This is a genomic window from Anabaena sp. FACHB-1391, from assembly GCF_014696755.1.
In the GTDB taxonomy this organism is placed as follows: domain Bacteria; phylum Cyanobacteriota; class Cyanobacteriia; order Cyanobacteriales; family Nostocaceae; genus Dolichospermum; species Dolichospermum planctonicum.
Genome location: NZ_JACJQS010000014.1, coordinates 57,672 through 107,815, shown reverse-complemented (window position 1 = coordinate 107,815; position 50,144 = coordinate 57,672). Strand labels below are relative to the sequence as shown.

Here is a 50,144-nt window from a genome sequence, read left to right as displayed (position 1 = left end):
TTTTAATGATATGTATTCTCATTAAGCTTATTTCTCTTTAATTGATCGTTAGTTATTATGTACTACTATCTCTGCTTTTTTGATCTGTGACAGTTCAGGGTGCGGAATGTGGGTTGTAAGATCATTCTTGGGAAATAGCAATCATCTTTGGATGTGGGACTACAAATCTCTAAAACATGAATTATCAAAAGCTGGCTTTATACAAATTCGTAAGGCTAGCTTTAATGATTCAAGAGATCCTGCATTTGCTGATGTGGAACATCAAAGTAGGTTTATTGATGCTGTTGCTATTGAATGTATGAAACCAAACGATTAATAATTCACAAATTTAAAAGCTATACCAGAAAATTCAGATCCCCGACTTCTACAAGAAGTCAGGTATCTTGCTAATTAGCTATTCCGCGTCCTCTAGTTCTCCATTATCACCAGTGTCGGGGGGAACAATCGCAACTCCGGTAATGGCATCATCTTCATCTAAACGTTGCACTTTAACTCCAGTGGCTGACCTTGACTGAATAGAAATTGCATTGACGGCTTGACGAATAATAATACCACGATTGGTGGCCATCATGATTTCGTCGTCGCTGTTGACAATTCTTAAAGTGGCTAGTTTGTCTTTGGTTTTCCGGGTCTTGAATTTGGTGGCCATTAAACCTTGACCAGCCCGGTTTTGCAGTCGGAATTGAGAAACAGGAACACGCTTACCATAACCGCCTACGGTAATGACTAGTACCCATGGTCCGGTACTATTGCTGTTACTGGTTTCTGCGGTTTCTTCGGTATTTTCAATTTCAGCAATTTCTAAGGTTTCTTCTATTTCTGCTGTTTCTTCTATTTCCACTTCTGTGCTAGTATCTAAGGTGTCGAGAATGGCCGCAGGTAGGATATCCATACCTATGAGTTCGTCTTTATCCTTGAGTTTCATGGATTTTACACCACGGGTGGCTCTTCCCAGGGGACGCAGTTGGTCATGAGTACAGCGGAAGTGAATGGCCATACCTTGACGTGAACCGATAATTATACTGTCTTCTACTCTGGCTCTTCTCACCCAGCGTAGTTGGTCACCTTCTTCTAAGGATATGGCAATTAGTCCGTTGGCGCGAATATGGCTAAATGCTTCTAAGACGGTTTTTTTGATGTTACCGCCTTTGGTGAGCATCACAAGATATTCTTCGCTACTAAATTCGTCTACTGGGACAATAGAAGTAATTTTCTCTTCCTTGGGAATGGGTAACATTTGGACTATGGGTGTCCCCCGACTGGTGCGCGAACCTACGGGTATTTGATAGGCTTTGAGTGAGTAGACAACTCCGCGATCGCTAAAGAATAAAATGCTATCATGATCACAGCAAGTTAAGAAATGCTCAATGGTATCATCATCTTTAACTTTAGCACCAGCTTTACCCCTAGTAGCGCGGTTTTGAGATTCAAAGGTGTTGACGGGCATCCGTTTGATGTAACCTTGTTCTGTAACCAGAATCACTGCTTTTTCGTTAGCAATTAAGTCAATGTCATCTATATCTCCTTCTCCATGGGTGATAACCGTGCGGCGGGGTGTAGCAAAGCTGGCTTTAATTTGGCCGATTTCCGTTTCGATGATTTCTAAAACCCGTTCCCGTCTGGCTAAAATATCCTGTAAGTCGGTGATTTTAACTTGTAATTCTTCGTGTTCCAGGCGAATTTTATCCGCTTCTAAAGCCGTTAACCGTCGCAACTGCATTTGTAAAATTGCGTCTGCTTGCACTTCGGAAAGTCCGTAATTGGTAATTAACTCTCCTTTGGCTGTGGGTGCGTCCGGTGCATGACGAATTAAAACAATAATTGCATCTAATTGTGACAGAGCAATTAGTAATCCTTGCAATAGGTGATCTCTTTCTTCTGCTTTCCGTAATTCGTAGCGGGTACGGCGTTCTATGGAGAAAATGCGGAAGTCCAGGAAAACGCTGAGGAATCGTTTGAGGCTAAGGGTTTGAGGTTCGCTATTGACTAATGCCAACATATTCGCCCCAAAGTTAGCCTGTAGGGGAGTTTGCTTATAAAGGTTGTTTAAAACGACACGGGGATAGGCATCACGTTTTAATTCGATGACGATTCTCATACCGTCTCGATCGCTTTCATCGCGGATATCTGCAATACCTTCGATTTTCTTATCATTCACCAATTCGGCAATTTTTTCGATTAATGCGGCTTTATTGGTTTGATAAGGTAATTCGGTAATGATAATTGCTTCTCGTTCGGGACGGTTGCGTTGGGCAATGGTTTCAATATTGGCTACACCCCGCATGGTAATTGAACCGCGACCTGTGGTGTAAGCTTCTTTAATACCACTGACTCCCAATATCTGCGCTCCGGTGGGAAAGTCGGGACCGTGAATATACTGCATTAATTGTATGTCAGTAATTTCAGGATTGTGAATTAATGCTACTAATCCATCAATTAATTCTCCTAAATTATGCGGAGGAATATTTGTCGCCATTCCCACTGCAATTCCCGAAGAACCATTTAACAGGAGTTGGGGAATGCGGGAGGGTAAAACCGTTGGTTCTTGTTGAGAACCGTCGAAGTTATCAGCAAAGTCTACTGTTTCTGCTTCAATATCTTGGAGAAGAGCGACACTTGTTAATGCGTGCAATCGGCATTCTGTGTACCGCATAGCCGCCGGTGGATCATTATCTACCGAACCAAAGTTACCATGACCATTGATGAGGGGCGATCGCATAGAAAAATCCTGTGCCATCCGTACTAAAGCATCATAAACCGCAGTATCACCGTGGGGGTGATATTTACCCAATACTTCCCCTACGACACGGGCGCATTTTCTAAAGGGGCGATCATGTAGCAAACCTAGTTCGTGCATAGCATAGAGGATGCGACGATGCACAGGTTTGAGACCATCCCTAGCATCTGGTAACGCCCGACCCACAATGACGCTCATAGCGTATTCTAGATAAGACCGCGACATTTCATTTCGCAAATCTGTCGGGATAATCCTCTCCTGTGAGGTTGTCATAGACTCCAAAACTCCAAAAAATGTAGATTTTAGCTTTCAACTTGACAAAATACAAAATTATGTCAAATAAACTTTGAATAGTTGTCATATTTTGCTATAATTCTAACACATTGTCACCCAATTTGCACAAATACTATCCAATCGGCCAAAATAGTCAATCAGATCCAGAAAATGAAAGTTGATTTTGTGTTTATTAAGTAATATTAGATGATCTAAAATTCAAGAAAATAAAGCCATTAAATAAGCCAGAGAATTAAATAATAGAAATATATAAGAAATTGAGACAATTTTAATTTATAAATTTACGAGAATGAATAAGGAGAAAATAAAAGCCATATTTAGATTAAGTCAGTTAAAACAAACTATACAGCAGTTTCCAGTATTATTAAGTACAGATATTAATGATAAAACTCCTGTGGTGCGGGCATCTTGCCCGCATAAAGTATACCTCACTCAAGCTGAACTTGCTGTAAATGCCTATTTACTAATTATTTGATAATAGTTCTTCCTCGTCATTTACATGATAACAAATTTTAAATCAATTGTCAACCCCTAAATCTTCTTTTTTCCCGCGACTTGGTTGAGAAAATAAGACATTATGTGATTTAGGGTGCGTTACACAAAGCTGAACGCACCATTCCATTAAGAAGGAGGATAACCAGCAGCAATTAAAGCTTCTTTGATAGCAGTTTCCGAAGCTTGAGTATCTACATTGACAAGTTTTGTTTGAGGGTTAGCTTCCACAATAGCATTAACATCAACAATCTTAACGGCATTAGTGATTTTATTAGCACAAACAGAACAAGACATTCCCGGAACAGTAAGTTGAATAGTCATAAACAAAAAAGAGGTGAAAACTAAATTACAAATAAGACAATGTTTGCAAAAACAAAAATATTATATCCTAAATCCTCCAGATTAATTAGTTAACATAGAACATATTTTAGAAGAAACTCAAGAAAATTGTGGTTTGGGTTAAATGAAAACCCAACAAAAGTTTTAACCCTGAATTAATACTTGAAAATCTGGCTCATTTTTGAGATGATCAAAATCAATATCATTTCCAGCGTCTTCCCGATAATTAGGATTAAATTCAATGGCTTTTTGCAGATTTTCTAAAGCTAATTTAACTTGTCTTTGTAGTGCATAACAAGCAGCTTTGTGATAATATACAATATGATAATCAGGTTTAATTTCTAGTGCTTTATCAAAACTGCTAATTGCTTGATCATCTTCTCCCAACCTAACTAAAGTATAACCGCGTTTATGCCAAATTTTAGGAGAATTAGGTTGAAATTCTAAAGCTTTATCAAAAGAAGCAATTGCGTCTTCATAGCGTTCTAACTCTACCAAAGATAAACCACGATTTACCCAAGCAACTCCATCATCAGGTTTAATTTGAATAGCTTTATCAAAACAGTTAAAAGCTTCTTGATGTTTTCCTAATTTTCCACAAGATACACCAATATCACACCAAGCTTGATGATATTCGGGATTAATTTTAATAGCTTGATTATAGGACATTATAGCATCTTTATAGCGGTTTAATCTATTGAAGATTAGACCACGTTTGAGCCAATTTTCTGGATTTTCAGGTTGAATTTTAATGATTTGTTCATAAATAGCTAAAGCATCTTGATGACGTTTTTCTAAAAATAGCATTTCTGCTTCTTTTAGATAATCATTAAGAGAAGTTTGTGGTTGTAATGGTTCTGGTGCTTTTTCTATGAATGGGGGAGGTGTAATTTCCGCTAGTTCTTTGAGAATTATATCTTTCCGTTGTTGAGCATCAATTTCTAATTTCTGCAAATTTTCTAAAGTAATAATTTGCTGTTTTTGGACATCATTTTGTAAATCTGAAAACTGAGATGTAAATACTTCTTCAGATTGTTCTAAGTTGTCTATAATTTGCTGCTGTCGTTGAATAGCTGTATTTTCTAATTCTGTAATTTGCTGAGAAAATTCAATTTCTAAATTTTGCAGATTTTCCAGAATAGTAGTTTGCTGTTTTTGGACATCATTTTGTAAATCTGAAAACTGAGATGTAAATACTTCTTCAGATTGTTCTAAGTTGTCTATAATTTGCTGCTGTCGTTGAATAGCTGTATTTTGTAATTCTGTAATTTGCTGAGAAAATTCAATTTCTAAATTTTGCAGATTTTCCAGAATAGTAGTTTGCTGTTTTTGGACATGATTTTGTATGTCTGAAAACTGAGATGTAAATTCTCCGCAGGATTTTTCTAAATTGTCTATAATTTGCTGCTGTCGTTGAATAGCTGTATTTTGTAATTCTGTAAGTTGCTGAGAAAATTCACTTTGGGATCTAGATAAATCCTGAATAAATTGATATTTTTGGATTTGCGTATCAGTCTTTAATTCACTAACTTCAGATTTAAATAGATTATTGAGATTTTCGATATTCTCTATAACTATATCTTTTTGATTTTTAACATCTAATTGAAATTGAGATAATTCACTGGTAAATTCTACTTGTAATTTGACTAAATTCTCAAAAGTCTGATATTTTTGTTGTTGAGATTCTGACTCTACTAACTGAAATTGAGATATTAAATTACTGCGAGATTTTTCAATGTCAATAATAGCAATATCTTTTTGATTTTCCACTTCTAACTTGAGTTTGATAAATTCAGAAAATAAATCAGTTTCTAACTTTTTGATATTGTCAATTGTAATTTTTTGCTGTTGAGCAGATAAATTTAATCGTTCTAATTGAGTATTCAATGTAAACTCTAAATTACTGATATTTTCTTGAGCAGATTTCACCTCAATTTCCAAAGCTGTTAAAAACTCTTGTTTTGATTTAGGTAAATCAGATAAAAGAATGGATAAATTTTCTTGTTCACCCTGAATCTTTTGTTTAAGATTATCAACTTCCTGCGCTAATTCTTGCGTAGTATTTTGAGATTCTCGAATCAGGTTTTTAGCTTCTGTTTGAACTGTAGTTAATTGAGTTTGCAAATTTTCAATCCCTTGAATTTGTTGCATTCCTCGTTCTACAATTTCCCTAATTATAGCTCGACGAAAAAACCATAATACCGCAATTAAAGCTACAGGAAATAAACTTAAAATAGTTAACCAAATATTGATTAAAGTATTTGTGCGAGTAAAGGCAATTTCTAAATCAGATTTGACTGGTTTTTGCGCTAATTTTTCCTGGTGCTGATTTGATAGTACCTGAGCGGTAGCAGATGGTACAATGCTTTGACTAATAAAAGCCGTTAATAGCACTAAAGGTGAAAGGAAAATGGTACTTTTTAAAGCTAGATTTGAGAATATGGGGTTTTTGTTCTTCATGACAATTTTCCCTAGTCGGTAGTTAGTTTTTACAATGGTGTGCTTATATTCCCTCTATCATAGATGATTAGTGTCAGGTTACTGGATTTTTAGGTTTTTTTGATATTAACAGATTTTGCGATTTTACTGTTAGATGTTGTCATGAAAACAATTAAAAGCTATTAATGTCTTTAAGTCCACGGACTTTAAGTACCATAATCATGTAAAATGAAGTACTAATCTTTTCCCAATGATACCTTATATAATTTGACATAGTAGTGTACAGAGTGCAGAAACCATGAAACAAAGATACAAGAAAGGCTTACAAACATTCATTAGTTTTAGCTTATTTACCACATTCCTCGCTCCTTATGCGGTTACAGCCACTCCTCCACGGACTCCAGATAAAACGGTCAACTGTGAGCTTCTAGTCGTGGGTGGTGGACTCTCAGGAGTAGCAACAACTTATGAAGCCTTACTTGCGGGAAGAACAGTTTGTTTAACAGAAATAACCGACTGGTTGGGGGGACAAATTTCCTCTCAAGGGACATCTGCATTAGACGAAAGACCAACTCAACGATCTAAACAATTCTATTCCCGTGGATATTTGGAATTAAGAAACCGTATTCAACGTAAATATGGTAAACTTAACCCTGGTGAATGTTGGGTAAGTGATTCCTGTTTTCTTCCTAGTGATGCTCATAATATGATCACACAAATGCTCAAAGATGCCGAAAAGAAAGGTAAGGGAAAATTACAATTTTTTCCGAATACAGTAATTAAAGATTTAGAAATTAGTCAAGATGGCAAAATTATTAATAATGCGATCGCAATTCAACATCAACCACTACCAGGTACACCACCTTTAAATACTAATACTTTATCCCAAACCATTGCCGATGCTTATAGTTATGAAAACTCATCTTTGTTGAGTAAAACTATTATTCGTTTTCTTCCTAAACCAACTCCCAATAAGTTTGGCAAATGGTACGTTATAGACACAAGTGAAACCGGGGAAATTATTGCTTTAGCAGATGTTCCCTACCGTTTAGGAATTGATGCACTTTCTCACCTTGAACCTTCATCTTCTAGCACAACTAATGATCCTTATTGTACTCAAGGGTTTACTTATACCTTTGCTATGGAGGCAACAAAATCACCGCAACAAATCACAATGCCGTCATTTTATTCCCAATATGCACCATATTTTAGTTATGAATTAAAACGATTAGCAAACTTTGATTTAGTATTTACCTATCGCCGAATTTGGAGTCCCCAAACAGGACAATTAACTAAATTTAATGGTGTGAAATTTACCGTACCCACACCAGGGGATATTTCCATGCAAAACTGGACTTGGGGAAATGATTACCGTCCAGGAACAGCCGCAGATAATCTGATTTACACTCGTCAACAATTAGAAAATTCTGGACAGTTAAAACCAGGAGGTTGGCAAGGTGGACTACGCACAGAAACCCTCCGCAAAGCTGAAGAAAAGGCTTTTTCTTATTTTTATTGGTTGTATGCAGGAACTACAGATTCTCAATTAGGAGAAGGAGTAAAACAACCGCAAACAAATATTCGTTTTTTAACAGGTTTAGATTCACCTATGGGGACGGTTCATGGTTTATCTAAATACCCCTATATGAGGGAAGGAAGACGTATTATTGGCCGTCCCAGTTGGGGACAACCGGAAGGTTTTGGGATTTGGGAAGTTGATATTTCTCGTCGTAATTATAATGATGAATATTATCAAAAAAATCTCCCAGCAAATATGTATCGTAATTTAAAAGCAACAGTGGCTGGTTTAGAAGTAACATCTGTAATTATGGGTAAAATTTCCCCAGAAAAAGTTGTTCGCAGAAGTCGCTCTACAATTTATCCTGACGCTGTAGGTATTGGTCATTATGCGATAGATTTTCATCCTTGTATGACAAAAACTCCAGCGGAACTACCTGGTAATACGGAACGTGCAGGAGAAAGAAGAGGTGCGGGTCTTGCTTATCCTTTCCAAATTGCACTCCGGGCAATGATTCCCCAAAAAATTGATAATTTATTGGTAGGAGGAAAAAGTATTGCTACTAGTCATATTGCTGCTGCTGCTTATCGAGTTCATTCTTTTGAATGGTCTTCTGGTGCTGCTGCGGGAACTGTGGCTAGTTTTGCTTTAAAACAAGGAATTGACCCCTATGAATTAGTTAATGATTTACCTAGACAAGAACCGCAATTAGAAATTTTAAAACAGATTTTGACGGAAAATGGTAATCCTACGGCTTTTCCTGATACTTCTATTTTTAACGAAAATTGGGATGATTGGCGGTAAATTTAGTCTTTTTGGGGTTTACTGTGTAAACCCCGATGATTATTGTGAGTTGGGATCAGATTTTTTAACTTTAGTTTTGATATTTGCCATCATAACCCCTATTGGTCTACACGATATTTCGCGGCTGATTGGCAAAAATGGAATGTTGATCGGGTATTTATTCAAGCTTATAATGATGCTAATTTTCCAGAGGAATTAAATTATGTGAAAAATTCGGCAGGAATTGCTATTACTGAGAAACAATTCCATCGTTTAAAAGAAATAGTAAATAACCCTGCTATTAAGAGTGTTTTAGTTTTTCCCGCTTCTGGAAAACCAGAAGAAACGGCTTCTACCTTCAACAGCTTAATCATGAAATCAAATGGTTTACCTTAACCAAATATTATTTTGACATATTATCGGCTTGTGCTTGACTACTAACCCAGCCAGCAATAGATTAAACTAGTTATTTGTAATCTTAGTTTGAACAAATTCGTTTTTGGCTCATTTTTCTATGGTGACAAAACTTGTGGATGTGTATACTATGGTCTCAGCACCAACTGTGACACCTGACCGGGTTAATCAAGTGACTCGCAAAACCTATCCTAATTATAAGGTGATTGTCTTGAATGATGATTTTAACACTTTTCAGCACGTCGCTGAATGCTTAATGAAGTATATTCCCGGTATGTCGAGCGATCGCGCGTGGGATCTGACTAATCAGGTCCACTACGAAGGACGAGCAATTGTCTGGACAGGACCCCAAGAACCAGCGGAATTATACCACCAGCAACTACGTCGCGCTGGGTTGACAATGGCTCCCCTGGAACCAGTCTAATATGTCTAAACCCACCGATGGTAGACTTGTTTGGAATCACTCTACCCATATTCCCGGTCTAATTCCCATTTTAGAACGCTTGTGCCAACACAATGGCATTCTCACTGTCACACCTGCGGTAATTGGGAGAGCCAGGGGTCATGCTCCAAAAATGCAGTTGCGTGTGTCTGTACCCATTCGCGGTGGTTATAAAATCATTGCGCGTCAAGGTAAAACAGTACAGGAGGTGTTTATCCTCACAACTTTACTACAGGATGAACTGGAAAGTGCGATAGCCATTGCTATGAAAATTGCGTAAATTATGAATTTACAAACAGCAAGGTTAGAACTAAATTTCAGTTTTAACCTTGACTTTTGATTATTCTTCAATGTTTGATATTTCTATGGAAACCTAGTCTAAAGGATTATGCCTAGTAGTTGTACAAAATAGTTACAAACCGCAATGCTTCCACAACTTTCTTTACATATAATGGATTATTTAAAGTTTTATGACAATATTTAATACAATATTTAATATTTATGCAAGGCATGATACACTTAAAATTAAGTATTACAACTAAAATCGAGTTGCTGTAAAAAATAGAAGAGTAATATTAGTAATATTAGTATTTGAGGTAATAATTAATTATGCAAATCAAAGGAATAGCACTCTCCTTAGTTTTGGGTCTTTCTTTACCCATAGTTGCAGATGTTTGTGTTCCGAGTCAAGCTGTAGCTAATCTTGCTTTTCCAGAGGGAAAATTTTTTGATGTCGAAGGACAACTACAACCACCCAGTTGGAATTTAACACTTTGGAAAGCTCAAGGTAAATATTACTACAAAAACTTAAATCTAAAAACAGGTAAACAAATTTGTTTAATTGGGGCTAAAGCATCTGGTACTCAAGCGCGTCCGGTATTCACATGGATCAATGCTAAATATAAATATCGAGTTTCTTGGCAAATTGTGCAACGGGAATTGATCAGATTAGAGGTAATAGATCCTTCAGGTAAGGTGATTTTAAATCAATTGTTCGTTAGTGAACCTGGGAAATTTGAAAATCCCAATACAACTAAATGTTAGGAAATATTAAAATAGCGATATTACTGAATAAAAAATATGAACTGATCTGATTTATTTACCAATGCAAAACCTACTGAAAATTCGATCTAAAACTGATTCTGTAACTTCTTCACCAGTGATTTCTCCTAATGCTTGAATTGCACCTCTTAAATCAATTGTCCAAAAATCTAAGGGTAATTGTTCAGTGATTGTAAATTGCAGTTGTTCTAAATCGCTTTTCGCTTTTATTAAAGCTGCTGCTTGGCGTTGATTAATTGCTAAATCCATATCAGCGGCTTGAACTTTTCCGGCTTGAACTATTTCTAAAATCGCCATTTCTAACCGATCAATTCCTTGATTTATGGCTGCGGCTGTGACAATTTGGGATTTAGGATTTAGAATTTGGGATTTAAGGTTTTCTTGTTCTGCTAATGAAATCAGGTCAATTTTATTAATTACTAAAATTACATTCTGGTGTTTTACTTGTACATAAATTTCTTGATCTGCTGGTGTCCAACCTGCGGTAGCATCAATAGTCAATAATACCAAATCAGCAGCATTAGCAGCACGATGAGATCGCTCTACACCAATTTTTTCTACTTGATCTGTTGTTTCCCGAATCCCCGCTGTATCTAGCACCTGTACGGGAATTCCTCCTACAATTAATTGAGATTCTACCACATCACGGGTTGTTCCTGGTAAATCTGTGACAATGGCGCGATCGCTCCGACTCCAAGCATTTAATAAACTTGATTTTCCCACATTGGGCCGCCCCACTATCGCCACTTTTAAACCAGTTCGTAATAATTCACCTTTGTCTTTTGTGGTTAATAATTGACTAATTTCCCCGGTCACTTGCTCAATTTCGGTAATAATTCTTTTTTGATCTAAAGGTGGTAAATCTTCCTCAAAATCAATTCTGGCCTCAATTTCTGCCAAAATATCCAAACAATTAGCCCGTAATTTGCGAATAGGTTCGGCTAATTTACCCTGTAACCCAGCCAAAGCCATTTGAGCAGCTTGAGGTGATTTTGCTCCCACCAAATCAGCGATACTTTCCGCTTGGGTTAAATCTAATCTACCATTTAAAAATGCTCTTAAAGTAAATTCTCCCGGTTGGGCTAATCTTGCGCCATTTTCTAAGCATAATTGTAATACTTGTTGTACCGCTATAATTCCTCCATGACAATGAAATTCTACGACATTTTCACGGGTAAAAGAACGGGGGGCTTTCATGATCAATAATAAAGCCTCATCAATAATTTGCTTTGTTTGAGGTTGACGGATATAACCGTAAAGAATCCGGTGACTTTCCCAAATTTGTCGCCCCGGGGCATAAAATAGAGTTTGAGCGATGGCTATGGCATGATCACCAGAAACCCGCACAATACCTACACTACCTTGTTGAGGGACAACAGCAGTAGCGATCGCCGCAATAGTTCCAGTATTAGCCAATAATTCGGACATGAAGGGTTATTCTACTTCAGGGATAGAGGAAAAGCGCAATCTTAAACCTCTACAGTACACTAGTTTAAGAAAGAAATGAGGTAATTACCCATTACCAATAATAGTAAAAATTCTTGAGGAATTAATTATGGAACAAAAAATTAACTGTGCTGAAGCCTGTGTTAACGGGTGTGTTTTAGGTGATAAATGTCCGAATATCGAGTTTAGAGAATCAACTTCAAAATTTATCTCCGAAACTTCCCTAGACAAAATGCTAGAAATAGCTGAAGAAAGATTGCGGAAAAAAATGACAGAACCACCGAAATGGGTGTTTCCAGAAGATCCTTAAATGGTTTTTGGGTTGTAATTTAGGATTATTAATTGTGGGTATTGTTGGGTTGACGCAAGTAAACCCAACTCACTTGCTACTAAATCAACCAAAAATGATTTATTAAGTACAACAGTAAGTGATCTTCAGAAATCTGATTTAATGGGATATTTACAATGGTAATGGAAACAAAATATAGAGATCAATACCAAATTTATTTGACATCAGATCAATCTTTATCTTCTTATATGGTTTCACTTTTGAAATTAGAGAATCATGATCAACTACTTGAACCATCTGCTGGGGAAGGACATCTTTTAGAAGCAGCACTTCAAACTAATAAAAATATATCATCTGTTGCTTATGAATTACATCCTGAATCCGCAAAAAAACTCAGATTAAAGTTTAGCCAATTTAAAAATGTAGAGATAAGAGAGCGTGACACAATTTTTTGCCGAGATTTAGATCTATGTGAATATTTTGGTTATAAATTTACGAAAATTTTAGGTAATCCTCCCTATGGAGGTTGGCAAGAATATGATCGTCGTACAGAATTAAAAAGAAAATATCCGGGATTTTATATTAAAGAGACATATACTGTTTTTTTGCTACGTTGTCTCAAATTACTTGCAGAAAAAGGAAGACTTGTATTTATTATTCCTGACACTTTTTTGTATCTTCACAGTTATATTACTATTAGACGTTATATTCTCGAACAATTTACAATTGAAAGTATAGATGTCTTTCGTTCATCTCTATTTCCTGGTATTTCATTTGGTTATGCTGGTCTTTGTATTATTTCTATCCGTGCTGAGAAACCGAAATACAACCATTCTTTTTCTGTAAGATTTGTTGACTCTTTGGGGGATTTTACAGAATCTCCAAATATGAAATCTAATGGTAATAATATCATTCAGAAAGATATTTTTAATAGTGAATCTCTATCTATTCCTATATCGGCTAATGAATCAGTTTTTCATAAATTATCAAATAATATAACTAAAATGGCTGATATTGCTGACTGTGTAACAGGGTTTTATTCAGGAAATGATAAAATATTCTTGCGTAAAGCATCAACTTCTGTTAAAGGTTCTACCGATTATTTATTGGTTGATCCTAATGCTATTGAATCTACACCTTCCACATTACAAAATCCTTTACAGGGAATAGCAGGAACAAAACATTTTATTCCTATTCTTAAAGGTGGTGGTTTTAATTTCATTAAACCTACTCAATGGTATGTAGATTGGAGTTGGGAAACTGTTGAATATTATAAAAATAATAAAAAATCAAGATTTCAAAATTCTTCCTACTACTTTAAAACAGGAATTGGTTTTCCAATGGTAACATCTAAACGTCCTACAGCAGCATTAATTGAGGAAAGTCTCTTTGACCAATCTATAGTAGGAATTTTTCCTAAATCTTCTGTTGATTTATATTTTCTATTAGCTTATTGTAATTCTCCGGTTTTTTGGTTATGTTTAAAATCTATTAATCCATCTGCTAATAATTCTGCTAAATATATTTTAAAAACTCCTGTAATTTTACCTGATGAAGATACTATGAAAGATATCTCTTGGAAAACTCAAGAATTAGTATTAGAAATAAAGGAAGATAATCAAAAAGCATTATGTGAAATTTTGCAACAAGAAATTATTGATTCTATTATGAAATATGTGAATAAACAGATATCTTATAAACTGGTAGATACATCTGTTATGAATATGCTTTCAACCTGTTGTCAGGTGAATTAGCGATCGCTAACACACCCTACAAAATCAAAATATGATATTAATGCACCAACTCAATAGCCCGCTTAGTCAACGCCTCCGCAGTCAAGCCATTAAAAGCCATCAACTCACCCGCACTAGCTGTAGTTTCCCCACGCTTCCAGGGGAAAGAATCACGCTTACAATTACTGTGTAACATAAGACAATCAATTGTTATTTAAACTCAGATATCGCCGCAAAATATTTTGAGATTGTTCTAATAATTCTGCTTCTAAATAATTCTCAAGTGAGGTGAATTTTTCGTTGGTGTATCTATGATGGTTCTATTGTCTTCTCTTATTTAGATGATAGCTGGTGATGGTTGGGTGAGATGATGGGAACAGATACAGGGTTTGTATAGACTAATCCACCATCATTTGATATAATTAGAATAATCATCACATTATGATAAAAACTATGTCAGAAAGTGGATTAAATCTATTCATTCCGATGGAGTTACTGATTAACTCTTTAAACGCGCTAAGTTTATCAGAAAAACAGCAACTTTGGCGGATTCTTGATGAAGCTATTGCTGATGCTGAAGAGGAAAGTTGGCGAGAAGATAAAGAGACAAAAAAAGAAATTCAATTAGTCCGTGATGAATATGCAAATGGGGAATATATGACTTTTGAACAGTATCTAAATCAGAGAAAATAGATACTATGACTTACGATATTATTATCACTAAATCTATTCAAAAACAATTAGATAATCTTCCTAATAATATACAAGAGCGTGTATATGATAAGATTTCCCAACTTGCGAAAGAACCTCGTCCTGATGGGGTTGTCAACTTGAAAGGATATGACAATGAATATCGGATTAGAATAGGAGATTATCGTTTGGTTTATGAAATTCAAGATGAGCAATTAATTGTTTTACTTCTTCAGTGTAAGCATCGTCGTGATGTTTATAAAAAGTAGTACCCATTTTCTTGGCTAATAGTTCATTATCTTCTCTTGTTTACAAGATAGTTGGTGATAGTTGGGTGAGATAATGTAAACAGATACAGGGCTGTTGGGTTGGAATTTAGTGTTATTAATGGTGGGTATTGTTGGGTTTCCTTGTGTCAACCCAACCTACAAACTACTACTTTTTAATACCTTTAATAAATGCTGTTCTTGCATCAATAATGGAAGGCATTAAAACACAACTCGCCAATAAATCTATATCTAAATCTGGCAATAATTCACTTTGATTAATTTGCTCATAATTATCATTTTTAAGATAATATAGAGACAATTGATTATTTTCCCAAAACCAGACTTCGGTAATATTAAACCGTTTGTATTTTTCAAGTTTATCAATACTGCCACTGGTAATATTAATTTCAATTGCTAAATCTGGATTTGCTTTTTTCTCTCCGATGTAATAAGATTCATCAGGTTCAAAGGAAGCACTTTTTTCTTTTGCGCGACGAGTAGCACTACCTACTGGAATCAGATTTATGCCTATTTCACAGGAATATAATTCTAGTAAAAAACCAAGAATGGTTTTAATCATTTCATGTTGTTCACTCAGCGTCATAAATTCGATGTACCCATCAAGATAAGTTATCCGCAAACCTGCTGCGTCTGCGGTTAAGGTTTCTATTATTTCAAATTCTTTCCAGGTGTAATGGCCAGGTAGAAGAAATTGCTGTTCGGAAATTGTGGTGGTTTTGTCTAAGGTTTGGATAGTCATAGTAATTTTATGGTTATGACTTTAATCTTGATTATAACTCATGGTCAGGTGATAATTCTCAGGTGAGGTGAATCTTTCGGTGGTGTATCTGTCATGCTGCGAACTACTTACAGCAGCGCTTCGCTATCGCTCTAGTAATCGCTCGTAATGGTTGGGTGAGATAATGTGAACAGATACACAGGGTTTTTTGGTTGTAATTTAGGGTTATTAACAGTGGGTTATGTTGGGTTTCTTTGCGTCAACCTAACCTAATTACTGCCATGATAACAGTGATGATGATTTGTAAAGTATTGTAAATATTAATCAATGAGTTTTCAAAATTACCAAATTTAGCGTATGTTATGGATTGACAAGTGTAACCTTATAGTTTACAGTAGATATTGTTATTTTACTTATAATTAGAAATTTCAAGCATAAGGGGTTAAGAAAGCTGTTTGAAGATGATAATAGAAGTGGGGTTAATCCGAATCATGCTGAAAAACTGTTAGATTTATTAGATAGACTAGATGCTGCATCTGTAGCTGAAGATATGAATTTTCCTGGTTCTAAGTTTCATCAATTAATAGGAAATAGAAAAGGTGAATATTCAGTTACGGTTTCTGGTAATTGGCGTTTAACTTTTGTTTTTCAAGATGGGGATGCTTACGACGTAAATTACGAGGATTATCATTAGGATTATGAATATGAATACTAACAGAAAACCTAGACATCCAGGTGCTTTGATTAAACGTCAATATTTAGAACCTTTAAATATGACGGTGACGGAATTGGCTAATATTTTAGGTGTGTCTCGCAAAACAGTTTCGGAAATTGTGAATGAACGTGCAAGTGTAACACCTAATATTGCTTTGCGGTTAGCAAGTGCTTTTCAAACTACGCCGGAACTTTGGTTAAATCTTCAACAGAAGTTTGACCTTTGGTGTGCAAAAAATGAATCTGAAGAATGGAAAAATATTTCACCTATTGAAATTAGTTAAAATGGTTCGGGTGATAATTCTCAGCGCAGGTGAATGTTTCCTGATGTATCAGTTTTTAATTAACTCAAAATAGCAAATTTTCAAAAGGATAAGTTTGTTTCCAACGATAGGTATTAAAGTCACGCTGATCTACTGAAAAAATGCGTCCATGTCCTAAATGTTCTGCTAAAATTACTAGGGAAGCATCAGCTAAATCCATCGGTAGATTAGCATATTTTTCCATTAATTGGATAATGCGTGGAGTATGGTGAGATTCTAAATTAAAAACTGTAAATAATTCTTGTTCCAGACTATTTAAAAAAGTAACTTGAGCTTGAACTCCTTTGCGAGTTAGCAAAAGATAACAGGTTTCTGTGACAACACACCATGTTGTAATTAAAGGTTCATTGTATTTTTTTAAAGCCTGTTTTGCTCTTTCGTGGTAGGTGTCTTTTTGATCAATAAGAGCTAACCAAAATCCTGTATCAACTATGATCATATTTGTTGGGTAATGTATTAGATAGAACGTCTTTATATGTAGTTGATAAATTTTCTTCCACACCACAACAACCAATTAATCCAATTTCATCAAATTTTTCATAGATGGTTTTTTCTTGATGATGATTTTCTGGTTGTGGATAACGTTTTTTGAGTAGTTGAATAAAATCTAGTAGTAAGATTTGCGCTTCTTCTGGTAAGCGGTTAATTTCTTGAGATATTTCTGCAAGTTTGATATCCATAATTAATGCCTTTTTTGAATTATGTTATTACTATTATACTGCTTGACAAATATCTTCCCAATCTTGTGCAGTCATTTCTGTTGCATTTCCTGAGTTTAATCCTCCTCAAAGCAGGGTTTGTCGTTGTTCATTTGCTTTTTGTTTTTGGTCTTGTCGCACTAATTCCCGCAAATATTCACGCTTCGCTGCTGTAACCTCCTTGCGCTACCTGTTGTTCTATATAATCGCCCATGGTGTCCGGTAAGGAAATATTCATACTTTTCATAATGTGAATTCTTGAATGTACTTTTTATATCATCGCGGTTTTTGTCATTTTCTGCCATTGGTAGAAAAAACTATTCGTATTTGATATAATGTAAAGAAATTATCACATCATGATAAAAACTATGTCACAGACTGGCTTAAATCTATTCATTCCGATGGAGTTACTAATTAACTCCTTAAATGCACTAAGTTTATCAGAAAAACAGCACCTTTGGCAGATTCTTGATGAAGCGATCGCTGATGCTAAAGAGGAAAGTTGGCGAGAAAATGAAGAGACTAAAAAAGAAATTCAATTAGTCCGTGATGAATATGCAAATGGTAATTATCACAAATTTACTAATCTCAAAGAACAGTTAAAACAAGGAGCTATTCAAAGAGCAGAACGTGATTTAGAATTGGTTGACGAGTGGGTTAATTTGGAAGAAGAAGCGTGTTAAGTAAAGATGCTTTATGTTTTTTTGAAGAAAATAATCAATTTGAAACATTGGTAAATTCAATCCCATCAAGTATGCAATGATATCAATAGCTAGTAGGGTTATTAATGGTGGGTTATATTGTTGATAACCCACCCTACAGGAATTAAAAAGATATGAAATCAAACAAATGGATTGATAATTCTTACCTTATTCTCTATTAGTTGATTATGTTGCATATCTTCTGAGTAAATGATGGAACATTCACTTAATAAAGCTGTAGCTATAATCAAACTATCCCAATAAGAGTAGTTATATTTTGCATTGATTTCTAATGCTTGTATAACTTCTGTTGTGTTAATTGCCTGAACCGGAAAAGTATTCACTATATCTGATATGATTGTAATTGCATCTGTTTTTGATGTGAATTTTTTTCTAGTTAAAACATGAAATAATTCTCCTAAAACCTGAGTGCTAACTAGCAGAGATGAATAATTAAATTATTTTTAATTATTTCTGCAACTTGCTGAGATTTTTCTGGCGGATTTTTAGCATAGAGATAAATCCAGAGATTGCTATCGAGAAAGATATTATTTATGATATTATCTGTCATAAATTTCTTCTCGATTAAATTTGTAGTCTGGGGGAAGTGGGAAGGAGTAGTTATTAACTCGCGCTAAGAATTGCTGTATTTTCGATTCTTGAGAATCTATTGGTTGTGTAGATTCGCTGGGTTCGAGAATCATTATTTGTATGGTTTTACCTTCTAATTCGGAACTTAGTTTTTCATTCAAAATAAGTTCACCGTTGGTACAGGTTGCTTGGATAATTTGCAGCATTATGAATAACCTTAAATCCTATATAAAATTTTTCGGTATGATCCTATTACAAACTACGCCCTGGGTGATAATTCTCAGGTGCAGTGAATATTTACATGATCGCCCTAAATATCGCTCGTAATGGTTGGGTGAGATAATGTGAACAGATACATGGTTTTTTAGTTGTAATTTAAGGTAAAACTGTAACTTTACTGCGTTGGTTGTTAAACAAAGTCCCAGAAATTATCACTGCTGGACGAGTTTTTTGAATTTCTGTACCTACAGATGGATCAAATGTTACGATCCAGATGCTTCCCATTCGGTAATCGCTATATTTTGCCATTCACCTTCCCAACCTAATTCTAATTCATCAACCAAAGCGCAAGCTGCGGCTAGTGCTTTATTTTGTTTTTGTTCTTGCCATTGTTTCAAAAGACTTTCAATCAACGCACTACGGTTATCAACTTTTTGGTCAATGTAATTTAGTAGTTCATCTGGCAATGAAATTGAGATTTTAGCCATATCCTACCTATAATCATACCATTGGTAGCATAACAGATTTTGATGTTTTTAGTCTAGTAATTTTGTCAAGATTTTTCTATCAGGTAATTAATTTGATAACTTGGGAATTTGAATTATTATATTGTTGAGTTTCATAGCGTATAAAATCAGCAAATGTACGCAACCCAACGCCAAAACATCCGCGTTAATCTGCGTACATCTGCGTTCTAATTAATGCACCAACTCAATAGCCCGCTTAGTCAAAGCCTCCGCAGTCAACCCATTAAAAGCCATCAACTCACCCGCACTAGCCGTAGTTTCCCCACGCTTCCAGGCAAAAGAATCACGCTTAGAATTACTGCGTAACATAATCGGTTCTAACATCGCCGCAGCGCCACCTGTAACACCAATTAAGGCATCTCCACCAAACAATTGCTCAAAATCGGCATCACTTAAAAAACCGTTATCAGGTTCAGAACAAGTATCCCAAGCTGTATCATGAGGACGATATAAACGGCGAGGATTAATAATAGAAATAATCTTCACACCAATACCTTCAGTCTCTAAAAATGCCGCCGCTTCAAATACGGGAATTAAGGTCATATCGCCAATGACAGCAAATACAACAGTCTTCCCTCCCGCAATTTCATGTAATAAAATCGCGCCATTTTCTAACCCTTCTGCTGTTTGTTTTAAAGTCGTTCTAATGGGTAAAGGAGACTTACTGGCTGTAATGACAATTCCCTTATTTTTTGTTTGCAAAGCCCAGTCATAACAACCTTGAATACTGTTAGCATCGGGTGGAAATAATGGAAATACATTTCCTGTTCTCATCAATGATGCAAAATAAGCCTCTATTTCTGGTCTTTGGTGTGTCCAACCGTTTCGTCCTTGTTCTAATGCTCCGGCTGTAAATAATGTAATCGTTGACGGTGTTTTGCGTCTTAATTCTGCCATTGCTTGGGTGACAGTTTGCCAAATTGGTAATCCATTGATGGCAAAAGATTCATAAGAACACCACAAGGTTCTCGCCCCCATTAAGGATAAACCAGCGGCTAATCCGGCACAAGCATCTTCGCTCAAAGGTTCGTAAACTTGACCTCCTGGAGCTTGATTATATAATTCATCGGTAGTAGGATGGTTGATTTTTAAGGCTTGGTTAATGTTAGCAATTCCTGATGCTTCGTTACCATCGGCGTTTGTTACCAGGAAGTTTTTATCTTTATTTCCGACTATTCCTACTAGCCTTCCCATTGCAGTAGTTGAAACTTTTGGTTCTCCACCCACTGCATATTCTTCTAATGGTAATTCGCCAATTTCTGCTAGGGGTAATTCAAATTCTGTCACTGCGGTTTTCGCTGCTGGTCCACCCCCTGCCCGTTCCGCATTTGTACGGACCGTTTGCCATGCCTCGGCACATAAAGCCCGTTTTTGTAAGGCGGTGACAATATGGGGCGCGTCTAAGGTATCTTTAGGATATAAGTTATGGGATTTTGCACCTAAAGCATGAACCCCTGCCCCTTTGAGTTGTTTGATAATAAATACTGTTAATGTGCCACTTAAAGCGGAACGGGCAGCTTTATCCATGCCTACTAGTACCGCTTTGGTAAATTCTAACCGTTTTTGGAAGGAGAAAGCGGTACTATCCACATAATCACCGGGTTGGTTTTGATCATCAAAGTCTTTAGCATTGACTAACACGACTTCGGCAAAACCGTTACCTTTCCAATAGGCGATCATTTCGTCGTTAGTTTTTAAAGATACCATGCTATGATGTTCTTGGCTGTAACCATTCCACACTAAAACTGGTAAAAAGTTTGTAACAGTGGGGTAAGCCGTGTTAAAATGTGCCATGGAACTCATGATGTAGGGTTCACCTAGTCCTCCGTCTCCCACTGTAAAGGGGAAGAGTTTGTCACGGTGTAACAATGCGGCGGCCATGGCGAAATGTTGCCCTTGTCCTAAAGGTCCGGCAGGTGCTAAAATACCGGGAATATAACCGGATAAATGTCCTAATAATCCGTGTTTTTCCCGAAAGCGATCACGCAATTGTTGTACAGTAGAAATGCCCATGTCTTCTAAAGATCGGTCTAAAAACATGGCACTATAAAAACCAGGGGCATGGTGTCCCACTTCGGTGATAATGTTTTTATGCCCAAGCATGACCAAAGCTGCATAAGCTTCCGCTTGACTGGCAAAACCACCGGGGTGTCCAGAAGCCTTACTACCAGTGATTTGTAGCGTCAGGTAGCGCAAGGCATCAGCAGCCAATAAAGTTTGATATACTGCATTTGTATCGGTAGGATTTGCTACTGCTTTTTGACCAGATGCGATCGCTGGTACTGTACCATAAGTTTGAAAATCTGGCAATACTTCCCCAAAATATTGTATCCCTAGACAAAAATTCGGAACTGCGGAAGCCGTATTTTGCGTAATTGCTGTCATGCTGAGTACCTTAATAAAATCGAAAAAACTAGAGATTCTGGTTTAATTTAATAAATATTTTACATCTTTAAGGTTCTAATAATTAATTGCTTTTTCTGAAAATTACTATAACTAAGTGATGATTGATTTTTCCGTTATTTTGTGTTTAGTTGTAGATATTGATGAAATTAACTACATTTACGTTCGCGGATTGTTCCGTAAGGATAGGTACAAAGTACAGGAAGGAGGAAGAAAGAGGGAAGCAAAAGGGAATCAATCTCTTGTTTCTATGGTATTGAAATATCGTTGTTGACAAGTATCTGGAGATAGAAATTAAGAATAATTCGCTTGGTTTTTAGATTTTCTGGCTGAAAAGTTATAATTACCCCAAGATGATTTATACTTGAAGTTGAGTTATTATGTATATAATTGAATTGTTTTTTTTTGATAACAACAGGAGAATATGATGCAAATGCTACCACAACCCAAAGGAATATCTATTATTCAAGTCTTAAACTGGATATTCAGACCTATGCCTTATATGATGGAATGTGCTAAAAATTATGGAGATGTTTTTGCTCTAAAATTACAGGGTAATTTACCACCGATGTTATTTGTTCATTCTCCTGAAGCAATGCAGCAGGTGTTAAGTAATGATCAAAAAGAGTTGGAAGCACCAGGAGATTTAAACAGTATTTTTGAATATTTACTGGGCAAAAATTCTGTCATTAGTCTTAGTGGTAAAGCACATCAACGTCAACGTCAATTAATTATGCCTCCTTTTCATGGGGAAAGAATGCGAACTTATTCAGAATTAATTGAGAATATTACCACAAAAGTTTTTAATCAACAACCAAAAAATCAATCTTTTAATATTAGGAACATTACCCAAGATATCACTCTTCAGGTAATGATGGAAGCTGTTTTTGGCATTTATGAAGGAGAACGAGCAGAAAAACTTAAACATTTACTTTGTGAAATTTTAGAACAGGGTAGCACTCCTTGGAGGGTGATTTTTCTCTATTTTCCCAAATTAAAAGAAACCTTTGGGATTTCAGAAATTTGGAAACAACAAATGAAGAAACAGCAACAAGCCGACCAACTTATTTATCAGGAAATTCGAGAAAGAAGAGAAAATTTTGATCCTGACCGTACAGATATTCTTAATTTACTTATGTCTGCTCAAGATGAAAACGGTCAACCTATGACTGATGCAGAATTAAGGGATGAATTGATGACTTTACTAGTTGCAGGTCATGAAACTACAGCCACAGCTATTTCTTGGGCTTTTTACTGGATTCATAAACTCCCAGAAGTTAAAGAAAAGTTATTAGCAGAATTGGATAGTTTAGGAGAAAATTATGACTCTAATACTGTCTTTAAATTGCCATATTTAACTGCTGTTTGTAATGAAACATTAAGGATTTATCCCGTGGGAATGTTAGCTTTTCCCAGAAGAGTTAAAAACCCTATTTCTCTCTGTGGTTATCAACTCGAACCAGGTACAATTATCATCGGTTCAATTTATTTAGCTCATCACCGCGAAGATACTTATCCTGAACATGAGAAATTTCAGCCAGAACGCTTTTTACAAAGACAATTTTCACCTTATGAATTTCTACCTTTTGGTGGTGGTGCAAGACGTTGTATAGGTTTAGCATTTGCCCAAATGGAAATGAAATTGATCTTAGCAAAAGTCCTAAAAACATGGTCAATGAAATTAGTTGATACCCATGAAATCAAACCTCAAAGACGGGGTTTAGTTACAGGACCGAGTAGTCCGATAACTTTGGAAATTCAAAATATTCGTCAACCAAAATCTGCAATTTTAGAAGCAACAGCAGTTTGATATACTAACAACCAACAATATCCCCCACTTCTTATGGAAGTCGGGGATTTAGGTTTATCTTCCACTTTTTTTAACATTTGCTTAGATTCCCTAAATATAATAATATAAAAGAGCCAGGTTTTTATCTCATCAAAATATGCAAGAATACGACGTTATTATTATCGGTGCTGGACACAACGGCTTAGTTTGTGCGGCTTATTTACTCAAAGCAGGTTATAGTGTTCTGCTATTAGAAAAACGTCCTGTCCCAGGTGGTGCTGCTACAACTGAAGAATGTATCCCAGAAGTACCAGGGTTTAAATTTAATTTGTGTGCCATTGACCATGAATTTATTCATTTAGGTCCAGTGGTGGAAGAATTAGAACTGACAAAATACGGCTTGGAATATCTAGAATGTGACCCAGTTGTATTTTGTCCTCACCCGGACGGTAAATATTTCTTGGCACATAAATCCTTAGAAAAAACCTGTGCAGAAATCGCTCGTTATAATCAACGAGATGCTAAAAAATACGCCGAATTTACCAATTATTGGCAACGGGCAATTAACGCCATGACTCCCATGTTTAATGCCTCACCAAAGTCAATTATAGATATTTTTGGTAATTACAATTTCCAACAAGTTAAAGATTTAGTTTCTGTTGTCGGTTCTCCGGCGAAAAGTTTCGATTTTGTGCGCACAATGTTAAATAGTGCGGAGGATATTCTCAATGAATGGTTTGATGAAGAATTTTTAAAAGCACCCCTATCAAGATTAGCATCAGAATTAGGTGCGCCACCTTCACAAAAAAATCTGGCAATTGGAGTCATGATGATGGCTATGCGCCATCATCCTGGTATGGCTAGACCTCGCGGCGGTACGGGTGCATTGGTGCAAGCATTGGTGAAATTAGTTAATAGTAAAGGTGGGGTAATTCTCACAGACCAGCACGTAGAAAAGATTTTAATTGATGATGGTAAAGCGGTAGGAGTCAGGGTGACTGGTGGTAAGGAATTTATGGCTAAACATGGAGTAATTTCTAATATTGATGCCCAAAGATTATTCTTACAAATGACTGAAAAAAGTGATATTGATGCAGTTGACCCTGATTTATGGGAAAGGCTAGAACGTCGCATTATCAACAATAATGAAACCATCCTCAAAATAGATTTGGCATTAGATGAACCTTTGCATTTTTCTCATCATGAACATAAAGATGAATATCTGATTGGTTCAATTTTAATTGCCGATTCTATGAATCATGTTGAACAGGCTCATAATAAATGTACAATCGGCGAAATTCCCGATTCTGACCCCTCGATGTATGTGGTTATGCCTAGCGCCCTTGACCCTAGTTTAGCACCGCCAGGGAAACATACTTTATGGATTGAATTTTTCGCTCCTTATCAAATTGCTGGTGCAAAAAGTACAGGTTTAAAAGGTACAGGTTGGACTGATGATTTGAAAAATCAAGTTGCTGATAGAGTGGTTGATAAATTAGCAACTTATGCCCCAAATGTGAAAAAAGCAACCATCGCTAGAAGGGTAGAAAGTCCAGCAGAATTAGGGGAAAGATTAGGAGCATATAAAGGCAATTATTATCATATTGATATGACTATGGATCAAATGATCTTTTTCCGACCTTTGCCCGAATTAGCTAATTATAAAACCCCCATTGATCATCTGTTTTTAACTGGTGCTGGTACACATCCAGGTGGTTCAATTTCGGGAATGCCAGGACGCAATTGTGCGCGGGTATTTTTGCAAAATAAGCAACCATTCAGTCAGGCCTTAAAAGATGCAGGAAATTCGATTAAGTCCACAGTTGGTTCGGTTTTTGGGATTAGTTAAGTAATACAGACGTAGGGTGCGTTAGTGCAGCGTAACGCACCAGTTTTTATACATTAGAGAATTATAATTTTTACAATACCTCAAAAAATCGTATTTATTCTGATTTTAAATTTCTAAAATATCGTGTACAATTCATCAATGACTTATTTTCCTAGTAATACACTTGTATTACTGATAATATATTGCACTTATGGAAAAACTGACAGTAAAAAACTTTTTAAATATCAAAGATATTGAATTTAATTTATCCAAGATAAATATTATTATCGGACAGCAAGCTAGTGGTAAAAGTGTAATTGCTAAATTAGTTTATTTCTTTAAAGATTTTTTCATTAAATATCGTTCTTCAATCCAGAATAAGCAAAAAAAAGCAGAATTTGATAGAAGTATAATTACAACGTTTAAAATTATATTCCCGGAATATTCTTGGAAAAATCAGGAGTTTCAAATTTTATATGAATTTGATAGTTATTCCATAGCTTTGAATAACCAAAAATCAGATGATAAGAAGTCTAAATTATCTTTGATATATTCTGAACATTTAGTTAAAGTTCGCAGAAAAATATTAAGCGACTATAATAAGAAAACCATTGAATATGCAGAAAATAACCCTGAGAAAATAGAAGAATATTACAATACAATTTTCACTGAATATATTCTGAGAGATAATCATTTTAATAGTCTTGAATTGGTAACTTTTATCCCTGCGGGGAGGTCGTTTTTTGCTAATTTACAAAATAATATTTTTTCCTTTTTGTCCGAAAATATAGTCATAGATTATTTTCTGAAAGAATTTGGTTCGGCTTATGAAAGAGTAAAAAATTTTTATCATCTTAGAAAATTGATTCATGCGTTTAAGCTAAATGATTCAATTGATGAATTAATTAATCAGATAATAGTGGGTAATTATTCATACGAAAAAGATCAGGACTGGATATTATACACTAACGAAACAAACAAAAATAGAAGAACTAATTTATCACATTCATCTTCTGGACAACAGGAAGCCCTACCTATGACACTTATATTAGCTATTTTGCCTTTTATTAGTTCAACAACACTTTTCATTATAGAAGAACCAGAAGCACATTTATTTCCTACATCACAAAAACACGTTATAAGTTTAATCAGTCAAGTTTTTAATGCAACCGAAAAAAAGCATAAATTTATTATAACTACTCACAGTCCTTATATACTAACTGCTTTTAATAACCTAATTCAAGCAGGTAATACTCTGAAAGCATTAAGAGAGAAACCTGAACAAAATGATTTACTAAAAGATTTATTTAAAATAGTTCCAGAAAGTCAAATATTAGATATTAATGATGTTGCTGCTTACACCATCAAAAATGGTATGATTGAAAGTTTGATCAATGAAGACAATAACTTGATTGACGCAAATATCATTGATGAAGTATCCAACGAATTTAGTCAAGTGTTTGAAAAATTAATAGAACTTGAATTGGGAGAATAACATCTGTGGATTTAGATAAATGTTCCGAAAAAATCAGCCATAAAAATATATTAATAGAAGAAAAGAAAAGTAGTAAAATAATTTTTACGAATGAAAAATTAATAGAAGTGACTAAAGTTAAAGTAGATGGTTGTTTAGATATTCAAGGAGTTAAATGTGATTGGTTACTAATTATTAATGAACCTTATATTGAAATTTATATAGAGTTAAAAGGTTCTGATGTAGAACACGCATTTGCACAAATTGAAAATACAATTAAAGTTATATCCCAAGGTTATAAAAATGTTCCCAAATATTGCTATGTCATCACAACTAGATGCCCTATAACATCAACACAAATTCAAGTTAAGACAAAATCATTTAAAAGTAAGTACAATGCAGTGCTAAGAATTAAAAAAACAGGCTGTAATGAAAATATTAATGCCTTGATTACAGATAAATAAACGTAGTAAATATATATGTTCTAGAATTTCTCTATTAGGGATGGGTAAGTATTTTTCTATTTTACACAAGCGATATTTAATACATTAAATAATGTGTTTCCTGTTCTCTGTTGTAATTCTGCTTCGTGAATAGTCCTAAAAAAGTAGTAAATTAAAAAGTGCATCTAGTAGCATTAAAATTTTGATTAAATCACCTGTGCGGAAAATCGTTATTGCTGGTAACTGGAAAATGTTTAAAACCCAGGCAGAATCCGCAGCCTTTTTAAGCGGATTTTTGCCTCACCTGGAGGAAACCCCCTCAGTACGAGAAGTGGTATTATGTCCTCCTTTCACCGATTTAAGCCTGCTGTCCAGATTTTTGCATGGTAGCCGTGTAAATTTGGGAGCGCAAAACGTCCACTGGGAAGAAAATGGAGCATATACGGGGGAAATCGCTGCCCCTATGCTCACAGAAATCGGTGTGCGTTATGTCATTATTGGACACAGTGAAAGACGGCAATTCTTTGGGGAAACAGACGTAACTGTCAATCTCCGTCTCAAGGCCGCTCAAAAACATGGACTCACTCCCATTCTCTGTGTTGGGGAAACTAAACAACAACGAGACGCGGGGGAAACAGAATCAATAATTAGCACCCAGTTAGAAAAGGACTTGGTAGATATTGATCAAAACAACTTGATTATTGCCTATGAACCAATTTGGGCTATTGGTACTGGTGATACCTGTGAATCGAAGGAAGCAAATCGGGTAATTGGCTTAATTCGTGGTCAATTGACTAATCCCCTAGTTCCTATTCAGTATGGCGGTTCAGTTAAACCGAATAATATTGATGAAATTATGGCACAACCAGAAATTGACGGCGCTCTCGTTGGTGGAGCTAGTCTAGAAGCTGATAGTTTTGCCAGAATTGTCAATTATCAATAATGGGGATTGGGGATTGGGGTAATTATCAATTTGGATTATGTATAATGCTTGACCAATTAACTATCGGAAATCACTGTTTTGTCTGGGGAAGGCGGACTTATATCATGGGGATTTTAAATGTCACTCCTGATAGTTTTAGTGATGGTGGTAAATTTAATACTATCTCCGCCGCTTTAACCCAAGCACAAGCAATGGTTGCCGCTGGCGCTGATATCATTGATATTGGTGGACAATCAACTCGTCCGGGGGCGAAGCAAATATCAGTAGATGCGGAACTTGATCGGGTTATATCTGTTTTGGAGGAGCTACGCCCAGTAGTTGATGTCCCTCTTTCTGTAGATACAACGAGGGCTGAGGTAGCTAAAGCAGCTATCAACGCGGGAGCAGATTTAGTAAATGACATTTCTGCTGGTACTTATGACCCCGAAATGCTGCCAACCGTAGCCAGTTTAAACGTGCCAATTATCTTAATGCACATCCGTGGAAACCCTCAAACCATGGTCAATCTCACAGATTATCAAAACTTAATAGGTGATATTTACAGCTTTTTATCTCAGAGAATTACTGATGCTATCCTGGCGGGAATTGACCAAAATAAAATCATTATTGATCCTGGTATTGGTTTTGCTAAAAATCATGAGCAGAATTTAGAAATTTTCCGGCGTTTGCGATCGCTAAAAACACTTAATGCTCCGATTTTAGTAGGGGCATCTCGCAAAAGTTTTATCGGTAATATCCTCAAGCAACCAGATCCAACATTACGGATTTGGGGAACAGCCGCAGCCTGTTGTGCAGCTATTTTTAATGGTGCAGATATCCTGCGAGTTCACGATGTTCAAGAAATGCAAGAGGTAACTCTGGTGACAGATGCCATTTTTCGTTATTCCTACTAATTACACCAGTTTCCGATGTGATGAGGTACAGGTATTAATCATAAAAATCTCGTGGTGCGGGCATCTTGCCCGCTCAAAGTGTACCTAACCTAGATGAAATACGCTGTATTAATTAGCTCCATTACCATTACCGTTACCGTTACCAGGGTTTTTACTATGATTTTCTTGTACCGAATCAGAAATCAACTCCTGAAACATTTCCGTTGAGTTGGCAGGATCTACAAACACAATTTTGGCATTATTGCTTGCACCCAGTTTCTCACTAGCGTCTACGTAATCTTGGGCAACAAGATACCGTAAAATATCCTTACTTTCAGGATGAGAACGCAAGGCTTCAGAAATGATCTCTATAGATGTTTTAGTTCCTTTTGCCCTCTTAACGGCCGCTTCTTCTTCCCCTTCGGCGGCTAAAATCGCGGCTCGTTTTTTAATTTGTGCGTTCTGTTGCTCTTCCATTGACTTGCGTACAGTCTCAGGTGGGGTGATACTCTGAATATCTAATCGCGTAATTTCAACTCCCCAGGTGGATGTAATTGAATTTAATACGCTTAATATAGTTTTGTCTATCTGATCTCTAGACATATTAGTATCCTCCAAGGAATTTTGGGCGATATTTTCCCGGAGGGTAGTTGTGGCTATGTTTGCTAGAGACTGTTCTAGATCATCAATGGCATAAAAGCTTTTTTCAATGTCCTGAATGCGCCAATAAACAATTGCATCTACTTCTAAATAGATACCATCTTTAGTAATTACATTTTGCGGTTTAATATCTAAAAGCTGCTCTCTGGTTGTGTTTTCCATCACAATCTGATCAATGATGGGAACGATGAAACTCAGTCCAGGGTTAAGTTTACGATGATATCGCCCCAATCGTTCAACTAAAGCGACATTCCCTTGATTTACCATCTTTGCAGAGGCCAAGGCGTAACCTACCAGAGCTAAAAATATAATCAAAATTATTGGGTCCATGATCTTCTCCTCTTTCAGCTTTGGGCAGAATTGATTTCAGGGTGATGGTTATACCGTGTATTAACTAACTGTAATTTTAAATGGGTTAAATGTGTAGTTTTTGAATGAGAATTGTTAATAATTAACCTGCCTTGATATTATAGGCGATTATTGCTATACTTATAATTACTATAATTATTAATTTAATTATTAATTGCTGACTAAGTAACTAAGTCATATTATAACCATATTTTAGTCCTAGATTTTTTGGTGGGAAATCTAGAAAACCATTACTTTACCTTTCCTAAATAACCTAAAATCCAGTAGTGAATAGTCTGATAATCCCCAAGATAGTCCCTAAAGGACCAGCTACAGTATTAACTCTGTCACCTGTTTTAGCTAAAACGTTGCGATCAACTACGACAACATCATTATTACGCAGGATCGGATTAGTTTCTTCATTAATTCCTTTAGATAAATCCACTTTAATTGGACGTTTAGTAACTGTACCATTGGCATTGAGGCGGATGAGTTCTATACTTCCTTTACTGGCTCTACTATCATTGAAACCACCAGCAGCTAATAATGCCTGATTTAAAGAGCTATTGGGTTGTAATCTTACCGCTCCCGGTCTTTTGACTTCACCCACTACACCCACTTCAATAGTATTTGGCGATAAAGTAGTGGTAGCCAATTGCGTAGCTTCAGCCGCACTAATGTCTGTAGCTGTAGGAATGACGATTGTATCTCCATCTTGCACCACAATGTCTTGATTGATATCACCACTTTGTAGTAATTGCCAAAGGTTGATATCTATAGTTTGTTCCGTACCAGTTCGAGTAGGACGGCGTAATTTAATCTTCCGTACATCTGCAAGGGACGTAATTCCCCCAGCTAGTTGTAAACTCCGCATCACAGTGGGTAAACCACCACCAGCACCACCACCCTCTCCTCCACCCGCATTTCCAGCGGTGACAAGATAAGAACCGGGACGGTAAACTTGACCAATTACCACCACTGTGCGGGGTGAAGTTTGACTAGCAGCAAAGTTAGCTGCAAAGAGATTCCGAGCTTCAGCCACATTTAGGCTAGTAGCAGTGGGAACAATAATGGTATCTCCATCTCGTAAGGTAATTTCCTGGGAAATTCGCCCTGTTTGAGTCAATTCCTTTAAATTTAGGGAAACCGTCTGCTCTCCAGAACGCCCTACTTTGCGCCGTAATTGCACTTGAGTCACGTCTGCTGCTAATGTCACACCTTGGGCTATAGTTAGGGCAGCTAATACCGTTGGGTATTGCACACCGGGGTTATTCCCTGCTCCCCCTTGTAAGCTGAGGGTGTAAGCTCCAGGCCTGGTTACCTCTCCAGCTACAAACACATTTATGGGACGAGGTGATAACAAGTTAACAGAAATCAGAGGACGTTTGAGAAAACGAGAATATCTTTTCGCAATGGTATCAGAGGCCTGTTCAGTTGTTAAGCCAGAAACGGGTACACTACCAATTAAAGGCATATTAATTGCACCACCAGGAGGAATTTGATATTCACCTGTATATTCTGGAACTTCAAATACATTTACACGGATGAGATCACCGCCTCCTAATAAGTAATCTGTAACTATACTAGATGTTGATTTTACTGACTGCCTCTGTGCCATACTCGCAGATGGTAAAGCGATGTTGACGGTTGTTAGCAATGCTAAACTCATGGTTGAATGGGTGAGGAATTTACACAAATTTTTATTAAGCATACTTACCTGAGACTTGGAGATAACGATATTTGCAGTTATTCTGAAACATTTTAACGTTGATTACACCTAAACATCGCAGTGGCTCAACAATTTTATTTTCTCATAAATCTTTAATTTTCCGGACATAAGTAATTGTAATTTATTGCTTTGGGATATGGATTTTATATTTTCCATGAAGTTAATTCACCTCTAAATTTATTTAGACAATTTAATTCTCAATTTTTATAACAATTTTCGATTCTATATTTTCCACTTCTCCTCAGAGATTTTTTTCTAAAATATCAGATTCATAATTTTATTTTTTAGATATCTCTACACGCTTTCCATTTTTACCTTGTTTGACTTTTACCTAAGAGCATATTTTAAAGTTTTCGACAAATATGAATTTAGACCTTTTAAACACCTCTGAAATCTACTGTGGTACTACAGATTAAGCTGTAAATATAGCAGTCTTGTGAAAAATAAAATTACTACTTATGGCTGATTTATCCATGAAAATTTACCAATGTTAGTTATCTTAATCACCAATCTATTCGCCATAGCTGATACCCTGGACAGCCATTTACCATCAAGCAAAAACGATAAAGTGCTACTTTCTGATTTCGTTTGCTATCTGATTAAATCAATTCAGACAGGGTATGATTTCTGGTTTGAATTTGCTGAATAAAAAACTCTTCTAGAGATTGACGTGATAGATTCATGGTAATGATTTTTCCACCCATCAAACCCAGACTAGATAGAAAATCATAGTCATTTTCTTCGAGTATACCTTGCCAACAACCATCAGCACCAAATTCTAAACTAGCTATCCATTAATTGGGGAATACGTTGAGGTTGTAATTTTTGGGGAATTTGAAATAAACCCGCTGCTAACTCTAAAAATTCCCAACCACTGAGATAGTCGTATAAATAGGGATTTTCCGGGAGGTAGTCAATATGTTGTTTAACTTTAACGTCACCTATGGGTTGACCTAATAATAATCCCCTTCCAGATGTGGGGCGGATAATTCCCAACAACAATTTTAACAAAGTGGTTTTACCCGCACCATTGGGACCGAGCAAGCCAAAGGTTTCTCCTGGATACACTTGTAAAGAACAGTTTTTCAGGGATACAACTTTTTGATTGAGCCAAAATCCGGTGCGATAGACTTTTCGTAGTTCACAAGTCAGGACTACAGGTTGTTTGTCTAGGGGATTTTGTCGAGCATTGGAGTTGTCTGCAACAGAATTCATGGACGTGAAATTATCAACTACTGACTATTGAGAACTATCTACATATTAACCGCTGTCGGGAATTTTTATAATACACCTTTGGAACTAGGAATGGTTTCTGCTCGACGTGGATCAATTTCCGCTGCTACTCGCATAGCTCTAGCAAAGGCTTTAAAAGCAGCTTCAATAATATGATGGGAATTAATACCATCTAATTGACGAATATGTAACGTCATTTGGCTATGATTTACCAAGGCCACAAAAAACTCCCGCACCAATTGTGTATCATAAGTCCCCACCCGTTGAGTAGGAATTACCAAACCATAACTTAGATGAGGTCTACCGGAGAAATCTAAGGACACTTGTACCAAGGCTTCATCTAAAGGAGCAGTAAAATTACCGAAACGGACAATTCCTTTTTTATTTCCCAAAGCTTGAAATAATGCCTGTCCCAAGGTAATTCCCACATCTTCATTAGTGTGATGATCATCAATTTCCCAATCACCTTGAGCTTGAATATCCAGGTCAAATAACCCATGGGAGGCGATTTGATGAAGCATGTGATCTAAAAAGGGAATACCAGTAGATACTTTACATATACCTGTACCATCAAGGTTGATAGTGACATAAATATTTGTTTCACCAGTAGTACGGTGAACTGAGACTATGCGAGGTGTTTGTTTGTTGTCCGTTGTCATTTGTCAGTTGCAATAGGTAATGGGTAATGGGTAATGGGTAATGGGTAATAGGGGCAATAAATATTCTCCCTGCCCCCTGCTCCCGGCCTCTTCTTACATCCCCATGATTTCATATCCCGCATCTACATACAGGATTTGTCCAGTAATACCGCTTGCCAAATCACTACACAAAAAAGCGGCTGTATTACCTACTTCTAATTGAGTGACAGTGCGACGGAGCGGGGCTACTTTTTCAACATGATGAATCATATCTAGGATACCACCGACGGCAGAAGAAGCTAAAGTGCGAATAGGACCAGCCGAAATGCCATTAACACGAATATTTTCAGGACCAAATTCGGCTGCTAAATAACGAACACTGGCTTCTAGACCTGCTTTAGCCACACCCATAACATTATAATTAGGAATTGCTCTAACTGCTCCCAAATATGTAAGAGTAATAATACTTCCGCCTTGAGTCATCAAAGGTTTAGCAGCACCGCTTAACTGTACAAGAGAATAAGTGCTAACTTCTAAAGCTGTATTGAAACCAGAACGGGAAGTTTGGCTAAAACCTCCGGTCAAATCTTCCTTTTTAGCAAAAGCCAAACAATGGACTAGAATATCTAATCTCCCCCATTCTTGCCGGATAGTTTCAAAAGTAGATTGAATTTGCTCGTCATTTTCAACATTGCAGGGCAGAAACAAACTAGGGTTGAGCGGTTCTACCAATTCAGCCACTTTTTTTTCCATTTTACCCTTGTCATCTGGCAAGTAGGTAATACCCAAATTAGCCCCCGCTTTGTGCAGTTGCTGGGCAATTCCCCAAGCGATAGAACGGTTATTGGCAATACCTGTAACTAGGGCATTTTTTCCAGACAGATTCAGCATAAACTTTGCTAATATAATTCATCATTAGGAGCATACTAGAATCTGACCCTAGTTTAACTTTGTGAGCCTAGAAATTTTCTAAAATCCGCAAAGAGTAGGCAGGAAGTACCCGGCAAATCATAACCATATTTGTAAAGATTCTCAAGAAATTTCCCAGCTTTGGGGCAAAACCTGGAGACGATAACTAGCAGAACTACTTATCAATAATTACTAGCTAACCTGAACCAAAATTATGTATCATAATCAACGAAGGGTTAGGAAATATGAATTTGGGTATAGGAAAAACAAAAAAAATAACGGTGCTTTATTGATTTTTCAGGTGTATTCTTAGGTAATTAGTTTTTGTTTTTCTGGCATTGGGTAGGGGAAGGGAGATGATCGTGACACAAGACAAAGCCCTAGCAAATGTTTTTCGTCAGATGGCCACCGGGGCTTTTCCCCCGGTTGTCGAGACGTTTGAACGCAATAAGACGATCTTTTTTCCGGGAGATCCTGCTGAACGAGTTTATTTTCTTCTCAAGGGTGCGGTGAAACTGTCGAGGGTGTATGAAGCAGGAGAAGAAATAACGGTGGCTCTGCTGAGGGAAAATAGCGTTTTTGGCGTGCTGTCTCTATTGACAGGTAATAAGTCTGATCGATTTTATCATGCAGTGGCATTTACCACTGTAGAATTGCTTTCAGCGCCAATTGAACAAGTGGAGCAGTCACTAAAGGAAAATCCAGAATTATCAATGTTAATGCTGCGAGGGCTGTCTTCGCGGATTCTCCAGACGGAGATGATGATTGAAACTCTGGCTCACCGCGACATGGGTTCACGGTTAATTAGTTTTTTACTGATTCTTTGTCGTGATTTTGGCGTTCCTTCTGCTGATGGCATTACCATTGATCTGAAGTTATCACATCAGGCGATCGCTGAAGCAATTGGCTCGACTCGCGTTACTGTGACTAGACTCCTGGGAGATTTACGCGAGAAAAAAATGATTTCCATTCATAAAAAGAAGATTACTGTGCATAAACCTGTCGCTTTAAGTAAGCAATTTACTTAAAATTTATAATTTATGGGGTAAGGTCAATAGATTTTGGATTTACGATTTTGGATTTTGGATTGACTCCACCCTAAAGTGTGGAGCTTGGGGATTTTAAATTAGCGATTTTGGATTAGTTCTGCCCTGAAGGGGCGAGGGTTGTACCGAAAATTCCCAATCTAAAATCTAAAATCTAAAATTTTTTGGTCAGGTAATGGAATTGGTACGAATTTTTAGATATTAGGGGCAACCAATTCCAAAATTACCCCCACTCCATTGATTATTTATCCACAGACAATGGTTGAACGTAGTAGGCTAGACTGGTCAGCATTTCCGTAGCTAACAATGACCACTGGTTACATCCTAATTGCAGCAATTCTCATCCTGGGAGGCGTGATTGCCACCGTGGGCGATCGCATCGGCACACGAGTTGGTAAAGCACGTCTCTCACTCTTCAACTTGCGTCCGAAAAAAACCGCTGTAATTGTGACTATTTTTACGGGTGGTCTGATTTCTGCAACCACTTTAGCAATTCTATTTGCTGCTGATGAAGGATTGCGAAAGGGTTTATTTGAGTTGGAGGATATTCAAAGGGACTTGGGACAAAAGCGGGAACAACTGAAAACCGCAGAAACTCAAAAAGGTCAGGTAGAACGTGAGTTAAATCAAAGCAGACAAGAACGAAGTCAGGTACAACAGGAATTACAAACTATCAATAAATATTTGCGAGCGGCAAATACTAAACAAAAAGCTACACAATCTCAATTGAATCGTACTCTTAACCAACAGGCTAAAACTCAAGTACGACTTTATGAAACTCAACGTCGTCTCGGTGGAATTGTGGTTCAATATCAACAAGCTAAAACTGAATTACAAACTCTTTACAATCAGCGCCTGACATTACAAAGTGCAGTGCAAGAATTAAAGTCAGAACGAGAAAGATTGTATGCTCAAAGTAAGCAAGCTATTGATGAGGCAAAGACGGCTATTGAAAAACGCGATCGCAAAATTACTAAATTAGATAAGCTGATTCAAAACCGCAATCTACAAATTAAACAACGAGAAGAAATTATTCTGACAAGAGAATCTCGTTTACAAGAATTGGAAAAACAACAAAAATTTTTAGAACAAGAAGTAGCTAGATTAGAAAAATATTATCAGTCTTACCGTGATCTCCGGTTGGGTAAATTAGGTTTAGTTAGGGGTCAAGTGATAGTGGCAGGGTTAATTACTGTTGATAAACCTATTATGGCAACTCAGGCAATTATCCAAATTTTACAAGAAGCTAATCGTAATGCCAATATTCAATTAACTGAACCTGGCGCTAAATCTACAAATACAGAAATACTGCGTGTGACTAAAAATCAAGTTGATCAATTAATTGCACAAATTAAAGATGGTCGAGAATATGTAGTACGAATCTTTTCAGCAGGTAATTACGTTAGAGGTGAAAAGCAAATCGAATTTTTTGCAGATGCAGCCCGAAATCAACTAGTGTTTTCATCAGGTGAGGTACTGGCTACAACTACAGCCGATTTAATTAATATGACATCTGACCAACTGCGTCAACGTCTAGATTTGCTAGTTTCTGCTTCTCAATTTCGCGCTCGAAATGCGGGAATTGTTGAAGCTGTAGAAGTAGAAGGGACTTTTGTTCGCTTTGTTACTCAATTACAGCAAACAGAGCAAGAGATAGAAGTTAAAGCCGTAGCCGCAGAGGATACTTATACTATTGGTCCATTAAGAATAAAATTAGTGGCTTTATTAAATGGACAAATTCTTTTCACTACGTGAACAATCAAAAATCAATTTAACATAAACTAATAACAAAGCAAAACTTTACACAATTACTGAATTAATTTACAATAACAAATAATTAATTTACAATAACAAATGACGAATTTACAATTATAAATGATTGACTTACAATAACAAATGATTGACTTACAGTAAAAATTGATAACAACAAAGAACTAATGACTAATAACCAATGACTAATACACAACCTGTAGTTTTAGGATTTGATCCTGGTCGTGATAAATGTGGTATTGCGGTAATGGGATTAGATAGACAACTGTATTATCATAAAGTGATATTAGCAGAAGAGGCGATCGCTAACATTGAAGTACAATTGCAAAAGTTTCCTGTATCATTAATAGTGATGGGAGATCAAACAACAGCTAAAAAGTGGAAACAGCAACTTAATCAAGAATTAAGTAAACCCACAAATATTATTTTAGTTGATGAACGTTATTCTACCTTAGAAGCACGCGATCGCTATTGGCAGATGTATCCACCCCAGGGTATAATTAAACTATTACCCAAAGGAATGCGTCAACCTCCCAGGGCAATAGATGATATTGTGGCAGTCCTTCTAATTGAAAGATACCTGAACCGACTAACTAACAAATAATTTAGAGTTCAGCCCGAATTGTAAAAGCATAATCCCCCCCAGGTTCTAATTGATAATCTTGTTGTTCTAAAAACCGTCCTAGAGGTTCTTTAATTAAAGCACGACCTTGGGAAGGCTTTACAGAAAGTTCCCCCCGACGAAAATGCCACTGGAAATGCCATTGAAAATTACCAGCGCTGACTTCACCTTCAAGAAAGCCCTGTTGCCAAGATTGGCGGATAATTCTAACATGGGCAGTAGTTTCTGGCAGACGTTTTGCACTCACGCTTATTTAATGTCAGGTATGGGATAAAAGCCAATTATTTATGTAGGCTATTTATTTTACGTACTAAAAATAGCTTAAATCAATAAACTAATAAAGACAACATAAGTTAGTAAGGTCTGGGTTTTTAACTGCTGATTTGTAGTCAAATGACAATAAATGCAAGATAATAATGCAATAATTGCATTCAGGAATCAATTTTGTTACGAAAATAACAGATAATAAGAACGACATTGTTTATTACTGCTATTGCCCACTACAGAATATACAAGGTAGTGGGTTTTATCTCAACTTGAGGATTATTCACCATGGAGTCCCGTCATTGACTTGCAGCCAATGTTATATAAAACTATTTGTCAAGACTGTGCTTTTTATGTTAAATTACAGTGTACTCACCCTGATGAGTTAGATGTTGATTGTGCTACCGTAAATTTTTGTAGTTCATTTACTCCAGCGGTAGAAATTGATAGTCCTTGTGTGTCTTTTGGCTAAGATCGCTCTCTTGTGCTATTGCTGTCTTAATACTTAGATTTTAGGGAGGCTGTTTCCATTGATTATCCTATGTACTCATAATGATGGTGGTGTGGGAAAAACTACCCTTGCTGTTCATATTGCTGGTGTTCTTCTTAACAGACAAGATAGTACACTTCTAATTGATTGTGATGATCAGGCAGATTTTTGGCAGTTTTACATTGATCGCAATCCAGAAAAATCAAAAGATTGGGAATGGCTAGAAAATAGTACAGTAATGTATAATGGAAGGCGTGAAGCAATCCCGAAAGAGCTACCAAAAGGGCAATATGACCATATTGTTTTAGATATTGACAGTCCTCTAAAAAATATTGTACAAACAATAGTAGGGAATGACCCGGATTTGATTTTAGTACCAGTTAATAAATCTCAGGAAATCAAAGCATTGCGTAATCTTCCCAGAACTCTAAAAGTTATTGCTCAATTGGAAACAAAAGCAGGCTATGCTCCACAGGTAGTAATTGTACCTTTAGGAATATCACAATCCTCTATATATCAGATCGTTGAGAGATTAGAAGACGATTTGAAACCTCAAAGATACAGAGTTGCGGATGAAATGCCTGATTGTCAAGAGCAGATGCAATTTGCTATCTATCAAGATAGAAAATATATTTGGGACTATGAAGGTTTAGAACATTTATACGATTACTTTGTTGATTTATTAGATGGATAATGTTAGGAGATGAATTATGTCTATAGAAGATAAACAAACCACTCCAAGTAAAGATTTTTTGACCGATAATGCCATCCAAAACGGCATAAAAAAAGTAGAGGAAGAAAAACAAGAAAATCAAAACTTAGATTTAGATATAGAATTAAGATATACTGACTCTGAGTTAAAAAAGATAGGAAAGCTAACTGCAATCCTCAGATTAGAAAAAGAACTATTTCTAGAATCAGTAATTAGTTACGTACATTTTCTTTTCTCTGAGCATAAAGAAAGTATCCAAAAAATAATTGATGAAGAATCAGAAAATTATCAAGCCGAGTTAAAACAAATTACTCCAATAGAGAAAATGTCTAACAAAGACCGTGATAGATTTTCACGAAAAATTAGGCTATCACCTGAAACATCAAACAAAATAGAACAGTTGGACATGAAAGACAGAATAAATGAATGTTTGTTTGTTGGTATCAATTTACTTTATAAAAACTTAGTTGCAGAATTTAAAACTGTTAATCAGGAAAAATAAAAATGGATTTCTTAGAAATTGATGCGTTAGTAACAGGGATTATTTATTCTAGCGAAACAGCAAAACAAGATTTAGGTAGACGTTTTGCTGCCTATCTGGGATTAACACCAGGAAAATCTGGAAGTGATGGAGGAATAGATGATTATGCCGAACTAAATAATGATATGATTTATTTTCAGTCTAAATTATCCCAAAATATCTTAGATGCTTCTTATTCAGCAGAATTAATTGGTAATATAATAATTCATGAAGCTAATATTGGCATAATGTTAGCTGGTGTTGGTTATACAGACGGATTTCGTTCTCGTTTAAATAAAGCTATTCAAAGTAAGCAGATTAATACACAGCTAAAGATTCATTTATTAAGCCTTGAAGATGTGTTTGGAGAAACGGAGATGTTTATAAGAGCTACTCAAGATTTACCTTCATTGAGGAATTTGAGTAATGGTGAATGGGCTAAATATAAATAGTATGATTATATTGTGTATTACTTATAAGTTTATGTGAATTATATTTTAGAGAGATTACACGAAATAAAACTAAATCCATGCAATTACCATTAATTAAATATCCTATTTTTGGGATAATCAATTTCTTATTATTAAGTATTAATATTCAACCCGTATTTTCCAGTTCTTACCCTACTCTAATACTGGCACAAAACACAAATACTAAAGCAGCTACAGAGGCTTTAAATCAAGGATTACAAGCGATTCAGTCGGGAAAATTAGAAGATGCAATTACGGCTTTTCGTGAAGCTATTAAACTAGATCCTAAATTAGCAGCAGCGCACTATAACTTAGGTTTAGCACTACGACAATCAGGAAAGTTACAACCTGCAGCAGATGCTTTTTATCAAGCTACTCAAGCTGACCCTCAATTTGCTTTAGCTTTTGCGAATTTAGGTGGGGCTTTATTAGAAGGAAATAATTTAAAATTGGCCAAAGACTATTTAAGTAGGGCTTTAGAATTAAATCCAAATTTGGGTTTTGCCCATTATAATATGGGATTAATTAGGGAAGAGGAGAAAAATTGGGAAAGTGCGATCGCTTCTTTTGCAAAAGCCAAATTAATTAGTCAAAACGCGCCTGAACCAGCTTATCATTTAGGTGTCTGTTATCTGCAACAGGGGAAAATTGAGCAAGCGAAGGCAGCTTTTACTGAAGCAATTAAAATCAATCCTAAATATGCAGAAGCCCATTATAGTATGGGAACAATTTTATTTAATCAGGGTAAATTAAATGAAGCTTTAGCAGCCTTTAGAAAATCCGCTGCGGGGAACTTTAGTTATGCTAATGCTTATTATGGTGCGGGGTTGGTTTTTATGGGGTTAAAGCAGTACAAAGAAGCTGTCCAAGTCTTGCAATATGCTAGAGATTTATATAATATTCAAGGTAATTTACAGTGGGTGAAAAGTTCCGAGGAGTTATTAGAGAAAGCCCAAAATTTAAGTAGGTAAGGTAGGGTTTACACCAAAAAGTTATAGGACTAACTCAGCTTTTAGACAGATGAATAATTATGGAGGAATAAGTAGAAATTAATTAAACAACTAACGGAGTAAAAAAATGAGTAAAACCAAAACTCAAGAACCCATTAGTAACTTAGAGTATGATTTTATCAGCGTACTGCATAATAAAGCAGTAGCCGTTCAAGCTTATGAAAATTATATCAAAGACGCAAAAGAGGCTAATTCTACACCTTGTGTAGAACTATTCCAAAAATTACGCCAGTCAGAAATTGAACAAGCACACGAAATTCGCCAGCATCTCCAAGAGGTGATGCAGCAAGGTAAGATGTAGTTAATAGTAGGGGAAGGTTTAAAAAGTTAATCAGTTAAACCCTCCCCTACTCACTTAACGAATATACTCTTTTAGTACGCTGTTACGATTAGGGTGACGTAATTTACGCAGTGCTTTAGCTTCGATTTGGCGAATACGTTCGCGGGTGACGTTAAAAATCTGGCCGATTTCTTCTAGGGTTTTCATGCGGCCATCGTCTAAACCATAGCGTAATCTGAGAACGTCCCGTTCACGAGGTCCGAGACTATCTAGGACTTTTTCTAGGTCTTCCCGCAGCAAGTTTTTAGAAACTTGGTCTTCTGGGGTTTCACCTTCTGACTCAATAAAATCACCTAAACGGGAGTCTTCTTCTTTACCTATGGGTGTTTCCAGAGAAATTGGTAACTGGGCAGATTTGGCAATAAACCGCAGTTTTTCGATGGTCATTTCCATGCGAGTGGCAATTTCTTCCTCCGTGGGTTTGCGCCCCATTTCTTGGGACAGGAGTTTGGTAGTTTTCTTAATCCGGGAAATTGTTTCGTAGAGATGAACCGGTAGACGGATAGTGCGAGACTGGTCGGCGATCGCCCTTGTAATTGCTTGACGTATCCACCATGTAGCGTAGGTAGAAAACTTATAGCCTTTTTCGTGATCAAACTTTTCAGCCGCACGAATCAACCCCAAACTACCTTCTTGAATCAAGTCTTGGAAGGACAAGCCACGGTTCATGTATTTCTTGGCAATGGAAACCACCAGCCGCAGGTTCGATTGTACCATTTTCTCCTTAGCCCTTCTTCCTATGTGGAGTCTAGAGCGTAGGGCTGGTAATGATAATTTTACTTCTCCTGCCCATTCTTCTGGTTCTGGTATCCGTTCTAGTTTTTCATACAAACTCTTGTAAGCATCTTCTAGCACCAGTAGTTCAGCTATTTTGCGCGCTAGTTCAATTTCTTCATCTGCGCGTAATAGACGAATCCTCCCAATCTCTTGCAAGTACAGACGAATGGAATCTTCGGTGTATTGCTTTTTCTTGGTTTGTGCCCGAGGACGCGATTTAGCGGCTTTTCCAGACTTGGTGTCGTCCTCATCAGACTGAGGATCTAAAAAATCATCAATTTCGCCATCATCAGCCAGCAATAAGTCCTCTTCTTCTATTAAGAGTTCTTGTAATTCGATCTCAGGCGGATTTATCATTTCTAGGTCAGGCTGATAAATATTATCGAGTACGTTGTTAGCCTGGTTCATGCCGCGTTCCTCATGCTCCTTGCAGAATCAGTTACTCAAGACATTTTGATTACTTTTGGCATCAAGTAATCTCTGAACCGAAAATTGGGTTTTGGCTGTTCACCCTCAAATATTTTCGGTGTTTGTTGTTTTCCCTGTTTTAATCAGGATTGTGCAGTGGCAATGTCATTTGTAATGTGACTTGCTCACTTTCCCCATGGTCATACATGACGACGCTAGATATCACTTTCGATTAACTGAATCTATCAAACTAGGTTCATCTTTCTTCAAAAAGCTTCCTGATGCGGACACAATTGTATGACCTTTGGCAGATTTAACTGTAAATACCGTTTTGATTGTAGCCTGTTTCACAAAAAATGCGCTTTTTTTGTGCATTATTTATGAACTCCTGAAAGTCAGATCAAGCTACCTTTATCAAAAAGACATTAAAAATGGTGGTAACACCATTAATCTTATCGAAAACTTGTTGGTTTGACAGTGGGATTGTCATTAAATTAAAAGTTAGGAACAATTGCTGCTCTATAAAACCTGTACAAATTGTTCTGATGTAGACAATTTGTGTTTATGTCCTGTTTCAACTAAACCCGATGGCGGGCACTTGTTTACAGGTACTAGTTTTACTTAAACTAATTGTACCACCGTCTGTTAATGACTGTTGTTTGTTTCCAGGTGCTAACCCCTGTATATGCTATACTAAAAATCTAAACTAAGGAGTTAAGATTATCGGGTATTTTAGGACTGTGAGAGATGAACTGAGATTTGACTCAATTCAGCCTTATTCACACATTAGCGCAGAGTTGAGATTTCTACCCTGTGCAACTTGACAAACTGTTCTTATTGTATACAACGATATTTTAATCAGATGATACATAATATTGTTACTAAAGTTGCCTAATGATATTTTTAGGTAATTTCAGGTATGTTAATTATCCTTGTGAATACTTCTGGTTTTAAGAAAGTGGCTGTCATCTCTGAACGGAAAAGTCTTGTGTATACTTATCAATTTTTGCTTTGTAGATAATATCTAGTCAAGCTATCTAAGCATAGCAAATGCTTTATGCCTTTGTGGGGAAAATTTATAATTTTTCGAGAAAAATTTTGGAGAACAGGGGTAATGAGTAATTACCCCTGTTTCCATTCCTTAAATGTCTAAATCTGTCATATTCAGTTTAGATCCATAAGTTTCAATAAATTCCCGTCTAGGCGCGACTCGATCGCCCATTAAAATGGTAAAAATTCGATCTGCTTCGGCTGCGTCTTCAATTTCCACTCGTTTGAGAGTGCGGGTTTCTGGGTTCATGGTGGTTGTCCACAGTTGTTCAGGCATCATTTCCCCCAACCCTTTAAACCGCTGAATGGTATAATTAGCATTACTAGGAAGAGTATCTAGATGCTGTTGTAATTCCCGTTCACTGTAACAATACTGGTAATTTTTGCCGCGCTCTACTTTGTACAATGGCGGACAAGCAATATAAATGAAACCTTGTTCAATTAACGCCCGTTGATAACGATAAAAGAAAGTTAACAACAAGGTGCGGATGTGCGCCCCATCTACGTCAGCATCAGTCATTAATACTATATGATGATATCGTAATTGTGAGGGGTTAAATTCTTCACCTTTAACTCCTAAACCCAGTGCGGTAATTAAGGCTTGAATTTCATTATTTTTATAGATTTTGGCATCATCAGTTTTTTCGATATTGAGGATTTTACCACGCAAAGGGAGAATTGCTTGGGTGCGGCGATCGCGTCCTTGCTTCGCACTTCCACCGGCTGAATCACCTTCTACGATATATATTTCAGATTCAGCCGGATCACGAGAGCTACAATCTGCTAACTTACCAGGTAGAGGCGAAGATTCTAATACTGATTTCCGACGGACTAATTCCCGTGCGTGTCGAGCAGCTTCAGCAGCTTTAAACGCTTGGATAGCTTTATCTAAAATAGCATCAGCTATAGCAGGATGAAAATCTAGATACTCCGTGAGAACTTCACCGACAAAAGAATCAACAATACCGCGAACTTCTGTATTTCCCAGTTTAGTTTTAGTTTGTCCTTCAAATTCAGGATCAGGGACTTTCACAGAAATGACAGCAGTTAAACCTTCGCGGACGTGTTCACCACTGAGATTAGATTCATTCTCTTTAATTTTATTGCGTTTGCGAGCGGTAGCATTTAATGTCCGAGTTAAAACTGCTTTTAAACCTTCTAAGTGCGTACCACCATCAATAGTGCGAATATTATTAGCAAAACCCAGGACATTATCCGTATAAGCATCAGTACACCATTGTAAAGACACTTCTACCTGGACATTGTTGCGTTCCCCTTGAACATAGATAATTTCTTCATGGAGAGGCTGCTTATCACGATTCATGTAGGCGATATATTCCTTAATACCACCTTTGTACTCGTAAGTTTCTATTTTAGGGATATCGCTTTTAATAATTTCTAAGCGATGATCTGTAAAAGTAATTTTTACACCGGCATTAAGATACGCCAACTCACGTAAGCGTCCAGATAAAGTAATGTAATCAAATTCTATGCTAGTAGTAAAAATTTGTGTATCTGGCTTAAAGGTAATAGAAGTCCCCGTTCGATCTTCTTTGTAGGGCTTTGCTACCAATTCAGTAACAGGGAAACTGCGTTCATATCGTTGGGTATGTATCTTGTGATCACGCCAAACCGTGACTTCTACAAACTCAGATAAAGCGTTTACCACAGAGATTCCCACACCGTGTAAACCGCCGGATACCTTATATCCACCACCACCGAACTTACCACCTGCGTGGAGAACAGTTAACACAGTTTCTAAAGCTGATTTCCCTGTTTTTGGGTGAATATCCGTAGGAATACCCCGACCATCATCTGTCACCGTCACAGAACCATCAGCATTGATATCCACCTCAACATGGGTACAGTAACCCGCCAAAGCTTCATCAACAGAGTTGTCAACTACCTCGTAAACTAAATGGTGAAGTCCTCGCGGACCCGTAGTACCGATGTACATCCCTGGTCGTTTGCGGACGGCTTCCAGACCTTCCAGAACCTGAATCTGATCGGCGCTGTAACTGCTCGTCATGAAAATTCTCCTGATGCTTGGGGTTAAAATTGCTAAAATGCGAAAAAAGTCAAATCACCCCAACATTATAACATAAAAGCCTTCCTGCCGTCTGTAGCGCAATTTTATGAGAAGTTTACATAAGGGTTGTAACCCTGATGAGAATTGGGGAGAAAATTCCCTATTTTACGTTTTTCTTCCCACTGACCAGTGACAACGAACACCTAACTAATGACTAATGACTAAATTAATTGTAATTTGTGGGGCTACGGCCACGGGTAAATCTAGTTTAGCCTTGAGTTTAGCACAAAGATTAAATTCTGTAATTCTCAGTGCTGATTCTCGTCAAGTATATCGTGAGTTTGATATTGGGACAGCGAAACCAAATCTAGCTGAAAAAAAATTAGTTCCCCATTATTTAATAGACATTTGTGAACCAACTGAAATCATGACATTAGCAGATTATCAACAACAAGCACAGGCTTTAATTGCTAGTTTGGGAGTTGAAACACTGCTGTTAGTGGGTGGAACAGGTTTATATATTCGTTCCATTGTTCAAGGAATGAAAATTCCCAGAGTTGCACCACAGCCGGAATTGCGATCGCAATTAGAACCCCTTGGTCAAATCCAACTTTACCCTATGTTACAACAAGTTGACCCCGTTGCCGCCCAAAAAATTCACGCTAACGATTTGGTGCGGACTTTAAGAGCTTTGGAGGTTTATTATACCACTGGTATTCCTATTTCTGAACAACAAGGAGAAAATCCACCAGATTATCCAATTTTACAAATTTGTTTAGATGCTGATGCAGAACATTTAGATGTCAGGATTCGCAAACGAACTGAACAAATGATAACAGATGGTTTAGTTGATGAAGTTGAATACTTGTCTCAAAAATATGGTATTTATTTATCCTTATTAAATACTTTAGGATATCAAGAAATCAAACAATATTTAGCTGGTGAAATTTCTTTAGATGCAGCCAAAGAATTAATTATTTTACATACCAGACAATTTGCCAAACGTCAACGGACTTGGTTTAGACAATCTCCTAATCTTGAATATTTTGATATGAATAATTCTGATTTATTGGAAAGTGTTTGGCGACGCATAAACGAATTTTCTGTCTGAATCAGACAAAAAAACATCAATAAAAATCAAGAAAATCCAACTCTAAATAAATAAACTAGGAGAAACTTTAAAATATTCTCCCAAGGCTTTTGCTTGTGCTTTACTAATTGAACGTTTACCGTTGACAACCTCTGAAACTACACCGCTGCTAGAACCTAAAATACGTACTAAGTCAGCTTGACGAATGCCGCTAGATTCCATGATATGTAGCAATATTTCATGAGGTGTAGATTCATCCATTGGATAATTTTCTTCCTCATAATCTTCAATTAGTCTGACAAGCAATTTGTGTAAAGCTCGCTCCTCTGGACTACGATTTTTTTTAAAAGTTAGATATTCTGCAACTTTTAAAAACCGTTCATAGTCTTCCTCTGTTTCAATTACTTGAGGAGCGATTTCTGCTAGTAATTGACTATAAGTATTTCTGTCAAAAATAAGAGTCATTTTTCCATTTATTTTTACTATATTCGGCGTGAGTTAGCAAGTATTTGTAGTACACCGTTTGATCTTCATAATCTATTCCTACAATTAAACGATAATCATTACCTTTGATATTAAAAACAGTAAAATTACCAACAACTTCAGCATCTCGGTAAAATTTTTGAACATCATTTAAACTTTGCCATTCTGCTTGTTTAACTGTTTTATGCCAATCTTCAATTTGTTTTTTGATATCAGGGTACTTTTTTGTTTCTTCGCGGAGGGTGCGAATTGAAATTAGGTGCATAATATACTTTGGATTTGAAATAATAGTGATTGGTGTACATAGCTTAATTCCTTGTTTGTGCTTGGTTATTCTTGTGTTTGTGCTTGGTTGTTCTTGTGTTTGTGCTTAGTTATTCTTGTGTTTGTGCTTGGTTATTCTTGTGTTTGTGCTTGCCACCTGCCCTATTTTCTCAAAATGAGAGTAAGTTGTCAAGTCTTAATTAGGACTTATACAAAATTTTTCCGTAATTAAAAACTCCACAAAGATAAAAAATCCTTGAGGAGTTTGAGAGAGTGTTCACGGATTTTACCGAGCCATAAAGAATTAAGCCATAACGCACCAAACAGTAAATTTACTAATTATCTGGAAGTTGTTTTTTCAAAGCATTTAATGAAGCCCAACGGCTATCAATGGGTGGTTCAGAAACAGCAGTATTCAAAATACCCGGACAATTAAGGTCACATAATTGACGCTGAGGTAATGCTAAACACATCTGTTGATATAGCCATTCACCGGGATCAAAGTGACCATCAGGTGCTAAAGTTTCCAGTAAATCCTCTACAGCAACTTCCATTTCTAAAGGAAAATCTTCCGTTTGATTAGCGGTTTCATCTAACCAAATGACTTCCTGAGTATCAAGAACCAGACGATGGTTATACTGCTGCAAACAGCGGTTGCAGGTACAAGTAATAATTGTTTCTGCCTGAGATGAAACTTCTAAATAATTACCCTGGTGTTTAACTTGGATAATTCCCCGCACGGGTGTTAATGTTTCCAAACCAGGCAGAAACTCTTGAACTTGAATTTCCTCTGTCCGCTCCGGGGCTTTAGATAGCTGCGGAATAAAAATAGCGTCCATAGGATTTGTGAAATACCCTGAAAATTGAGTATGGGTAATGGGTAATATTCTTGTCTGTTCCCAGTTAAGAGTTCCCTACTACCTAATTATGGTGTAACTGCTTGACGAACAACTAAATGACGGTGAGGTTCTTTACCACGGCTGAAGGTTTCTAAATCCGAAAATTCCTGCAATAATGTGTGAATTTGTCTTCGTTCAGCAGCGCTGAGAGATTGAAGTTCTACTTCTCTTCCTGAAAAGCGGACTTCTGCGGCAGCCGTTTCTGCTAAAGTGCGGATTTCGGCTTCTCGTCTCACACGATAACCATTTAATTCCACGGTGTAAGCGGTATGATTGTCTTCTGGTTGGTTCAAATTAAGAATGGAATTTGCGAGATACTGAATGCTATCTAGCACCGAACCACCAGCACCAATTAAAATCCGAATTTGTTCTGATGTTAAATTGGTTTGATCTATTGTTAACCAGTAGCTTTCTCCTGTGGGTGTATCTTGCTCAGAAGATGGGTTAGTTTCTAAATTAGCCCGTACTTGAGTAGATAAACCCATGAGAAGTAGCAAATTTTGTAACCAGTCTTCACTATTTTGCATAGAAATGTCGCTCATAATCAACCATTAGCCTTTTTCTTAGAACTTTTGGGTTCAAATGGCAACGCTTTTACTTCAATGGTTTGTGCTTCTTTTGCCTGTAAGTCTACGATTTTTTGGATTTCTTCTGGTAAAGGTTCACGGGAGAGGATATAGGTTTGGATAGTTTGGAAAACATTACCAATTACCATATACATAAGTACCCCAGCCGGTAGGGGAAAAAATAAGAACATTCCAGAAAAGATCACAGGAGTAATTTTATTGACTGTATCTTGTTGAGGGTTGCCACCGCTGGAATTTTGTCCAGAGAGCATTTGGCTGACATAAAGACTGATACCAAAGAAGACAATCATGGCTACAATATCCCAATGAACTGTATTATCGGGATCAATAGCGCCCACTCTACCTAAAGCATCAATAAAGAGAAATCCTTTTTCTGCTGCTAGTCCGGGAATTGTGGCTTGAATGGTCACGTCTCCGGGTTCTAGAGCCTCTATATTGCCTTCGGCATCAATTTTCACCCTTTCCGCGCCTTTGGTGACTTTCCAGGTAGGTGTCAACTGAGATTCTGGATGTTCCTTTAAGAGTAAATCAAATGGTTTACCTTCTACGGTTTGATACTGAATCTTAGTTTTTTCTCCCAC

The 50,144-nt window shown here is 36.7% G+C and carries 54 protein-coding genes and 2 pseudogenes (1 of these 56 only partly in view); 30 read left to right on the top strand and 26 right to left on the bottom strand.

All coding sequences use genetic code 11. The features are described 5' to 3' along the window. Positions 1-106: 106 nt before the first annotated feature. Positions 107-316, top strand: coding sequence for a hypothetical protein (locus H6F62_RS09185; RefSeq protein WP_190371849.1), 210 nt, complete (start codon positions 107-109; stop codon positions 314-316). 78 nt (positions 317-394) lie between these two features. Here H6F62_RS09185 and gyrA read toward each other — a convergent pair whose 3' ends face one another. Continuing rightward, on the bottom strand, positions 395-3,010 hold the full coding sequence (gene gyrA, locus H6F62_RS09180; RefSeq protein ID WP_137907867.1) for a DNA gyrase subunit A: 2,616 nt from the start codon (positions 3,008-3,010) through the stop codon (positions 395-397). A gap of 310 nt (positions 3,011-3,320) precedes the next feature. Between gyrA and H6F62_RS09175 the strand changes: the two genes are divergently transcribed. Further along, a complete protein-coding gene (locus tag H6F62_RS09175) occupies positions 3,321-3,506 on the top strand; it encodes a hypothetical protein (RefSeq protein ID WP_190371848.1) in 186 nt (61 codons plus the stop codon). A gap of 146 nt (positions 3,507-3,652) precedes the next feature. Here H6F62_RS09175 and H6F62_RS09170 read toward each other — a convergent pair whose 3' ends face one another. Then, a complete protein-coding gene (locus H6F62_RS09170; protein ID WP_028083656.1) occupies positions 3,653-3,847 on the bottom strand; it encodes a heavy-metal-associated domain-containing protein in 195 nt (64 codons plus the stop codon). Positions 3,848-4,009: 162 nt separating this feature from the next. Beyond that, positions 4,010-6,325 carry a tetratricopeptide repeat protein gene (locus tag H6F62_RS09165; protein ID WP_190371847.1) on the bottom strand — a complete coding sequence of 772 codons (2,316 nt, stop codon included), beginning with the start codon at positions 6,323-6,325 and terminating at the stop codon, positions 4,010-4,012. 277 nt (positions 6,326-6,602) lie between these two features. Here H6F62_RS09165 and H6F62_RS09160 point away from each other — a divergent pair, with 277 nt between their 5' ends. The 5 genes and pseudogenes from H6F62_RS09160 to H6F62_RS09140 all read left to right on the top strand — a co-directional run bounded on the left by H6F62_RS09160 (position 6,603) and on the right by H6F62_RS09140 (position 10,506). Continuing rightward, positions 6,603-8,627, top strand: a complete 2,025-nt coding sequence (locus tag H6F62_RS09160) for an FAD-dependent oxidoreductase (RefSeq protein WP_137907869.1) — start codon at positions 6,603-6,605, stop codon at positions 8,625-8,627. A gap of 72 nt (positions 8,628-8,699) precedes the next feature. Next, positions 8,700-9,002 (top strand): annotated as a pseudogene (locus tag H6F62_RS09155) (glycoside hydrolase family 10 protein); the annotation flags it as partial. A 118-nt stretch (positions 9,003-9,120) separates the two neighbouring features. After that, positions 9,121-9,444, top strand: a complete 324-nt coding sequence (gene clpS / locus H6F62_RS09150) for an ATP-dependent Clp protease adapter ClpS (RefSeq protein ID WP_137907870.1) — start codon at positions 9,121-9,123, stop codon at positions 9,442-9,444. Between the two features lies 1 nt (position 9,445). Then, positions 9,446-9,742, top strand: coding sequence for a DUF2103 domain-containing protein (locus tag H6F62_RS09145; protein ID WP_028083665.1), 297 nt, complete (start codon positions 9,446-9,448; stop codon positions 9,740-9,742). A 329-nt stretch (positions 9,743-10,071) separates the two neighbouring features. Then, positions 10,072-10,506 (top strand): hypothetical protein, encoded by a 435-nt coding sequence (locus tag H6F62_RS09140; RefSeq protein ID WP_137907871.1) that lies wholly within the window; start codon positions 10,072-10,074, stop codon positions 10,504-10,506. Positions 10,507-10,557: 51 nt separating this feature from the next. Here H6F62_RS09140 and mnmE read toward each other — a convergent pair whose 3' ends face one another. Next, positions 10,558-11,952 carry a tRNA uridine-5-carboxymethylaminomethyl(34) synthesis GTPase MnmE gene (gene mnmE, locus H6F62_RS09135; RefSeq protein ID WP_190371846.1) on the bottom strand — a complete coding sequence of 465 codons (1,395 nt, stop codon included), beginning with the start codon at positions 11,950-11,952 and terminating at the stop codon, positions 10,558-10,560. Positions 11,953-12,079: 127 nt separating this feature from the next. On the opposite strand from mnmE, the gene H6F62_RS09130 reads away from it, so the two are divergent. Both H6F62_RS09130 and H6F62_RS09125 read left to right on the top strand, forming a co-directional pair. Next, entirely contained in the window at positions 12,080-12,280 is a 201-nt protein-coding gene (locus tag H6F62_RS09130; RefSeq protein ID WP_137907873.1) for a hypothetical protein, read from the top strand. Between the two features lie 155 nt (positions 12,281-12,435). Next, positions 12,436-14,013: an N-6 DNA methylase gene (locus H6F62_RS09125; RefSeq protein WP_137907874.1), complete on the top strand. Its 1,578-nt coding sequence runs from the start codon at positions 12,436-12,438 to the stop codon at positions 14,011-14,013. Between the two features lie 37 nt (positions 14,014-14,050). Here the strand turns inward: H6F62_RS09125 and H6F62_RS09120 are convergent, their stop codons facing one another. Then, on the bottom strand, positions 14,051-14,188 hold the full coding sequence (locus H6F62_RS09120; protein ID WP_162501189.1) for a hypothetical protein: 138 nt from the start codon (positions 14,186-14,188) through the stop codon (positions 14,051-14,053). 257 nt (positions 14,189-14,445) lie between these two features. Here H6F62_RS09120 and H6F62_RS09115 point away from each other — a divergent pair, with 257 nt between their 5' ends. Both H6F62_RS09115 and H6F62_RS09110 read left to right on the top strand, forming a co-directional pair. Then, positions 14,446-14,685 carry a hypothetical protein gene (locus tag H6F62_RS09115; RefSeq protein ID WP_137907875.1) on the top strand — a complete coding sequence of 80 codons (240 nt, stop codon included), beginning with the start codon at positions 14,446-14,448 and terminating at the stop codon, positions 14,683-14,685. 5 nt (positions 14,686-14,690) lie between these two features. Beyond that, a complete protein-coding gene (locus H6F62_RS09110) occupies positions 14,691-14,951 on the top strand; it encodes a type II toxin-antitoxin system RelE/ParE family toxin (protein WP_137907876.1) in 261 nt (86 codons plus the stop codon). A 166-nt stretch (positions 14,952-15,117) separates the two neighbouring features. Here the strand turns inward: H6F62_RS09110 and H6F62_RS09105 are convergent, their stop codons facing one another. Next, positions 15,118-15,711 carry a Uma2 family endonuclease gene (locus H6F62_RS09105; protein ID WP_137907877.1) on the bottom strand — a complete coding sequence of 198 codons (594 nt, stop codon included), beginning with the start codon at positions 15,709-15,711 and terminating at the stop codon, positions 15,118-15,120. A gap of 379 nt (positions 15,712-16,090) precedes the next feature. Between H6F62_RS09105 and H6F62_RS09100 the strand changes: the two genes are divergently transcribed. Next, the gene (locus H6F62_RS09100; protein WP_347238702.1) at positions 16,091-16,384 is read left to right on the top strand and encodes a type II toxin-antitoxin system RelE/ParE family toxin; all 294 of its coding nucleotides are present in this window, start codon (positions 16,091-16,093) and stop codon (positions 16,382-16,384) included. A gap of 10 nt (positions 16,385-16,394) precedes the next feature. After that, positions 16,395-16,688: a HigA family addiction module antitoxin gene (locus tag H6F62_RS09095; RefSeq protein WP_137907879.1), complete on the top strand. Its 294-nt coding sequence runs from the start codon at positions 16,395-16,397 to the stop codon at positions 16,686-16,688. A gap of 64 nt (positions 16,689-16,752) precedes the next feature. Here H6F62_RS09095 and H6F62_RS09090 read toward each other — a convergent pair whose 3' ends face one another. Further along, positions 16,753-17,166 (bottom strand): PIN domain-containing protein, encoded by a 414-nt coding sequence (locus tag H6F62_RS09090; protein WP_137907880.1) that lies wholly within the window; start codon positions 17,164-17,166, stop codon positions 16,753-16,755. Next, positions 17,153-17,407 carry a DUF2281 domain-containing protein gene (locus tag H6F62_RS09085; protein ID WP_137907881.1) on the bottom strand — a complete coding sequence of 85 codons (255 nt, stop codon included), beginning with the start codon at positions 17,405-17,407 and terminating at the stop codon, positions 17,153-17,155. The genes H6F62_RS09090 and H6F62_RS09085 overlap by 14 nt, the downstream gene beginning before the upstream one ends. A 374-nt stretch (positions 17,408-17,781) precedes the next feature. On the opposite strand from H6F62_RS09085, the gene H6F62_RS09075 reads away from it, so the two are divergent. Next, positions 17,782-18,108 carry a hypothetical protein gene (locus tag H6F62_RS09075; protein ID WP_236097114.1) on the top strand — a complete coding sequence of 109 codons (327 nt, stop codon included), beginning with the start codon at positions 17,782-17,784 and terminating at the stop codon, positions 18,106-18,108. Between the two features lie 454 nt (positions 18,109-18,562). Here the strand turns inward: H6F62_RS09075 and H6F62_RS21180 are convergent, their stop codons facing one another. The 5 genes from H6F62_RS21180 to H6F62_RS09050 form a co-directional block, all read right to left on the bottom strand. Further along, positions 18,563-18,697 (bottom strand): hypothetical protein, encoded by a 135-nt coding sequence (locus tag H6F62_RS21180; RefSeq protein ID WP_271795427.1) that lies wholly within the window; start codon positions 18,695-18,697, stop codon positions 18,563-18,565. After that, entirely contained in the window at positions 18,687-18,923 is a 237-nt protein-coding gene (locus H6F62_RS09065) for a hypothetical protein (RefSeq protein WP_190371845.1), read from the bottom strand. The genes H6F62_RS21180 and H6F62_RS09065 overlap by 11 nt, the downstream gene beginning before the upstream one ends. A 169-nt stretch (positions 18,924-19,092) precedes the next feature. Further along, the gene (locus tag H6F62_RS09060; RefSeq protein WP_236097115.1) at positions 19,093-19,221 is read right to left on the bottom strand and encodes a type II toxin-antitoxin system PemK/MazF family toxin; all 129 of its coding nucleotides are present in this window, start codon (positions 19,219-19,221) and stop codon (positions 19,093-19,095) included. Beyond that, a complete protein-coding gene (locus H6F62_RS09055; RefSeq protein WP_137907884.1) occupies positions 19,200-19,424 on the bottom strand; it encodes a ribbon-helix-helix domain-containing protein in 225 nt (74 codons plus the stop codon). The genes H6F62_RS09060 and H6F62_RS09055 overlap by 22 nt, the downstream gene beginning before the upstream one ends. Positions 19,425-19,634: 210 nt before the next feature. Next, entirely contained in the window at positions 19,635-21,848 is a 2,214-nt protein-coding gene (locus tag H6F62_RS09050) for a phosphoketolase (protein WP_190371844.1), read from the bottom strand. A 445-nt stretch (positions 21,849-22,293) separates the two neighbouring features. Between H6F62_RS09050 and H6F62_RS09045 the strand changes: the two genes are divergently transcribed. From H6F62_RS09045 to folP, 6 genes are all read left to right on the top strand, one after another. After that, entirely contained in the window at positions 22,294-23,676 is a 1,383-nt protein-coding gene (locus H6F62_RS09045) for a cytochrome P450 (RefSeq protein WP_190371852.1), read from the top strand. A 136-nt stretch (positions 23,677-23,812) separates the two neighbouring features. Further along, positions 23,813-25,504: a beta-carotene ketolase CrtO gene (gene crtO, locus H6F62_RS09040; RefSeq protein ID WP_190371843.1), complete on the top strand. Its 1,692-nt coding sequence runs from the start codon at positions 23,813-23,815 to the stop codon at positions 25,502-25,504. Between the two features lie 190 nt (positions 25,505-25,694). Further along, entirely contained in the window at positions 25,695-26,978 is a 1,284-nt protein-coding gene (locus H6F62_RS09035) for an ATP-binding protein (RefSeq protein WP_137907887.1), read from the top strand. Between the two features lie 5 nt (positions 26,979-26,983). Then, positions 26,984-27,421, top strand: coding sequence for a hypothetical protein (locus tag H6F62_RS09030; RefSeq protein ID WP_137907888.1), 438 nt, complete (start codon positions 26,984-26,986; stop codon positions 27,419-27,421). Between the two features lie 196 nt (positions 27,422-27,617). Continuing rightward, positions 27,618-28,343 (top strand): triose-phosphate isomerase, encoded by a 726-nt coding sequence (gene tpiA / locus H6F62_RS09025; protein WP_190371851.1) that lies wholly within the window; start codon positions 27,618-27,620, stop codon positions 28,341-28,343. Between the two features lie 44 nt (positions 28,344-28,387). Further along, complete coding sequence (folP, locus tag H6F62_RS09020; protein ID WP_137907889.1) at positions 28,388-29,236, top strand: dihydropteroate synthase; 849 nt, start codon at positions 28,388-28,390, stop codon at positions 29,234-29,236. 108 nt (positions 29,237-29,344) lie between these two features. Here the strand turns inward: folP and H6F62_RS09015 are convergent, their stop codons facing one another. The 5 genes and pseudogenes from H6F62_RS09015 to fabI all read right to left on the bottom strand — a co-directional run bounded on the left by H6F62_RS09015 (position 29,345) and on the right by fabI (position 34,714). Further along, a complete protein-coding gene (locus H6F62_RS09015; protein ID WP_137907890.1) occupies positions 29,345-30,205 on the bottom strand; it encodes an SPFH domain-containing protein in 861 nt (286 codons plus the stop codon). Between the two features lie 292 nt (positions 30,206-30,497). Beyond that, a complete protein-coding gene (locus H6F62_RS09010; protein WP_137907891.1) occupies positions 30,498-31,934 on the bottom strand; it encodes a polysaccharide biosynthesis/export family protein in 1,437 nt (478 codons plus the stop codon). A gap of 617 nt (positions 31,935-32,551) precedes the next feature. Next, positions 32,552-33,167: pseudogene (locus H6F62_RS09005) on the bottom strand (ATP-binding cassette domain-containing protein). Between the two features lie 65 nt (positions 33,168-33,232). Then, positions 33,233-33,844, bottom strand: a complete 612-nt coding sequence (gene hisB, locus H6F62_RS09000) for an imidazoleglycerol-phosphate dehydratase HisB (RefSeq protein WP_137907892.1) — start codon at positions 33,842-33,844, stop codon at positions 33,233-33,235. A gap of 93 nt (positions 33,845-33,937) precedes the next feature. Beyond that, the gene (gene fabI / locus H6F62_RS08995) at positions 33,938-34,714 is read right to left on the bottom strand and encodes an enoyl-ACP reductase FabI (RefSeq protein ID WP_137907893.1); all 777 of its coding nucleotides are present in this window, start codon (positions 34,712-34,714) and stop codon (positions 33,938-33,940) included. Between the two features lie 374 nt (positions 34,715-35,088). Here fabI and ntcA point away from each other — a divergent pair, with 374 nt between their 5' ends. From ntcA to H6F62_RS08980, 3 genes are all read left to right on the top strand, one after another. Next, on the top strand, positions 35,089-35,760 hold the full coding sequence (gene ntcA / locus H6F62_RS08990; protein WP_028084503.1) for a global nitrogen regulator NtcA: 672 nt from the start codon (positions 35,089-35,091) through the stop codon (positions 35,758-35,760). Between the two features lie 324 nt (positions 35,761-36,084). Then, positions 36,085-37,533, top strand: a complete 1,449-nt coding sequence (locus tag H6F62_RS08985; RefSeq protein ID WP_137907894.1) for a DUF3084 domain-containing protein — start codon at positions 36,085-36,087, stop codon at positions 37,531-37,533. A gap of 196 nt (positions 37,534-37,729) precedes the next feature. Next, on the top strand, positions 37,730-38,152 hold the full coding sequence (locus H6F62_RS08980; RefSeq protein WP_137907895.1) for a pre-16S rRNA-processing nuclease YqgF: 423 nt from the start codon (positions 37,730-37,732) through the stop codon (positions 38,150-38,152). A 1-nt stretch (position 38,153) separates the two neighbouring features. Here H6F62_RS08980 and H6F62_RS08975 read toward each other — a convergent pair whose 3' ends face one another. Beyond that, positions 38,154-38,417 carry a DUF3146 family protein gene (locus H6F62_RS08975; RefSeq protein ID WP_028084500.1) on the bottom strand — a complete coding sequence of 88 codons (264 nt, stop codon included), beginning with the start codon at positions 38,415-38,417 and terminating at the stop codon, positions 38,154-38,156. 333 nt (positions 38,418-38,750) lie between these two features. On the opposite strand from H6F62_RS08975, the gene H6F62_RS08970 reads away from it, so the two are divergent. From H6F62_RS08970 to H6F62_RS08945, 6 genes are all read left to right on the top strand, one after another. Further along, positions 38,751-38,906: a hypothetical protein gene (locus H6F62_RS08970; RefSeq protein ID WP_190371842.1), complete on the top strand. Its 156-nt coding sequence runs from the start codon at positions 38,751-38,753 to the stop codon at positions 38,904-38,906. A 58-nt stretch (positions 38,907-38,964) separates the two neighbouring features. After that, entirely contained in the window at positions 38,965-39,618 is a 654-nt protein-coding gene (locus H6F62_RS08965) for a ParA family protein (RefSeq protein WP_137907896.1), read from the top strand. Positions 39,619-39,634: 16 nt separating this feature from the next. Beyond that, a complete protein-coding gene (locus H6F62_RS08960) occupies positions 39,635-40,138 on the top strand; it encodes a hypothetical protein (protein WP_137907897.1) in 504 nt (167 codons plus the stop codon). Positions 40,139-40,140: 2 nt separating this feature from the next. Next, a complete protein-coding gene (locus H6F62_RS08955) occupies positions 40,141-40,608 on the top strand; it encodes a restriction endonuclease (protein WP_137907898.1) in 468 nt (155 codons plus the stop codon). Positions 40,609-40,685: 77 nt separating this feature from the next. Continuing rightward, the gene (locus H6F62_RS08950) at positions 40,686-41,597 is read left to right on the top strand and encodes a tetratricopeptide repeat protein (RefSeq protein ID WP_137907899.1); all 912 of its coding nucleotides are present in this window, start codon (positions 40,686-40,688) and stop codon (positions 41,595-41,597) included. 106 nt (positions 41,598-41,703) lie between these two features. Then, positions 41,704-41,937 carry a hypothetical protein gene (locus H6F62_RS08945; RefSeq protein ID WP_028084498.1) on the top strand — a complete coding sequence of 78 codons (234 nt, stop codon included), beginning with the start codon at positions 41,704-41,706 and terminating at the stop codon, positions 41,935-41,937. Positions 41,938-41,991: 54 nt separating this feature from the next. Here H6F62_RS08945 and rpoD read toward each other — a convergent pair whose 3' ends face one another. Both rpoD and gyrB read right to left on the bottom strand, forming a co-directional pair. Then, positions 41,992-43,161 carry an RNA polymerase sigma factor RpoD gene (gene rpoD, locus H6F62_RS08940; protein ID WP_028084497.1) on the bottom strand — a complete coding sequence of 390 codons (1,170 nt, stop codon included), beginning with the start codon at positions 43,159-43,161 and terminating at the stop codon, positions 41,992-41,994. Positions 43,162-44,302: 1,141 nt separating this feature from the next. Then, positions 44,303-46,240, bottom strand: a complete 1,938-nt coding sequence (gene gyrB / locus H6F62_RS08935; protein WP_137907901.1) for a DNA topoisomerase (ATP-hydrolyzing) subunit B — start codon at positions 46,238-46,240, stop codon at positions 44,303-44,305. A gap of 217 nt (positions 46,241-46,457) precedes the next feature. Here gyrB and miaA point away from each other — a divergent pair, with 217 nt between their 5' ends. Further along, the gene (gene miaA / locus H6F62_RS08930) at positions 46,458-47,351 is read left to right on the top strand and encodes a tRNA (adenosine(37)-N6)-dimethylallyltransferase MiaA (protein ID WP_190371841.1); all 894 of its coding nucleotides are present in this window, start codon (positions 46,458-46,460) and stop codon (positions 47,349-47,351) included. A 42-nt stretch (positions 47,352-47,393) separates the two neighbouring features. On the opposite strand, the gene H6F62_RS08925 is transcribed toward miaA, so the two are convergent. The 5 genes from H6F62_RS08925 to yidC form a co-directional block, all read right to left on the bottom strand. Further along, complete coding sequence (locus H6F62_RS08925) at positions 47,394-47,795, bottom strand: transcriptional regulator (RefSeq protein ID WP_190371840.1); 402 nt, start codon at positions 47,793-47,795, stop codon at positions 47,394-47,396. Further along, positions 47,779-48,078 carry a type II toxin-antitoxin system HigB family toxin gene (locus tag H6F62_RS08920; RefSeq protein WP_190371839.1) on the bottom strand — a complete coding sequence of 100 codons (300 nt, stop codon included), beginning with the start codon at positions 48,076-48,078 and terminating at the stop codon, positions 47,779-47,781. The genes H6F62_RS08925 and H6F62_RS08920 overlap by 17 nt, the downstream gene beginning before the upstream one ends. 334 nt (positions 48,079-48,412) lie before the next feature. Then, positions 48,413-48,916 carry a YceD family protein gene (locus tag H6F62_RS08915; RefSeq protein WP_137907905.1) on the bottom strand — a complete coding sequence of 168 codons (504 nt, stop codon included), beginning with the start codon at positions 48,914-48,916 and terminating at the stop codon, positions 48,413-48,415. Positions 48,917-49,002: 86 nt separating this feature from the next. Continuing rightward, positions 49,003-49,518, bottom strand: coding sequence for a R3H domain-containing nucleic acid-binding protein (locus tag H6F62_RS08910; protein WP_137907906.1), 516 nt, complete (start codon positions 49,516-49,518; stop codon positions 49,003-49,005). Positions 49,519-49,520: 2 nt separating this feature from the next. After that, positions 49,521-50,144, bottom strand: partial view of a membrane protein insertase YidC gene (gene yidC / locus H6F62_RS08905; RefSeq protein WP_137907907.1) — the 3' portion only. Its footprint extends 522 nt past the window's final position; only the last 624 of its 1,146 coding nucleotides appear in the window; the start codon falls outside the window, past its right edge; the stop codon is at positions 49,521-49,523.

Coding starts and splice junctions, on each gene's coding strand:
- H6F62_RS09065 (WP_190371845.1), bottom strand. CDS start 18,923: ATGCTGCAAATTATCCAAGCAACCTGTACCAACGGTGAACTTATTTTG.
- H6F62_RS08910 (WP_137907906.1), bottom strand. CDS start 49,518: ATGAGCGACATTTCTATGCAAAATAGTGAAGACTGGTTACAAAATTTG.
- H6F62_RS08955 (WP_137907898.1), top strand. CDS start 40,141: ATGGATTTCTTAGAAATTGATGCGTTAGTAACAGGGATTATTTATTCT.
- rpoD (WP_028084497.1), bottom strand. CDS start 43,161: ATGAACCAGGCTAACAACGTACTCGATAATATTTATCAGCCTGACCTA.
- H6F62_RS09170 (WP_028083656.1), bottom strand. CDS start 3,847: ATGACTATTCAACTTACTGTTCCGGGAATGTCTTGTTCTGTTTGTGCT.
- H6F62_RS21180 (WP_271795427.1), bottom strand. CDS start 18,697: ATGACAGATAATATCATAAATAATATCTTTCTCGATAGCAATCTCTGG.
- fabI (WP_137907893.1), bottom strand. CDS start 34,714: ATGCTGAATCTGTCTGGAAAAAATGCCCTAGTTACAGGTATTGCCAAT.
- H6F62_RS09115 (WP_137907875.1), top strand. CDS start 14,446: ATGTCAGAAAGTGGATTAAATCTATTCATTCCGATGGAGTTACTGATT.
- ntcA (WP_028084503.1), top strand. CDS start 35,089: ATGATCGTGACACAAGACAAAGCCCTAGCAAATGTTTTTCGTCAGATG.
- H6F62_RS08920 (WP_190371839.1), bottom strand. CDS start 48,078: ATGCACCTAATTTCAATTCGCACCCTCCGCGAAGAAACAAAAAAGTAC.
- hisB (WP_137907892.1), bottom strand. CDS start 33,844: ATGACAACGGACAACAAACAAACACCTCGCATAGTCTCAGTTCACCGT.
- H6F62_RS08925 (WP_190371840.1), bottom strand. CDS start 47,795: ATGACTCTTATTTTTGACAGAAATACTTATAGTCAATTACTAGCAGAA.
- H6F62_RS09010 (WP_137907891.1), bottom strand. CDS start 31,934: ATGCTTAATAAAAATTTGTGTAAATTCCTCACCCATTCAACCATGAGT.
- H6F62_RS09185 (WP_190371849.1), top strand. CDS start 107: ATGTGGGTTGTAAGATCATTCTTGGGAAATAGCAATCATCTTTGGATG.
- clpS (WP_137907870.1), top strand. CDS start 9,121: ATGGTGACAAAACTTGTGGATGTGTATACTATGGTCTCAGCACCAACT.
- H6F62_RS08950 (WP_137907899.1), top strand. CDS start 40,686: ATGCAATTACCATTAATTAAATATCCTATTTTTGGGATAATCAATTTC.
- H6F62_RS09060 (WP_236097115.1), bottom strand. CDS start 19,221: ATGGGAAGCATCTGGATCGTAACATTTGATCCATCTGTAGGTACAGAA.
- H6F62_RS09160 (WP_137907869.1), top strand. CDS start 6,603: ATGAAACAAAGATACAAGAAAGGCTTACAAACATTCATTAGTTTTAGC.
- H6F62_RS09105 (WP_137907877.1), bottom strand. CDS start 15,711: ATGACTATCCAAACCTTAGACAAAACCACCACAATTTCCGAACAGCAA.
- H6F62_RS09075 (WP_236097114.1), top strand. CDS start 17,782: ATGATAAAAACTATGTCACAGACTGGCTTAAATCTATTCATTCCGATG.
- H6F62_RS09110 (WP_137907876.1), top strand. CDS start 14,691: ATGACTTACGATATTATTATCACTAAATCTATTCAAAAACAATTAGAT.
- H6F62_RS09145 (WP_028083665.1), top strand. CDS start 9,446: ATGTCTAAACCCACCGATGGTAGACTTGTTTGGAATCACTCTACCCAT.
- H6F62_RS09015 (WP_137907890.1), bottom strand. CDS start 30,205: ATGGACCCAATAATTTTGATTATATTTTTAGCTCTGGTAGGTTACGCC.
- H6F62_RS09090 (WP_137907880.1), bottom strand. CDS start 17,166: ATGATCATAGTTGATACAGGATTTTGGTTAGCTCTTATTGATCAAAAA.
- H6F62_RS09130 (WP_137907873.1), top strand. CDS start 12,080: ATGGAACAAAAAATTAACTGTGCTGAAGCCTGTGTTAACGGGTGTGTT.
- H6F62_RS09125 (WP_137907874.1), top strand. CDS start 12,436: ATGGTAATGGAAACAAAATATAGAGATCAATACCAAATTTATTTGACA.
- H6F62_RS09095 (WP_137907879.1), top strand. CDS start 16,395: ATGAATACTAACAGAAAACCTAGACATCCAGGTGCTTTGATTAAACGT.
- H6F62_RS09045 (WP_190371852.1), top strand. CDS start 22,294: ATGCAAATGCTACCACAACCCAAAGGAATATCTATTATTCAAGTCTTA.
- H6F62_RS08915 (WP_137907905.1), bottom strand. CDS start 48,916: ATGGACGCTATTTTTATTCCGCAGCTATCTAAAGCCCCGGAGCGGACA.
- H6F62_RS09050 (WP_190371844.1), bottom strand. CDS start 21,848: ATGACAGCAATTACGCAAAATACGGCTTCCGCAGTTCCGAATTTTTGT.
- gyrA (WP_137907867.1), bottom strand. CDS start 3,010: ATGACAACCTCACAGGAGAGGATTATCCCGACAGATTTGCGAAATGAA.
- H6F62_RS08985 (WP_137907894.1), top strand. CDS start 36,085: ATGACCACTGGTTACATCCTAATTGCAGCAATTCTCATCCTGGGAGGC.
- H6F62_RS08970 (WP_190371842.1), top strand. CDS start 38,751: ATGTTATATAAAACTATTTGTCAAGACTGTGCTTTTTATGTTAAATTA.
- H6F62_RS09140 (WP_137907871.1), top strand. CDS start 10,072: ATGCAAATCAAAGGAATAGCACTCTCCTTAGTTTTGGGTCTTTCTTTA.
- mnmE (WP_190371846.1), bottom strand. CDS start 11,952: ATGTCCGAATTATTGGCTAATACTGGAACTATTGCGGCGATCGCTACT.
- gyrB (WP_137907901.1), bottom strand. CDS start 46,240: ATGACGAGCAGTTACAGCGCCGATCAGATTCAGGTTCTGGAAGGTCTG.
- folP (WP_137907889.1), top strand. CDS start 28,388: ATGCTTGACCAATTAACTATCGGAAATCACTGTTTTGTCTGGGGAAGG.
- H6F62_RS09055 (WP_137907884.1), bottom strand. CDS start 19,424: ATGGCTAAAATCTCAATTTCATTGCCAGATGAACTACTAAATTACATT.
- H6F62_RS09085 (WP_137907881.1), bottom strand. CDS start 17,407: ATGGATATCAAACTTGCAGAAATATCTCAAGAAATTAACCGCTTACCA.
- miaA (WP_190371841.1), top strand. CDS start 46,458: ATGACTAAATTAATTGTAATTTGTGGGGCTACGGCCACGGGTAAATCT.
- H6F62_RS09120 (WP_162501189.1), bottom strand. CDS start 14,188: ATGTTACACAGTAATTGTAAGCGTGATTCTTTCCCCTGGAAGCGTGGG.
- H6F62_RS09175 (WP_190371848.1), top strand. CDS start 3,321: ATGAATAAGGAGAAAATAAAAGCCATATTTAGATTAAGTCAGTTAAAA.
- H6F62_RS09165 (WP_190371847.1), bottom strand. CDS start 6,325: ATGAAGAACAAAAACCCCATATTCTCAAATCTAGCTTTAAAAAGTACC.
- crtO (WP_190371843.1), top strand. CDS start 23,813: ATGCAAGAATACGACGTTATTATTATCGGTGCTGGACACAACGGCTTA.
- H6F62_RS08980 (WP_137907895.1), top strand. CDS start 37,730: ATGACTAATACACAACCTGTAGTTTTAGGATTTGATCCTGGTCGTGAT.
- H6F62_RS09035 (WP_137907887.1), top strand. CDS start 25,695: ATGGAAAAACTGACAGTAAAAAACTTTTTAAATATCAAAGATATTGAA.
- H6F62_RS08945 (WP_028084498.1), top strand. CDS start 41,704: ATGAGTAAAACCAAAACTCAAGAACCCATTAGTAACTTAGAGTATGAT.
- H6F62_RS08960 (WP_137907897.1), top strand. CDS start 39,635: ATGTCTATAGAAGATAAACAAACCACTCCAAGTAAAGATTTTTTGACC.